Genomic DNA, 57,671 nt, shown 5'->3' on the forward strand with positions numbered 1-57,671 from the left:
AGCTGGTCCACCGTCTGCTGCCCAGACAGCCCAAATCTGGTCATCTATTTCTTCTTGATACCCCAATTCATTTAAAATACTTAGGGCATCACAATGAGACTCAAATAGTTTAGCCAAACTTAAATCTGACCCAGCAATCTGAGCAAAAAGTTGCCACCGTTGATAGGTTTGGCCCGAAGCTGGATAAGGTAAATTTTTGGCTAAATTTACCAATTGAGAGAGCAAATCTATACGAAGCTTATTTTTATTTTCAGCCAAGGCAGATTCAAATTCACTCAACATACTCAATATCGTCATATTTATAGATATTTTAATATTCATTGCAAAAAATTATTTATAAGACTTGAGTTAAACATATCTAAAGACTTCTGTTTAAATAAACACATTAATTGTAATAAAAAGATAATTATTATTAGATTTATATCTAATTATTTCATTGTTACTCAAATACATTCATTAAGTGAGTTTATAAACCGATCCTGTAAGGTTTATTAAAAATTCAACATTTAGCTCATTATTTAAAGTAATTTAGTTTCTACCGTTTTTCTATTTTCAAAGAAGAGGTCTAAAATGAGTACTTTAAATATTAATGATATTCAAAAACACGCAGATGTTATTGCTTCTTGCGGTACTAAAGTAGGAACAGTTGACCATCTCGACGGTGAAAACCAATTAAAGCTGACTCGAGACGAAAGTGGTCAACATCATCTCATTCCTACTGCGTGGATTGGGGAAGTCAAAGAAAACCAAGTCATACTCAATAAAAATTCAGAAGAAGTTAAAGATCAATGGCAAGCGATCTAGGCTTTTAAGCACGGCGAGTTACTTACCGTAAGCTTTATAATAAAAAGATTTAACTTATAAAAATGAATAGGCTTAAAGAATTTAAAGCCTAGATTATAAAAATGAAGGCTCCTTTTAATAAGGGGCCTTTTTTATTGATCAATCTCTCACTTAGACCTTTTTTATCTCTATAAACCGTTTGTAGAATGTTTTTGTCCCTTAAGCACATGGTGATCTATTTTACTTAATGCTAAAAATTGTGCATTCGCATTAAATGAATAATTATGAATAGGGTGACGTATATGCTCACAGGGAATCATCAGCTTAAAGCTCGAAAAGTATATTTCGATTTTACGGAGTCATCTGTATGTTGGATGCCAAATGATCCGCTATGCTCACATGTAGCCAATGGGATTAATATGCTTTTGCCCGCTGGTGAATTTTGGTTTTGCCGAGTGTTTAATAAAACCCTTCCCCACATTACCGATGAAAAATTAAAACAAGAAGTAATTGGCTTTGTTCGTCAAGAAGCTGCCCATGCCCGTGCCCATGAAAAAGCTCAAGATTTTCTGCGTGAAAATGGCTACGATATTCAAGACCCACTCAACCGTGCGCATTTTGTTTTTAATATTTTATTGGGCGATAAACCCTTTGGTCTGCCGCTTGTAAAAGGTAAAAAACTTGAAGAATATTGGTTACTTTTCCGAGTAGGTGTGATTGCTGCAATTGAGCACTTTACGGGAACTATTGGTCAGTGGACACTCGATAGCAAGTCTTGGGACAAAGCCGACCCTGCAATGGCTGACTTGTTCCGTTGGCATCTTGCCGAAGAAGTTGAACACCGCTGTGTTGCCTATGATTTATTTGAGCATCTTTTAACAAACAAGTTTGGTTTTTATGTGTCGCGCCAAGTCATTATGGCGGCTATTTTCCCACTGTTTATTTACTTCCTTGCTGACTTTGCCCGTAGTCTGGGCAAGCAAGATTTAGAACACGAAAACATTCAAAAATTGATGCGTCGTGGCTTCTTTAATTTCATTCGTGAATTTGAAAAAACTGCGACTCGCTCAGACAACTTACCGACCATTAAATATTTATGGAAAGCGACTTTAAGATGGGTTTCTCCAAAATTTAACCCAATCCATGAAGGTGACACCGAACAAGCTTTGGCTTATATGGCTCGTTCACCTGCGGTTCAATATTTTGAACAAATGGCCCATTCTGCAAAACCTGCGACATTAAGCTAAGCACTTATTTTATTTCAAATGAAAGCCTCCTTAATTGGAGGCTTTTTGCTATTTAAGTTCTAGTAAATTAGGCAAAGTTTAAAAAGAAATAATCTAACAGTCGTGCGCTTTCATCTACCCCATTTTCACCTAAAAGCTGAACCATTGCCCCATCAATCATAAATAGAAACATATAAGCGTCTTGGATTAAGGCAGTCGACTTTAGGGTTAAAAGCAATTTATAGATCTCGTTAACAAACCAGTTTCTATAATCGATCACGACTTTATAGGCGACTGGATAGAGCTTTTCAATTTCAAAAATTGCTTTAAAGGGTAAATGATAAAAACCATTTAAGTCGACATGTAGAAAATAAATCTTCTTAAGTTTATCAAGCACCATTTGTTCACGGTACGAATTAGAAATTGAAAATACCTTATCTTTTAGCGCGTCTTTTTGAAAAGTCAGACACATCTCGATGAGTCGTGCTTTTGAGTGGAAGTCATTATAAAAAGTAGCTTTGGCAACTTTGGCCTCAATAATAATTTGGTCGACACCCACCTTGTGAAAACCATATTGATTAAATAAGTCTTTTGCTGTGTGAAGCACTCTGAGTGCTCTAAATGAAGATTCTAAATTTGGCATAGATATACCGCTTAAAATAATTTTTTGTTGTATATAAAAGAGATAGAAATGCCGTCACTCTTAAAATGAGTGCTAAAAACAGGCATGGAGAAGCCACACAAAAACGGTGTGCTCGCCTATCTCGGGTTTATTGTTGCTATGATTTTAGTCGTAACGAGCTAAGGTTGTAGAAAACCTAAAGTCGGTTAAACCGTTTTAAAGACCAGTTGGGAGGTATAGATAGAGAGAGTTTGGCAAAAGCCAATAAATGAGAAGAAATAGTACGCATGTGCGGACTCCTTGTGTGTAAAGGAGTTCTACCAGATCACTGTCAAATGATTATGGTGGTAGAACGAGAGAAGGTTGACAGACTGACACACAAGAATCAGCACGCACAAGGCGTCCCTCCCTCGCCCTACCGCTACGAAGGGGGACGAACGAGTTCGCCACCAAAAAGAGAACTTTTTGATGTCTTGTGTGTTATATCGATCTGTCAAAATCGACTGGCGATGTAGGCCAGCACGCAAAGCATAATCGGAGGGGTTTTAGGTGTCAATGTGATATTGGCTAGAAAATAATTGAATAAATATTATTGTTCATTGGATTAGAATATTTTATTACTTCATTAGAAATTCATTATTTAGTAAAAATAATAATAGAACGAGAAAGGGTTGACAGACTGATAGCCTAAAGCTCAGCACGCATTAAGCGTCCCTCTCTCATCCTGAAACGAAGAATAATAAGATAGATTTTAAGTGTCAATGTGATATTAGGTGAATTCTTAAAGTTTATTATCTGGTTTAATTGGCAAATTATATGGGGTGATACACCGATAAAATGAATAATTAAATCCATCTTATCGGCCTGCTAGAAGAGGTTTTAAAACCTTATTTTATTTTTTAATATAGTTTGGAAACTCTTTTAAAACCGAACTACATAATTGACCTTTCATATCTCCTCTCTTGCGTGCTTCAAATTGGTCCATACCTAATCTCATAACTTCTTTACCGTATTTATCACCTAGCTCATGTTTAGTACATTTTTCAGATTCATGAATTAATTCTTGTGAAGTATAGTGATAATTACAATCAAGTTGAGCACGGCTTAAAAAACCATGTAGTTGTACTGTTCTCTCGCAAGTTGTTCGCTGTATATAAGTTTTGGGCTCTTGTTCAGCATAAACTGATGTTCCTACCAATAAAGTAAAAACTGTTACTAAAATATTACGCATTATTTCCCCGACAAAGTTATTAAAAGTATTAGTGGTAATGTTGCGGGCGTATTAAATAATAATTACTTATAAGTGTCTATTAATAATAAGAAAATTAAATAAATCCCCTTCTCTTTTGAATACTTAATCTCCTTATAAAAATTGTGTGATTAAGTTTTATCAAATAAATGATATTAGATTTTTTTTATACCTATCTTTAATCAAAGCTATAAGCATCATCCAGACAATTTTTTTTAAATTTATTCGATTCATTAAATCATGGTAATAGAACGAAGGCGAGTTGACAGACTGATACAAAAGAATCAGTACGCATAGAGCGTCCCACCTTCGTCCTACTGCAGAGAATAATAAGAGATAAGTTAGGAGTCAATGTGATAATCAAACTGACAACACATTAAATATCAAGAATATATTCCCTTAAAATCCTAATTTCTTAAAGACAAAATATCCCACATGGCTTTCAAAGCTACCGTCATTTTGAATTTTGAAATATTTTTTAACGAGATCAGATGAACCTTCCTGCAAATAACGTAAAGTTTTAATTTGATCTTCAGGGGTTTTCATACGCTGTACCCAACTGTCAAAGTCTAACGAGAGCGTTTGTTTATCTAAGCCAACCAAATCAAAGCCCGCATCTTCAATAAAATAAACCCATTCTTTCACACTATAGTTTCGTACATGACTTGGGTCTCGAATCGTTTCGATCGTCTGTAAAAACGTATCTAATATCGGCGAGCTAGAACTAATAATGTCTACAAAAATAACAATGCCGTCAGGCTTAAGAACACGGTTTACTTCTTTCATGGCGCTAGGAACATGCTGCCAGTGATGAGCTGAATATCGGCTAATGACTACATCAAACTGATGATCACTAAAAGGCATATCTTCAGCAATGCCCTGCTGCACAAAGATATTTTTTAATTTGCGTTGGCTGGCAGCCTTAGACACTGTGTCTAACATTTCATGAGATAAATCGTAAGCAAAAACAAGGTCTGCATGCGGAGCAACATTATAAGAGACATGGCCTCCACCACAGCCTAAATCAAGAACTACTGCCTTTTCAATTTTCTGAATTTCATTAATAAATTTATTAAATTCAATTCCTTCAGAATGAGCTTGGCTGTTCAAATAGTCGAGGGACTTATTTTGATATTGTTTTTGATTTATATCATGCTGGGTGATCATAACCTTGCTTCCTTCTATGCAATGAAATCACCATAAAGGAAAAGTTAGATAAAAAATAATGATTAGTTTTTCTTCAATTGATAAATAAAAGTTATTATTTAATTTGTTTTAATACACTATGACGATTAATAAAAATAGATTTAAAAATTTATAAGAAATCCGCAAAGAGCACTGTTTAGTCACCCTTACTGAAACAGTGCTCTTTGCTCCATCACAACCCCTATCCAGAAAGGTTCAATGCATAGAAATAGTGTATGTACCTTTAGCTCAAAATGTTTCCTGTATTTTTTGCTTTTTTTAAATGATGGCAGCATAAAAATGAAGTATATTTAATTTTATCAGAAGATTCTTCTTTGGTTTATATTTTGAACAGAACAGAATGCACACTAGATCGTATAGATCGGAAAATTTTATCTGCATTACGTGGCAATGGTCGTTTAACCGTTGCTCAATTAGCAGAAGAAGTCGGTCTTTCATCTTCACCATGCTGGACACGGCTAAAACGTCTGGAAACTTTAAAAATTATTGAAGGCTATACGGTAAACGTAAACCCAAAAGCGATCGGCATTCATGAAGTATTCTTTATCGAAATTACTTTAGAGCGCCATGATGATGAAATGTTAGAGAATTTCAGCGAAGCATTAGCAGATATACCTGAAGTTGTAGAAGCCCATCTGGTTACAGGTGACTATGATTATTTGGTGAAAGTAGCCGTAAAAGATGCGGAGCATTACGAACGTTTTTTACGGAAAAAGCTCTATTCAATTAAAGGTATTCGACACACACGCTCAACCTTTGCCCTACGCCCGCTTAAGTCTGCCAATACAGCCGATTTAATGTTAATTGAATAAAAGATGTAGCGTCTATAGCACATAGACTTAAAATATTGATTCTAAAATCTTTATTAACTTAAGCGGCTTAGACCATAACAGATTTAGACTCTGTTATATTTTTTTTAAAAAATTCTGTATCTATGATTACAGCCTCCTCATCTCCATAATAAAATTAATCTGAATTGGAGGCATCGCCATGAACATTTTTAAGAAAAAAAATAAGGCCAGTTTTGTATTCTTTATTATTACTCTCTACTCTTTTATTGGGTTTGGCTTAGGTTTCATTATTTGGGAATACTTTTTAAAAGCCTAATTTGCTAAAGATGAGTTAGCCAATCTCAGAAATAATTTCTGAAGTAATTTCTTTGCTACGATGATATGCGGCCTTCATGGCTAAACGTATATCATCAGATACATTGCCTAAATCGAACATACGTAAAGCAGACTCGGTAATTCCGTTGGCTAAAGTGACCTTTCCACATAAATCCGCAGGTGGAACATTGGTTTTACGGATCATTTCAACTGCACCACTCGCTGCTTGAAGTGCTAAATCTAAAGCAAACTGTTTGTCGAGCCCTAATGAAATGCCCGTCTTAATCATGCTATCTAAAATATAAAAAAAGTAAGCTGGTCCTGAACCAGATAATGCAATAATTGCGTCAGTTTGTGTTTCCGAAGCAGCCCAGAAAGTCTGCCCCGTTGCAGAGTACAGCATTTCGATGACATCTTTATCGAGTTGGTCCATTTGCTCAGAGGCAATGAGTACGTGAGTACCCGTATGCGTAAGCACAGGAGGATTTGAAATTACGCGAACAACTTTTTTTGAGCCAGTAATCGTTGATAATTTTGCAATATCAATCCCAGCCATCATAGAAATAATAACTTTACGTGATAAATACTTTTTAAATGGTTCAAGCGTTTCTTTTAAGTTTTTTGGTTCCAATAATAAAATAACAATATCCGCTTTCTTTAAACCATTTTCCTTTTCCTTTTGCTTTAACATATTCTCATCGTTATTTTTTCTCTCTTCAATAAGATGGATCTTTTCTTTTTTGAATCCTTTTAAAACCAAGCCTCCTATTAATGCTAACGCCAAATTACTACTACCAACAAAACAAATATGAGGTTGTACTTCATTTAACATTTAAAATATTTTCCTTTCCTAGGGGTATTATAGTAATTAATATTATCTATAATTTAATTATAAGTATTGAGTTAATGAAAGGCTATCTTAATAAAGAACCCACTCAAATAAACTATATTAAAGTGGGTTTCGTTTTATTTGCGCAATAAATAAAACAACTTTAGCTTAAGCCTAATGTATAACTATTTATATCAAATTCCACACAGGAATTGTTAAAGTCTGTAATTATCATTATAAAATTGTACACTATTTTAATGGCTTATAAAGAGTATGAAATTGTTAAGTTTTCTAAACAAAAAATGGAGGAATAGAAGCCCCTACTTTTCCATGAAACAATTGCTAATGCTTTTTTATCAGTCAAAACATTCACACTCATATTTATTAATTAAAAAAGCAGCTAATTAGCTTCTTCTTTCTTCTTTCTTCTTTAAAATTCTCTCAGCTTTACTTATAGCTTGTGTTAAATCAACATCTTCACAAACCCAAAAAGTAAAAATTTTTCCAAACAAGTGGAAGTGCTGTTTAATATATTTAGAACTATGATCTGAATAATGCTCTTCAACCTTAAAGAAATCATTATTATTTTCTATTTTTTGACCGTCAAAAATACCGCCGATACAAATGTCCATTTTAATACCATACACCTAATTAGTTATATTATAACATTAACTTTTAAAAACCTTTTATAAGAGTATTTTTATACTTCTTTTTTTCAATATAAGTTGAATTAAAACTTATAAAAAACCCACAAAATATAAAGTGGGCTTTTTTAACTCTAATAAAATGCTTTAGATTCAAATATATTTTATTTAAATAATATATTTAAATCAATTAAACGCTCTATTTATTTATGAGTTTTGAACAATTACAATATTTGAAGCTTGTGGGCCTTTTTTACCCTGCACTACAGTAAACTCAACACGTTGACCTTCCAAGAGAACTTTAAAACCAGGTGTTTGAATATCGGTAAAATGAGCAAAAATATCTTTACCTTCATCAGTCACAATAAAACCAAAACCTTTAGTTTCATTGAACCATTTTACTGTACCAGTAGTAGTAGACATATGTTATATCCTAAATCTTAAAATATTATAACTTATTATTGGGGAAACCAATTTAACTAAAAAATAGACGTCGAAATTTAAATATCTGCAAAAACCGAAGGATTATAAATAAAACTGCGCAAATAGAAATTTATGATGACAAGAATATTTTGTTAGTTATGCTCGATAATACACGCTTCAGAAGCATTTGCAATCGATATTCAAAATAATTAAATCAAGAAAAATTCTATGCCTCTCACCCTTCGTCTTTCATATTGATTTAATTAGGATTCCTTTCAATTAAAAGTCAAATTTTGTTTCATTTTAATCGAAAGATGTACATCTGCTCTTTCCCCATAAGCCCATCAATAAAACTTCTTTTCACCCGCTGGGCGCGTCTTAAAACGTCGATGGAACCACATGTATTGTGTAGGTGCGATGCGAATTTGATTCTCGATAATTTTATTTACTCTTTCAGCATCACTAACTTCACATCCACTTGGAAAATTCTCTAATTTAGGTTCAACGAGAACATGATATTGAGGATTTCTAATATTGCCAGTTCTGTAAAAGTATAAAGGCACTGCTGCTGCTTTTGAGATATCCATAAGCCTGCGGTGAGCTGTGACAGTGGCTGCTTGTACCCCGAAAAATGATGCCATTACACCTTGCTTTAAGCCAAAATCCTGATCTGGGCTATACCATATGGCATGACCATGTTTAAGGTTTTGGATAAGTCCACGCATATTGTCTCGAGCAATCTGGTTTTTATACACTCTTGCACGGCTACGATGAATCAGAAAATCTAAAAAGGGATTGTTTTGAGGTCGGTAAACCACGTCCATGTTAAAAAATAAAGTACAAGCGGCTCCGCCTGCATCTAAAAGGGTGCTATGAGTGCCTAGTAAAAGTACGCCGTGTTCCTGATTGTTGGTTAAATTCTCTAATCCATCTATATGAACACGGCGTTTAAACCAGTTTGGACTATACCAAGCATTTAAAGCCTCAAATACACCCGTTAAAGTATCAACAAAAACCTGTTTGGCTTTCACTTCAATTTGCATAGGTGTTTTTTCAGGAAAGCATGCTTCTAAATTACGTAGTGTTGTTTTTCTTCTTGAACCTAAAGATTTCCATGCTATTTTTGAAAGAAAATCGGCTAGACGCCATTGAATAGCCCAAGGTAACATCGCAAATAACATCAGAATAAAAGCTAAAACCCATAGACCCCAATATTTAAACGATAAAAAGGAAAATCGAAATTCGCCAGATTTAAACTGCCGTTCTTTTTTCGTCATACTGTATATTTCTTGAGGTATAGACTTAGCATACTAACACGCCTACTTGTCGGGGTTGTATGTTTATGTTGCAATAACTGCTATGCTTTTAAATACATTATCTATTTATATAAATGCATATTCTATTTCGAAACTTTTAAATTTTAATATTTAATTTATTTATTTTGAATATACATAACCCTCTGTATACATAAATTATTTTCTCATTTAAAGTAATCGCATAATTTTGCCTCAATTGATAAATAGGATATATCAGCGTGAGCGGTCTTTTAGTTTTTATAACAATTGCATTTCTTACCCTATTAAGCCCCGGCCCCGGTGTTTTATTTACTGTCACAAATTCAATCAACTATGGTGTTAGAACCGCTTTATTCGGTATTAGCGGCTTAATTATTGGTATGTTTGTAATTGCTGTAATTTCCGCCAGTGGTGTAGGTCTTATTATTACGAGTAACCCTACTATTTTTACGGCTTTAAAATTTATTGGTGCATTTTATTTAATGTATCTCGGATATAAAAACTTCAGTAAAAAAACTCCATCGCAAGATTTAATCCCTGATCAGGAAAGTGATAAAAATGTAAGTAAATCAAAACTATTTTATCAGGGCTTACTCGCATCTTTGCTTAACCCAAAAACAATCGTATTTTTTATTGCTCTCTTCCCTCAATTTATCGATATAAAGAAAGAAATTTTAAATCAGTTTTTAGTTCTATCTTTAACCTTTTGTTTGATTGGTTTTTTAATTCATTTGGTCTATGCAAATTTCTCTTCAATTTTTAAAGAAAAGATGTTGGCTGGAAATAATTTTTCGATACTCAATAAAATCAGTGGGGCTATTTTCTTTCTTCTTGCGATCTTACTCATCGCACAATAAATCATTACTTTAAGAATGATGCTTTAAAAGCCTTAACTCATATTTAGACTTTTAAAGCATTTCGATGATTCAGCATATTTTTATCTAATTACAATTTTTAAAACGATACCCTGCTTAAGATCCAACCATAAAAGAAGTCCTCATAATTTGGGTTCTTCTCTGTAATTTCGATATAGTGCTGCCCTTGCATAATATTTAAAACGCGTACCAATACCTTTTCTCCTTCTTTATGACGCCTGTTCAAATAACTTCTAAGAGCTTGAAAAGTGAGAGGCCCATACTGACCATCTAAAGCAAGATCTGACCAGCCTTCTTTTCCCTGCTTATTCAGCAAATTTAAAGCACGCTGCAACAAGGGTTTTGCAAAATTGACACCACAATTGACGCCTGTATCAAATAACTCTTCTGCAATAGTCGGGCTAATCTCATTGATCTGGTCAAATTGGGGTTCAAACCAATATTGTTTCTTATAAATAGATTTGGCCACAGCTAATGGTAAATCCTGCATATCACCTTGATAGCCTTGTGATCGAGCGACTGCTTCGGTAATGCCAAATTTGGTGGCATGTCCCGGGTCTGATGGATGGTTAACGTACCCACCTTCTCTGTTTATGATTGCTTCTAAGTACTGGTCGATATTCATTTTATTTTACCCATATGATTGAAACTATTTTTAGCTATTTTGCAGATCATCTTTCGCTTTTTTTAAGTCTTTCATGACTTCCACAATCGTTTTACCTTCTTGTTTATTGATGAAGTTAAATATCCATCTCACAATAGCCCAACCAGGCAAACCGCAAATGAAGAAGAATCCACATAGTGTGATCATTCCCCAAATATCCGATACCCATTCATGTAAATTCCATTTCATGATAATAAATGAGCCACCTGTTAAGCTTGAAACCACTGTACAGATCAGCCCAACAATCCATTCTTGCGGTGAGCGAGGGAAACGCATCATTAACACGACTGCGACAACTAAGCTGACCGCTAAAGCCACCATAATTGCGATGCTATAAAAATTTAAAAATGTGGCTAATCCACTTGTTGGAACTGTTTTCATAATCTTGTCCTGCTTTAAAGGGTAAAACTTGAAAATCCATCACAATGACCAGCTTGTTTTTTTTCAGGTTTTATAAATTCCCTTAGTTTTCTTTATTACAGTCAATAAAAAACACTAACGCTTTAAAGCGGCGCTAAATTGCAAGACGAACTTACCCTTGACCCACTTAATTTCAGGGCCCAAGAAGGAATGTTTGTGTGCTAAAGCTGCTTAGTGTGCACTGTTTAAGGCTTGTTCAATCAACTCAATCACGGTGATTGCACCTATCGCTTTTTGCATAGAGACTTGATCGTCAAATTCGAACGCTTCATCTTCAAGCTCACTTGCAATTTGCTTCGCCTCTTCAAGTGCCCTTTTTATTTTTTGTACCTTAAGTTTGTTTATATCTTTTGCAATTGTTGGGACATACCCTCCACGTTTTGCATTTTTAAGTTGTTTAGCTCTGTTCTGCATTGCTGTAGTCATTCACTATCTCCAACTCAACTTACTTGTTCAATAAGGCATCTTTATCGTTTGTTATTCTTGAAGTTTTGACGCATTCTTTGAGCAATATAGCTAAGCTATGGCTACAAATGTATGTTCGAAACGTTTCAACTGGTACAACAAACATATAGAACCAAACAATATGCGTTTAAAGCATTAATTTAAAAATAGATATTTCCTTTTTTGAAATTGTAAAAAAGTATTAAAGCTCTTAAGTTTAAGCCTTTCTCGGACTTTAATTTTTTGACCAAAAAGTTCAAATAAGGCTTTGCCGTATATCGGAAACTTTTGTTACGACTCACAATCTTTGTTAAATTCTTCATGTTCTTGATACCCTTTATCGACGAACATTAAGCCTGATCCACGGAATCGGGCTTTTTTTTATTCCAATTTTTGTTTTGATAGCCTATCTGCACATCATAATTGAGCTATCTCCCTTTTATTTTGCCCTCTATAAAAACAAAATAAATTTAGCTTTCATCTCAATACTTTGATAAGCCTATAAATAGTCACTGAAATACTATTTAAACTTTATCTATTCATCTTAAGATATAACTGATATTATAACTATAATTATTATTAGTCAATAACTATAGTTGTTTTACTCGATATAACTTTAGTTATATATTTGTTATAAGTTTGCTGGTGTGACCATTATGGCTCTTAAAGACCGTTTAAAAGACTCTAGGCTTAAAGCGAAAAAAACTCAGGCTGAAGTAGCAGAAGCAGTCAAGATGTCTCAGCCTGCCTATCAAGCTTTAGAGTCAGGTAAAAATTTGAAATCTGCGTTTCTGCCATTAATTGCCCAATTTTTAGGTGTAGATGGTTATTGGCTAACGACTGGAAATACCGAAGATTCTTTTAGAGAAAGTGACGTGTTTAGCCCTACCGTTGTGAGTGCTGAAACCACCGATCAATATGCATGGATTGAAGTCGTAGAAGCTAGCTTTTCTTGTGGTACAGGTGAATCTATCGAGTTTCACTTCGATGCAATTAATGGAAAAATTCCTTTTCCAGCCTCATTTTTTAAAGAAAAACGGGTTGCTCAAGAGTGCATGCGTATTATTAAAGCTAAAGGCGATAGCATGACAGATTACATTAAAGATGGAGATTTAGTCGGCATTGATATCTCTCAGACTGAAGTCATTGATGGCGAGATTTATGCGGTTTACTTTGCAGGGGAAGGAATGATTAAGCAAATTTTTAAAGAAGCAGATGGTTCTTTAATTTTGCACAGTTTAAATGAAAAGTTTAGAGACCGACGTGTTACCGAAGAAAATGGAAAGAACTTTAAGGTCATGGGCCGTCAATTCTGGCGAGCAGGTTAATTGAGTTATAAATATAATTAAAAGAATAATTCTATCGATTTTATATACTTATCTTTTTTATAACTTTAATTATTTATAAATCGTATAGATATAAAAAAACCTATCTCCATTAAAGGGATAGGTTTTTTAGCTTTAGTACTAAACATTTTATTAGCAATACGTACTTAAACGATAAAGCTGGTTAAATGCAGCATAAAAGCTTTTACCATCTTGGTTCAACTCGATTTCTTCACCAGTTTGAAGTTGAATTTTCTTACCAACTTCGACCCAACGATAACCATCTTGAGAGTTTTGCTTACGTACGTGAGGAACCACTCTCACATTAATTTCATTGCCATTTACGGCTGTGGCAATTTGCCACTCATTTACTATATTCACAATCATTCACTCATCACTGAGCTCATGTGATTTAACGGTATTTAATTAGAACGCTAGATTTAAGGTATGGACAGTCAGTCTAGAATTTAATATTTAGCTTGATATAGGGTTATTTATAAGCTAATGCTTTTCATAATTTTTGCATTATGAAAAGTGGTACATCACAGAGCATAATATTTTGGTTGCGGGGGTCGGATTTGAACCAACGACCTTCGGGTTATGAGCCCGACGAGCTACCAGACTGCTCCACCCCGCAATTGGAAGTAAGCTTTATACGCTCATATATTTCATAAAGCAAACTCTTTTTTTTAATCTGTTGTAATTCATCAGTTTTATCTTTTTTAATTAATTTTATATTTTAAATTAACTAGTGATGAACAACCTAAATTTAAATTTAATCTTTTGAATTGTTGTATTTATTTTAAACAGAACCCTAAATTCACAGACAGCAATTGCCTTGGTTGGATGGCTTTTATACTATCTAAGTTGGTCCTTTAATGTTTAGTTCGTATGTCTGAACCTCAGTTTTCCCTTAGTGAATATCTCGGCACAGTTCAGGAAGTCATACGCCTGGCCTTTGATGAGCCAGTTTGGGTAAAAGCAGAAATTCGAAATTTGAATATTAAAGGCGGTCACTACTATTTAGAGCTTGCAGAAAAAGATGCAGATACCGATAAGGTGATTGCAAGTTGTAAGGCCACAATCTGGAAATTTTCAGCAAGTAAAATTGTTTTAAAGTTTGAGCGTGAAACTGGTATTGAGATTTCAAGTGACTTAAATGTTCTCATAAAAATTCGAGCACGTTTCGATCCTCAATATGGATTTTCAGTCAATATTGAAGAGATTGACTCAAGTTTTACCTTAGGCGAAATTGCTAAACGTTATCAGCAAATTATTGAACGACTCACTCAAGAAGGTTTAATTCATAAGAACAAACTCCTCCCGACTCCTTTTGATATTCAAAATGTTTTAGTCATTGCTCCTCAAAATGCTGCGGGCTTAGGTGACTTTAAAAAAGATGCTGATGCGCTAGAAAGAAATGGTGTTTGCCATTTTGTATATCACACCGCTACTTTTCAAGGAAATACAGCTGCAACTAGCTTAATAGAGTCTTTAGGTACAGGTTTAAGGCAATGGGCCAGCACATGTACATTTCCGCCAGACTTGATTGTGATTATTCGTGGCGGCGGATCTGTTAATGATTTAGCGTATTTGAATGATTATGAACTTGCAGCTCTGCTCTGCAAACGCTCTGTACCCATTTGGGTCGGCATTGGTCATGAAAAAGACCGTACTATTCTTGATGAAATTGCCCATCGTTCATTTGACACACCAAGTAAAGTGATTGCTGGTATTCGTAACCATATTGTTGAACGCGTACAAGAAGCGGTAGATAGTCTGCAAACCATTAAGCTCCTTTCGCAGCATCAGATCACTACCTATCAAAGCAAGAATGACCAACTGCTTCAACACATTAAATCTTCAGCACAGAGTCAACTTAACTCGGGACATTATCTGCTTGACCAGATGAAAGAACGTATTCAGTTTAGTTCACAGCAACAAGTTAAATTTTCATTAGCCCAAATCGAATCTTTAATGAAAGAAGTCCTTCTACAAAATCCGAAACAGGTTCAAGCCAAAGGTTATGCAATTGTTAGATCAGAAGGAAAAGCAATTCGTTCTATACATCAAATTTCAAGCCCTGCCATTGCCATTGAAATGCAAGATGGTGTGATTGAAGCCAACATTACACAGGTAATTCCAAATGAAGAATAAAGAGTTAACGTTTAAGGATGGCCATGACATTTTGAAGAAAAATGCCGAATTACTTGAATCTCAAGAAAGCCCAGATATTGATAATTTAATGAAAATTGTTGAAGAATCGATTACTGCCTATAAAGCGTGTAAATCACGCATAGAAGCAGTTCAACAAGCTTTAGATGAAACATTTAAAGAATAAAAAAAGCCCATTTCTACTTCTCATTGAAGAAATGGGCTTAGTGAAAACCACTTAGTCCTGAAATGCAAAAGTGTGGATTAGGTCACACTTTTACAAAAAGCATGGTCCCACAACAATTCCTGATATTCAATATTTTAATTGTATTCAATGGTTAATTTTGCTCTTATTTTCACCAGATTCTAGCTAAAAACTTTCTTACTAAAATTATGATGAAATACAAATGTGTTCTAGGTGTTATTTTCAAAAGTGAATCTAAAAATTATTCCTCGTTGAATGGCCCAATCAATTGATAAATTTTCCCGTCTTTAGGATTTTCATAGAGTAAATCCATATTGGGTAAAATAATGTCATCATCAATTTCAATATGTTCAACGCTTTTATGAAGTTCAAGGGCGTGGTCGTTCATGGGTCTAACTTTCGCCAAAGCAATCGTTTCCTGGTTAAACTGGTCCTTAATAATTACTTTTAATCTTTTCATAAAAATCTCCTAAAAATTAAAATTTTTAATACTAATAATGGGTTAAATCTAAAATGAGCTAATCGCTGAATAGCCGATTGGCATAGCAAAAAAAGTTAAAATAAATGCAGCCGTACGTTGTAAATTACGTTGGTTTAACCAAGTTATCTTGTTTGAAATTAATACGGTTCCAAAAGCAATCCATAAAAATGCAATGGGTGTAATTAATGATAAAAAAATAGCAATATGAATAAAATATACGTTAAGCACTTCCCATGCTGCATGTGGAAAAATAGCAGAAGCAAAGAGTAAAGCTTTAGGATTCAAAAGTGTTGCGACAAATAAAGCCTTAGGCGTAATAAGTGGGTTGTCTAATTTGATGTCATTTGTTGATGTTACCCAAAGTTTAAATGCAAGGTAGAGAATGAAAGTTGCACTTATTAACTTTAATAAGGCAGGAAGCCAAGGGATTAAATGTGAAACTGACTCAAGCAAAACGCCCCATGAAGTAATTGCAATGAGATAACCCATCACTTCAGCAGGAATAAGTTTAAGAGACTGCTTCACCCCTGCCTGTATTCCAGCCGAGGCTAACAATGTATTTGTGGGGCCTGGAGTCAACAAAATGGTGACCACAAGTCCAATAAACAGAAATGACACCATAGGCAACGAACTCTTTAATTATGCTAGGCGAAATATGTCAAAAATGAGCATCTATTGTCGACAAAATGGTTGTAACAAGAAATATTAAAATTAAATTATCTAATTTTAAAACAAATAATTAACTCAAACCGACTGTAAATTCACTTACGATTTAAATAATTTCAGATATGCAAAATAGATCACAGAAATAGAGAATAATGAGCTATTATTACAAGCCTCTACGACATTAACTTGAGAATTTTTTACTCAAAAAAACCTGCTGTTTTTTTAATATTTTGAACTTATATAACTGAGTAAATAGCAGCTTTTTGCCTCACTTGAAATTTTAAAATTGAACAATATATAAACAATTAGAAATCGTGATTTTACTGAATATGATGTCTGGCTCCCCATCAATTCATTGATTGTCGCTTTCATCAAATAAATCAAATGATGGAGGATGCATGATGAATGCTTATGTTCGTCCTCATCCCGATGGTTTTAAATCTTACTTAGGTAAAAATCAGAAAACTGGCCTCTATGCTGTGCGGCTCGGTTGGACGGTTTATGAAACGAATGGCAATGGTTCTGTGCTGTACATTGTCAAGAATGAAGATAAGATTCCATTCGATGTAGACAAGTTTAAAACTGATCGTCCCAAAATCTATGCTGCGCTTTTAAGTGAAGTGCAGTTTCAACGTAAAAAACAGTTAGCTATTGATCTGCAACAATCCAATATTCCTTCTTATGACCGCCAAGCCTACAAAAAGCGTCGTGGGTTTGTAGGGTCTTCATAAACTCTTTCATTCAACCCGATGTTAGATTCAAATATAGAAAAAGCACCCTCGGGTGCTTTTTCTTTTAACGACCAGTTGTAATTAATACGAACATACTCAGTATTAATGTGCTTAATGATCGTTTGCAATGGATGTGGACTTCATGCTCAGCTCCGTGAGCGTATTGATTAACGTTTTCCATTTCGTGTCCTTCAAAGTTCACATTCCTAATTTGCCTAATATTCACACAATAAGAAATTAGCCAAAAGTATTATATGCAATTAAATTTAACACAATCCTTAAATTTTATTGACACTTTTTATCATCAGGAAATAAGCGTTTTTAAGCTAAAAACTGGATGTAACATTCTACTACGAGGTTAATTATGTATTGGGTATTTGTACCCCTTTCATCTCAAATGCCCATTGTTTAAAAAATGACCTATAAAATGGAAAAACATAACAATATTCCATTTTTTAATAAAGACTTTTGGAATAGGAGAATTCATATGCAAACCAATCAAGAAGCAAATAATTCATTATTTTGCCAAGCCTCTAGCTCAATTCAAGCCTGTGTAGAATGTATGATTGCTTGTAAGACCTGTGCAGCCGCCTGTTTGCAAGAAGAACATATGATGCATGAGTGCATTAAACACTGTCTGACTTGTGTAGAAATCTGTCAGTTATGTACTTCTTTAGAGTTAAGGCATTCTGAATTAGCTGAACAAGCGATGCCATTATGTGCCCATGCATGTCAACTTTGTGCAGCAGAATGTAGTAAACATGAGCATGAGCACTGCCAAATTTGTGCTAAAGCATGTCTAGCTTGTGCTCAAGCGTGTCAAGCCTATCGTGCATAGTCGCGTAACGCATAAGGAAGTTTGTATAGCTGATTTATAGTCAGGCCATATATGGTAGGAAAATTTCTAAAAAAGGACTGAGTAACTTAAGGTATTAAAAATTAATAATTTATCGTTTTGTATTTTATTTAAGAGAGGTTAATAATAACTTTTCTTTAGGCATAAAAAAAACCCGCATCTTGGGGAAGAATGCAGGCTCTTAGATCTCCCACAACGACCATGAGTCCATTATTACACTTGAACTTTAAACCGTTGACTAAATGTACCTATAAATAAATTAAATTGCAATACAGAATAGTCTGTATGTTTAAAATATTTTATTATTTCTTCAGAGTTTTATTTGCTTAAGAAGCAACGGACAAAAGTAGCGCGACAAAAAATCGTTATTTATGAAGTGACAACCTAATAAGTAACTTTTTACAGGCATTAAAAAAGCCCGTTTCACGGGCTTTTCTGCAACGGTGAGCAATCTAAGATTTGTGTCTATCCATCTCTTACATGCTCTTTGCTAGCTATATGTAAGGTCTTATCGTATTTTTTGTCCTGTCCCAAGTTTCCCTGTGGATCGAGGAGATATTACGATTACCTTAAGTACATATATAGCACATTTTTTGTTCATGGCTAGTCTTGTTCACGTTTTTTTACAAACAAGCCCTAGCCGATTAAATGACTATTTTTGGACGCCATCTGTTGCTTGTAGGTATTGTTGAGCATGATCACCAATAGTATGCCAAGAGGCCTTTGAAGCGACATAGGCATGAGAGCTAACTTGGGTAGATATTTCTTCATTAATGAGCCCCACCCTTAAACGTACCACGTCGGGTTTATCTAAACGTTCACTCCAGACAGGTGAACCACAAGTTTTACAGAACACTCTCTTTTTATTGGAAGACGCAAAATAAGCCTGTAACAGGTTTTCTCCCTGCACAATATTCAAATCACTTTTCTGTACTTGCGTAATAGCAGCAAAAGCAGCGCCTTGTGCTTTTTGGCATTGCGTACAATGACAAACCATGATGGGTTCTAATTCACCATTAATACTGAGTTGAATACCATTACAAAGACAAGAAGCTGTATAAGCCATGATTTTTCCTTTTTATTTTGATGAGTTTTAGCTTACACCCACACCTTTTTCAATGTGATCTAAAATGGCACAAGAAGCTTGTTGGTTACCACAGCAATCATCGGCTGATGCCTGCAAAATATTAACCATTTCTTGTAAATGTGCAATTTTTTGGTTGAGTTCAGCAATATGTTTTACGGTTAAGGCTTTCACCTCTGCACTATGCCGATCGGTATTTTTCCAAAGCGAAATCAGTTCTTTCATTTGTTCGGATGAAAAACCCAACTCTCTGGCATGTTTTAAGAAGTTTAAAGTCTTCAGGTCAGTTTCTGAGTAAATACGATAGCCCGAAGCTGAACGCTGAGCTGCTTCAAGTAAACCGATTTCTTCATAGTAACGAATCATTTTTGCTGAAATACCAGACTGTTTAGATGCCTGACCGATGTTCATCTCACACCTCAAATATTAAATTTGGTTTAAGACCTGAGTTTCTGATCTTAAACCAAAATATGATTTTCAGCACGCTTACTGTACGGGTGCATGAAAACGTTTTAAGCGTAATGCATTTCCTAAAACAAAGACTGAAGAAAGTGCCATCGCTCCTGCTGCAAACATAGGTGAAAGTAATACACCAAATGCTGGATATAACGCACCTGCCGCAATTGGAATAAGTGCAACGTTATATACAAATGCCCAGAACAAGTTTTGGCGTATGTTTCGCATGGTCGCTTTACTTAATGCAATTGCGTTCGGTACACCTTTTAAACTACCTGACATCAGCACAACATCGGCAGCTTCAATGGCAACATCTGTTCCTGTACCAATCGCTAAGCCGACATCTGCTTGTGCCAAGGCTGGTGCATCGTTAATGCCGTCACCTACAAAAGCCAAGCGACCATATTGTTTTTGCAGTTGGCGAACGGTGTCCACTTTGCCTTCTGGTAAAACCTCTGCTACCACTTCATCAATATTAAGTTTTTTCGCAATCGCTTGCGCTGTATGACGGTTGTCCCCTGTAATCATGGCAACTTTTAGACCTAACTGATGTAAGGCCTCAATCGCAGCATAGGTTGTTTCTTTAATTGGGTCCGCAACGGCAATAATCGCAGCAAGTTGCTGGTCGATAGCAACATAAAGCGGTGTTTTGCCTTCTTCACCTAATTGAGCAGCAATCGCTTGAAATGAGCTGGTGTCTAAACCAAGTTGGTGCATATAACGATCTGCACCAATTTGTACTCTTTGGCCTGACACTTCAGCTTCAATACCAGAACCTGTAATCGAGTTAAAAGCTGTTACTGGTAATAAAGTTAGCCCCTCACTTTCTGCGGCTTGAACAATAGCGAGAGCAATTGGGTGCTCAGATTTGGCTTCAACAGAGGCAACCAAAGTCAGCACTTGTTCACGCTCAAAACCTTGTTGCACATTAAAGTCAGTGAGTGTTGGTTTCCCTTCTGTGAGCGTTCCAGTTTTATCAACAGCAACCACCTTCGCTTCTTGTAAAAGCTGCAAAGCTTCACCTTTACGGAACAAGACACCGAGCTCTGCACCTCGTCCAGTACCAACCATAATAGAAGTTGGTGTTGCAAGCCCCATCGCACAAGGGCAAGCAATAATTAGTACTGCAACGGCGTTGACCAAACCAAAAGTTAACGCAGGTTCTGGCCCAAAAATAAACCAAACCAAGAAAGTAATTGCAGCAATGAGCATCACCGCTGGCACAAACCACATCGTGACTTTATCGACCAAACCCTGAATCGGAAGTTTAGAGCCTTGGGCTTGCTCAACCATGCGAATAATTTGTGAAAGCACAGACGAAGCGCCAACTGCGGTTGCCCGAATGTTTAGAGTACCGTTCTGGTTGATCGTGCCTCCAACCACTTGATGCCCTACTATTTTTTCAACTGGAACAGGCTCACCCGTAATCATAGATTCATCAATGTAGCTGTGCCCTTCAACTACTTCACCATCGACAGGCACACGCTCACCCGGACGAATTTCTACAATGCTTCCACTGACCACTTCGGCAACAGCAACTTCAACCACTTGACCTTCACGCTGAATACGAGCAGTTTTCGGTTGCATGCCAACCAAATGCTGAATAGCTTGCGAGGTACGACCTTTGGCTTTTGCCTCAAAATATCGCCCAAGTAAAATTAAGCTGACAATTACAGCAGCCGCTTCAAAGTAAACATTGACTGTGCCTTGTGGTAACACATGCGGCATAAAGGTTGCTACAACAGAAAAACTATAGGCAGCCAAGGTTCCAACAGCCACCAGCGAGTTCATATCTGGTGCTAAACGCCATAGGGCTGGAATACCTTTTTGATAAAAACGGCGACCAGGAAAAACCAAGACCAGTGTTGTCAAAACAAACTGTAAAAGCCAGCTATTGTATTGACCAATCGTGTGCATGACCCATATGTGAAAAGCTGGAATCAGATGAGAACCCATTTCCAAAATAAACACGGGTAAGGCCAAAACAATCGAAATGATCAAATCTCTTTTAAGCTGATCTAACTCTGAAGCTTTTTTATCGAGCTGCTCATTTTGATTTTTATCAGAGGCTTTTGCGTCGTAACCCGCTTTTTTAACAGCGCGAATCAGATCTTCAACATTGACTGATGGAACTGCCTGAACCCAAGCCTGCTCTGTGGCTAAGTTAACTGTCGCATCTTGAACGCCGTCTACTTTCTTCAGCGCTTTTTCAACACGTGCAACACAAGATGCGCAGGTCATACCCTCAATAGATAACTCCACTGGTGCCGCTTTGGGAACATCATAACCTGCTCGTTCAACTGCTTTAACCAGTGCTTCACGCTGAATCGGTTGATTTGAATAAACAACAGCTTTTTCTGTTGCTAAATTAACGTTGGCAATTTCTATATTTTCAACTTTCTTAAGCGCCTTTTCGACACGTCCGACACAAGAGGCACAAGTCATACCTTCGATTGGTAGTGTTTCACTATATGCTGGCAATTTTGTGTTTTTTGAGTCCATCAAACACCTCTGCAAATCTGCAAAATTTTATCAATTACCTTGAGCATACAGATTCCCATCATGGGAAGGTCAAGCATATTTTTTAAAAAAATTGGTCTTGACCTTACAATCATGACAAGGTTTAGACTCAGTGTTATCCAAACAAATATCTCGTTCTTGATGGAGTATGAATATGAAACTACTTATTGAAAATATGACTTGTGGTGGCTGTGCTCGTGGTGTGACAGCAACTATTCAAGATGTCGACCCAAATGCAAAAGTAGATGTAGATTTAGCGACAAAAATCGTAACTGTAGAAACCAGTGAAAGCGTCGACAAAATTACCGAAGCGCTGGACGAAGATGGTTTTCCAGCTCAAGTCCAGTAAGAAGTTAGATAACGCATAGCTTCAAACTTTGAGGCTATGCGTTCGTCTTATTTAAAAATCGATACCGTTTGAATCATCTATTGGGTTCTGATCAAGTGTAAAAACGGTACGCTGATAAGGTATCCCTTCTAAATCGTAGACCTGATAAATACAATCAAATAAGAGTTGTAAGTCCTCACTTCTGTCCATTGCGCGTGCAGTAATAAAAATCGGACTGACCGCGCCATTGTCGAGAATTGGTATGTAATTTAAGTGCGGAAAACGAATGGTATCGGCACTGGCAGGAATAATACATAAACCTTCTCCCGCTGCGACCAAGCCCAAAGCCAACTGAATTTCCCGTATCTCATGCATATTTTTTGGAACCAAACTATGCTCGGCAAAGATATTCAAAAGCTGGGTTGAAAAATTGGGTTTCGGTGAAGTCGGATACATAAACATCTTTTCATCAATGAGATCGGCTAGATATACCCCTTCCGTACGCTGTGCAATTGGATGGCTGGTATGTGCCGCAACCACCAAACGCTCTTTACGTAAAAGAATACGTCTCACCGCTGGATCACTAATTCTTAAGCGACCAAACCCGACATCAATCCGACCTTCTTTTAATGCCTGTAGTTGCTCAGTCGTACTTAACTCCATCAGTTGAATATTCAAATGAGGCTGCTGTTGACGAAATAAATAGATGATTCGCGGCAGTAAACCATAGAGTAAAGACCCGACAAAACCAATCGTCACACTACGTTCAATGAGACCAATACGTTTGGTCATACTTTTTATTTCTTCAGCATTCGACAAAAGTTTAAGGGCGTGCTGATAAAAGAAATGTCCTGCTGGGGTTGTCTGTAAAGGACGGCTTCCACGCTCAAACAGTTGAATTCCAAGCTCACTTTCCAGATTTTGGATCTGCCGGCTCAAAGGTGGTTGAGCAATAAATAGTTTTTCGGCTGCCTTTGTGAAGCTCTGCTCTTCAACAACAGCCACAAAATACCGTAAATGTCTTAGTTCCATAAGGCTTCCATACCTTTAAGATATAAAAAAATGCAAATTCAGTCTTAGACACAGTTTAACCATTCTTTTAAGGTATATACAAGCAACAAACCGATGAAGTGATGAATTGCTTTGTGAAAAAGCCTTCTTGCCAATATTCAAGTAATTCATCTTCATCAATTCACGGTTAAACACCCAGCGCACTCATGCGCTTCATTGACAATATTAGGATATCAAGACCTTTTAGATCGTAGCTAAGGCCTTGGTGACTTCCACACTTTTGGAAAGTCGGAGAACGGACATGCCACGTATTCCTGTAATCAATACTAGCCATCTTGACCGTATTGATGAATTACTTGTCGATAACATCGATACAGGTGAATTTAAACTTCATCGCTCAGTGTTTACTGACGAAGCCCTATTTGACCTCGAAATGAAATATATCTTCGAAGGCAATTGGGTTTACTTAGCACACGAAAGCCAAATTCCAAATAATAATGACTACTACACCACTCACATTGGTCGTCAGCCAGTCATTATTGCCCGCAACCGTAACGGCGAACTCAATGCCATGATCAATGCGTGTTCACACCGCGGAGCACAACTTTGCCGTCACAAGCGTGGTAACAAAGCAACATATACCTGCCCTTTCCATGGTTGGACTTTTAACAACTCAGGCAAACTTCTAAAAGTTAAAGATCCAAGTGAAGCAGGCTACTCTGACTGTTTTAACCAAGACGGCTCACATGACCTTAAAAAAGTTGCTCGTTTTGAGAACTACAAAGGCTTCTTGTTTGGCAGCTTAAATCCAGATGTTCCTTCACTTGAAGAATTCTTGGGTGAAACCACCAAAATCATCGACATGATTGTTGACCAGTCTGAACATGGTCTGGAAGTTTTACGTGGTTCATCAACCTACACTTACGAAGGTAACTGGAAACTCACTGCTGAAAATGGTGCCGATGGTTACCACGTTTCTGCTGTTCACTGGAACTATGCTGCAACAACTCAACACCGTAAAGAAACTCAAGCTGCCGATAACATTCGTGCGATGAGCGCTGGTTCTTGGGGTAAACAAGGCGGTGGCTCGTATGGTTTTGAAAATGGCCATATGTTGCTTTGGACACAATGGGCAAACCCAGAAGACCGTCCAAATTTCCCGAAAGCAGACGAATACACCGAAAAATACGGTGAAGCGATGTCGAAGTGGATGATTGAGCGCTCACGTAACCTGTGCCTCTATCCAAATGTGTATTTGATGGATCAATTCGGTTCGCAAATTCGTGTACTTCGCCCACTTTCTGTCAATAGAACCGAAGTCACCATTTACTGTATCGCACCTAAAGGCGAAGCACCTGAAGCTCGCGCACGCCGTATCCGTCAATATGAAGATTTCTTTAATGCCTCAGGCATGGCAACACCAGACGATTTAGAAGAATTCCGCGCTTGTCAGGCAGGCTACGCAGGTATTGCACTTGAATGGAATGACATGTGCCGTGGTTCAAAACATTGGATTTATGGGCCAGACGATGCAGCAAACGAAATTGGTTTAAAACCAATGTTAAGTGGTATCAAAACTGAAGATGAAGGTCTTTACCTTGCCCAACATCAATATTGGTTACACACCATGAAACATGCGATTGCATCAGAGAAAGAAATTGCTGATCAGGGAGAAACAGCATGAGTGCTCAAGACAAAGCAACTTTAGAAAATATTGCTCAGTTTCTCTATCGTGAAGCTCGTTTTTTAGATGATGAACAATGGGACGATTGGATTGCATGCTACGCACCGGAAGCTTCTTTCTGGATGCCAGCTTGGGATGATGACGATAAATTAACGGAAGACCCGCAATCTGAAATTTCACTCATTTATTACCCAGACCGCCAAGGTTTAGAAGATCGTGTGTTCCGTATTAAAACTGAGCGTTCATCTGCAACCATGCCGGACACACGCACAAGCCACAATATTGCCAATATTGAAGTCGTCGAGCGCGACAGCGACAAAGTTACTGTTCGCTTTAACTGGAATACATTGAGTTTCCGTTACAAGACAAATTACAGCTATTTCGGTATGTCACGTTATGTGATCGATTTTTCAGGTAATCAACCAAAAATCTTGAGCAAGTACGTCGTTTTGAAAAATGACTACATCAATCAGGTTATTGATATTTACCACCTTTAAGACATACCCCCTCAGTTAAACGGACTGTTGGCTGAGGGTAAAAGTTTCAAATATTTTGTAGGATACATGCCATGTCAAACCACAATGTTGCACTTCAATTTGAAGATGGTGTTACACGTTTCATTAACGTAGCTCAAGGCGAAACCCTATCTGACGCAGCCTATCGCCAAAAAATTAATATTCCTTTGGATTGCCGTGATGGTGCATGTGGAACTTGCCGCGCATTTTGCGAGTCAGGTCATTATGACATGCCAGAAGAAACCTATATTGAAGATGCATTAACACCAGAAGAAGCTGAACAAGGTTATATTCTTGCTTGCCAATGCCGCCCAACTTCAGACGCCGTATTCCAGATTCAAGCATCCTCAGATGTCTGCAAAACAGAAATTCATAGCTTCCAAGGCACATTAGCCCGCGTTGAAAACCTATCAGACTCAACCATCACATTTGATATTCAACTTGATGAAGGCCAGCCGGATATTCATTTCCTTGCAGGTCAGTATGTGAATGTTGCAATTCCTGAAACTGGCGAAACACGTTCATATTCATTTAGCTCAAAACCGGGCAATCGCTTAACAGGCTTTGTGGTACGTAACGTACCGAATGGCAAAATGAGTGAATTCTTGAGTAAGAATGCCCAAGCTGGTGACAAAATGACATTTACCGGTCCATTCGGTAGCTTCTATTTGCGTAATGTAGCGCGTCCTGTGCTGATGTTGGCAGGCGGTACTGGCATTGCCCCATTTATGTCAATGCTACAAGTACTCGAAGAAAAAGGTTCAGAACAACCCGTTCGTTTAGTATTTGGCGTAACCAATGACTTTGACTTGGTTGCCTTAGAAAAACTTAATGAGTTGCAGGCAAAATTTCCATGGTTCGAATATCGTACTGTAGTTGCAAGCCCTGAAAGTAACCATGAACGCAAAGGCTATGTCACTGGTCATATTGAAAGTGAATGGTTAAACGGTGGCGATGTCGATGTTTATCTATGTGGCCCAGTTCCAATGGTAGAAGCTGTACGTGGCTGGTTAGAAACTGAAAATATCAAACCTGCTAATTTCTTGTTTGAAAAATTCTCTGCAAACTAACTCGAGGTGGAGAAGTTATCTATGTCAAACCGTCAAAGATTTACCAATAAAGTCGTGATTGTTACAGGTAGTGCTCAAGGCATTGGTCGTGGCGTAGCACTGCAAGTCGCGGCTGAGGGTGGACAAGTCATCATGGCTGACCGCTCTGAATATGTTGAAGAAGTTCTCAAAGAAATTCAGAATGCAGGTGGCGATGCTGTCACGATTAATGCCGACCTTGAAACCTATGCAGGCGCACAAGGGGTTGTTGCAAAAGCCATTGAACACTATGGTCGGGTAGATATCCTGATTAATAATGTAGGTGGCGCGATCTGGATGAAACCTTTTGAAGAGTTTTCCGAAGAAGAGATCATTAAGGAAGTAAATCGTTCACTGTTTCCAACTTTATGGTGCTGCCGCGCTGTGTTGCCCGCCATGATTAAGCAACAATCGGGTGTTATTGTAAATGTATCTTCAATTGCAACCCGTGGTATTAACCGTATTCCCTACTCGGCATCTAAAGGTGGTGTAAATGCTTTAACAGCATCTCTTGCTTTTGAACATGCTAAAGACGGGATCCGAGTCAATGCCGTTGCGACGGGTGGAACTGAAGCACCGCCTCGCAAAGTACCGCGTAACGCCAACCCATTAAGTCAAAATGAAAAAGACTGGATGCAGCAAGTGGTTGATCAAACAATAGATCGAACATTTATGGGCCGTTATGGCACAATTCAAGAACAAGTAAATGCAATTTTATTTCTTGCATCAGACGAAGCATCGTATATGACCGGATCAGTTATTTCGGTCGGAGGTGGAGATCAGGGTTAACCCTGATCTTTTTATATGATTGGGTAAATAACATGATTTGCATGGAGGCAATCACACATGGCAACCCTGTTAAAGACATTAAAAAATGACTGGTCCATATCAGCCACTGTTGCTGGCTTTCTTGCGGTTTTAATTTCTTATTCAGGCCCATTAATTATTTTTTTTCAAGCTGCTCAGCGCGCCCATGTGTCAACCGATATGATGGTGTCATGGATTTGGGGAATTTCAATTGGTGCCGCCGTTTCAGGCATTTATCTTTCAATTAAGTATAAAACTCCTGTCATTACCGCATGGTCTGCACCGGGTACTGCCCTGTTAGTGACTCTATTTCCAAATGTCTCATTAAATGAAGCGGTAGCTGCTTATATTACTTCTGCTGTTGTTATTTTTTTAATTGGCATTACAGGTTACTTTGACAAATTACTAAAATGGATTCCGCAAGATGTCGCTGCTGGCATGATGGCCGGTATTCTTTTTCAATTTGGTATTGGTCTATTTACCGCATCTGATAGCATGCCTTTTATTGTCTTTAGCATGCTCATTGTCTTTTTAATTGCTAAACGTTTAATGCCGCGCTACACCATGATTTGGGTGTTAGGGGCCGGAGTTTTATTAAGCCTCATTTTAGGAAAAATGAATCCAGTTGATGTGAGTTTTAGTTTAGCTATCCCGCAGTGGATTAGCCCAGAATGGACATGGAACTCAACACTGAACCTCGCTGTTCCTCTCATTTTAGTCAGCTTAACTGGTCAATTTTTACCGGGTATGGCGATTATGAAACTCAGCGGTTACGACACGCCAGCCAAACCGATTATTAGCGTTACCAGTATTGCCTCTTTAGCTGTTGCTTGCGTAGGCGGTATTACCATTGTGCTTGCCTCAATTACCGCTGCTTTATGTATGGGCAAAGATGCACATGAACTGAAAGAAAAACGCTATATCGCAGGAATCGCCAATGGAATTTTTTATATTTTAGGAGGCTTATTTGCTGGCAGTATTGTCATGCTATTTAGCTTACTTCCTAAAGAGTTGGTTGCAGCACTGGCAGGATTAGCTTTGCTTGGTGCAATTGCCACAAATATTTCTGTCGCCATGAGAAATGATAGTCAACGTGATGCTGCACTTATTACCTTTTTAGCAACAGCATCAGGCATGCATTTTCTTGGATTAAGCTCGGTTTTTTGGGGTATTTGCATTGGTGTAATCGCGCATTTCATTCTCACGCCACGATCAACTTCAGCCACAAATTAAGTTTTTTATCTAAACACTCCAACCAAAATAAAGCCTTAAGCGCCAAGTCAGGATGCAAATAATTTGCTAATCCTGATTTGGCGATTTTTATTTAATATCAATTAAATTTCATTTTCATAGGTCAACTTCTAAAATAATTAAATAACAGTCTTTGGTCTCTTATCTTAATATTTTCATTCCAATTAATAATATAAATTCAGCTCTATTTTTATCAGTGATTCTTAGCAAGAAAATCAAGAATAAAACACCAATAAAAAACATTGAAATTCTCACCATATAATATTTACCACCATTTAATACAGATAATAAAACCTACTTCAATACTCAAAATAAATTAATATTTTTCAAATAATTAAATTAATAAAAACACAATACCTTAAAGACATAAAGATATATCAATTAGGTTTTTGACTCTAACTCAATAACAAAATAGTTTATTAAAAAATAACGCGATGATTCACAAATTGGAGGTGAAGAAAATGGATACGAGCAAGGTTAATATTAATGAGTTAATTGATAAGGCCAGTTTTACTTCTTTTCATTGGAAAGTTTTAATCTGGTGCTTACTTATTATTATTTTTGATGGATATGATTTAGTCATTTATGGAGTAGCGCTCCCTTTATTAATGCAACAATGGTCATTAACTGCGGTAGAAGCAGGTTTGCTGGCAAGCGCGGCTCTATTTGGCATGATGTTTGGTGCCATGATTTTCGGCACACTTTCGGACAAACTGGGGCGTAAAAAAACCATCCTGATTTGTGTGACTTTATTTAGCGGATTTACCTTTATCGGTGCTTTTGCCAAAGGACCAACTGAGTTTGCAATTTTGCGCTTTATTGCTGGCCTTGGTATTGGTGGCGTGATGCCAAACGTGGTCGCGCTCATGACCGAATATGCGCCTAAAAAAATTCGCAGTACATTGGTCGCAATCATGTTTAGCGGTTACGCAATTGGTGGCATGACATCTGCTCTACTCGGTGCGTGGCTCGTTAAGGATATGGGCTGGCAAATCATGTTTTTACTTGCAGGTATTCCACTGCTATTACTCCCACTGATCTGGAAATTTTTACCTGAGTCTCTCACCTTTTTAGTGAAATCTAATCAGAGTGAACAGGCAAAAAGTATTGTCAGCAAAATTGCCCCTCAAACCCAGGTAAATGCCAATACACAGCTGCTGTTAAACGAAAGCACAACAACTGAAGCACCTGTCCGCGCACTTTTCCAACAAGGCCGTACCTTCAGTACATTTATGTTCTGGATTGCTTTCTTTATGTGTTTACTCATGGTGTACGCCTTAGGAAGCTGGTTACCTAAACTCATGCTGCAAGCGGGCTATTCGCTAGGTGCGAGCATGTTGTTCCTGTTTGCACTCAACATCGGTGGCATGGTCGGTGCAATTGGCGGTGGTGCTTTAGCAGATAGATTCCATTTAAAACCCGTCATTACCATCATGTTTATTGTGGGGTCAGCAGCTTTAATTTTACTTGGCATCAATAGTCCACAATTTATTTTATATAGCCTGATTGCTATTGCTGGTGCGGCCACAATTGGCTCGCAAATCTTACTCTACACTTTTGTTGCACAGTTCTACCCGACAGCACTTCGTTCAACTGGCATGGGCTGGGCATCAGGTATTGGTCGTATCGGTGCAATTATCGGCCCCGTTTTAACTGGTGCCCTACTCACATTTGAGCTTCCTCACCAAATGAATTTCTTAGCAATTGCGATTCCGGGTGTGATTGCTGCACTTGCAATATTTATGGTCAATCTTAAAGCCTCTGTTGCCGCACAAACGCCATCAACATTTAACACTCAAAACACGCTTACCCAGCAGTAAACATACATGCGCCTAGGACTGGCGCATAGATTTTGGAAATGGATTATGGAATTATTACACCGCTTTAAACCACATGCTTTAACCTTTGCAACCTTAGTATTGATGTGTGGCAATTCATTCGCTGCAAATCCAAATCAGCAGGCTGAAGATGAATGGAAATTCACTTTAAAGAATGCCTACATCAACCGTAATTTTGATAATGATACTCTCAAAGATACCGGCAGTTGGTCTCAGGCAGCATCGTTATTTTATAAATCGAAAATGCATGACACTCCGCTGCAAATTGCAGACAAACCTATTACGATTGGTGCAGATGCTTCTGTCCAATACGCTGTGCGCTTGAGTTCAGACAAGCATGTCGCCGATACAGTTTTGCCTTTTAATAAAGAAACACAATCTCAGGCATCCGACTTCCTAAAATACAGCGCCACTTTAAAACTGGGCTATGACAAAACCCTTTTAAGTGTCGGTGAACTCTGGCTCGATTTACCTGTAACCGCTGTCGATGCCAGCCGACAATTGCTCGCTTCTTATTGGGGAACCAATTTAAAGTCGCAACTTTCGGATCAGCTTTATGCCGAAATTGGTCGAGTTGAAAAAGTCTCGCCGCGAAATGAAGAAGATTTTAAAAAGTTTTCTTTTACAGCAAATGGGGTTACCAAAGAATCTGATGGCTTAAACTATGTGGACCTGCGCTACCAATTTACGCCGTCTTTAAAGGGTGAATACTACTTTGGTAATTTAGAAGACTTATATAACAAGCACTATGTAGGACTTGAGCACAATTGGAAACAGCCTAATTTTGCCCTCACCTCTAAGTTTAAATACTTCAATGCAAAAGATGACGGCAATACCTTTGATATTGATGCGCAAAACATCGGAGTGCTAGAAACGCTCAAAGTAAAAAACCATACCTTTGGTTTGGGCTACCAACAAATTATGGGTGAGTCGGCCTATCCATTACCGGATGGTTTCTTGCCAGAGACCTATTTCATTAACTGGAATACCACTGGATTCTTTAAAGAAGACGAGAAGTCTTACCACATGATGTACGGCTATGACTTTAAAGACTATGTACCTGGTTTAAACGCAATGGTGAAATATGTTTATGGCCATGATTTTAAAGCAGCCAATGGTGAAAAGAACCATGAAACTGAGTCGAATGTGATTTTGAACTATGCGTTTCAGCAGCCGTTCTTAAAAGGCGTTGCCCTGCAATACATTCGCATTGATTACAACGTTAAGCATGGCAATGACTTTGGTGAAGACCGTCTGTTTGTAAACTACACCAAAAAGTTTTAAAGACTTTTTATTCAATCTAAGCGGGCTATTTTTGGCTCGCTTTTTTATATTATTTCACTCATAAAAAAACGCCCTTACGAGCGTTTTTAATTAATCTGGCAACTTAAGCAACGTGCTTTTGTACAACAATCGAACCTACTGAATAGCCTGCGCCGAAAGATGAAATCACGCCATACTCGCCATCATTCACTTCGTGGCCTGTCCGGTGTAAAGCAATAATCACGCCTGCTGAAGAGGTATTGGCAAACTCATCTAAAATAATTGGCGCACGGCTTAAATCTGCCTCTTTACCAGCCACATATTTCAAGATTAATTCATTCATGTTGGCATTGGCTTGGTGTAACCAGAAACGTTTAATATCATTTGCAGTTAACTGCATTTTTTCTAACTGCGCATTAATGATTTTTGCTACCAATGGACAAACATCTTTAAAGACTTTGCGACCATCTTGACGGAATAACTTGTCATCAACTACCGCATCTTCACTACGGTTTAAGAAACCGAAGTTATTACGAATGTTGTTTGAAAATTGAGTAAATAGATGAATATCTAAAATTTCAAAACCAGTTTTAGTCGTAGTCTCTTCAATAATAGAAGCCGTTGCAACATCACCAAAAATGAAGTGACAATCACGGTTACGATAATCTAGGTGACCAGAGGTAATCTCAACATTCACCAATAAAACACGGCGAGCGCCTGAACGAATTGCATCTGCCGCTTGTTTCAAACCAAAAGTAGCAGCTGAACATGCAACGTTCATGTCATATGCATAACCTTGAATACCGAGTGCAGATTGAATTTCAATCGCTACAGCCGGATAAGCACGCTGCATGTTTGAACATGCCAAAATTACGACATCAATATCTTCAGCAGTAACGCCTGCATTTTCCATTGCTTGTTTAGCCGCAATAACACCCCATTCAGCCTGAAGAGACAGCTCATCATTGGAACGCTCAGACAAACGAGGACGTAAACGAGTCGGATCAAGAATTCCTGATTTTTCGATTACGTAACGGCTTTTAATACCAGAAGCTTTTTCAATAAATTCAGCACTTGAACCACGTAACTCTTCAAGTTCACTAGATGCAATTTTCTCTGCATTGTCTTGGTTATATTGTTCCACATAAGCATTTAAACTGACGGCCAGTTCTTCATTAGAAATGGTTTCTGTTGGATGAAATAGCCCAGTACCTGTAATACGAATGCCCATGTAAAACTCCTAAAAAAATGAAAAGGGTCTGTTAATCTTTCATTTATAAATTGCGTTGTTCGCTAAAAACAACATAAACAGCCCCATATCTATTTTAACTGATTCCCAAACGATCCCATAACTTTTGCAGTCGAGTTGGTGAAATAGGCATCTTGGTTTTCATCGGTTGAGAAAATAAAGAAATGCGAAACTCTTCCAACATCAAATACAATTCTTTGATTTTAGGATCGTTTTTTAATTTAAACACCTTGTCCATCCATGGATCGACATCGTCAATTGCTGCATGATCTCGCTGTAGATTATTGGGCAATCGGTCTAAACGCAATAGCAGCGCTTTCAAATAACGCGGGTATTCCTGCCAAAGATCGACAGGCTGGCAATAAACAAAATTGCCAAGTGACATTAAATCTAACTGATCTTCAATATCATCAATACTTCGCCCAAATATCCCTGAATCAAGCACCAAAAGCTGACGGCGAATTTGCTGCCATTGAATATAAATCTCGCTCAATTGCTCAAGAGCCTGCTGACCATAACTCAAAAATTGCTTTTTGACCTGTTCTAGCAGTTTATTAAATTCATCTGCATTAATTGGCAGAGTTGTAATTGCCATTTGCAAAGTTGCATAGACCAACATCTGCTCAAGTTTAGCTTTATCGCCCAAAGGTGAGTAAGCTAAAGCAAGCGGTTTTGAAATTTGCTTTTTCAACTGACGAACCAAGTCACCAAGTTGCATGTGTACCAGACGGATAATGCCTTCACGATGCTGTTTAATAGCTTCAGCCTGATCATTAAAAGTCTGGATGACAATACCAGAGTCATCTTTAGCATCAGTTTCAGCAAAAGCTTTGGTCGGCACTAAAGCCTGATATTGTTTCACAACAACACCTGTGACCTTGTGTGAAGCCTCAAAAGTAAAGTTGTCAGGGAAGTTTTTAAACTCACCTTTTTGCTGTTTTACTGGACGATGCGTTTCCACACGACAACGTGCTTTTAGCTCTGGCAGATCACGGCCTTTGGCTATCAATTTACCTTTTTCATCAATGACTTTAATGAACGGCACCAAATATGGATCAATGCGTTCAAACGAGAAATCTTTGTCTGTAATTTGCTCGCCACGTAAGGCAAAAGCTAAATAACTAAAAATATGTTCACGTAAATGTACTGCATCAATACCCTGCATGAGCTTACGAGCTGTATCAGGAATAGGCACCACATTACGACGCTTATCTTTTGGTAAGGCTTTGAGTAAAGCCTCAATTAAGTCTTGGCGCCAGCCCGGGATTCCCCATGACCAGATATTTTCATCAACTTGAGGTAGTGCCTGAACAGGAATCTGAACAGTTGCACCATCTTCGTCATGGCTTGGGTCAAAATGATATGTCGTCGCTAAACGTAGCTGCCCATTATGAAGATGATCTGGAAATTGCTGCGTTGTTGGTCGATCATTGAGCCAAAGCGCATCATCCTCAACAAATAAATAACGCGGATTATTTGCTTCTACCGTCGCTCGCCAATCTTCAAAACTACGACGGCTTGCAATTTCTTCGGGAATTTTAGAGGCATAGAACTGATAAATTGTTTCTTCATCAACCACCAAATCACGGCGACGCAATTTATCTTCAACTCGCTCTACTTCTTCAAGCTTAAGTAAGTTGTGTTTTAAAAATGGTGGAACTGTACCTAAATTACCTGTGGTTAATGCATCACGTAAGAAAATCTCATGTGCAGCAGGCTGGTCAACTTTTTCAAAATTAATTAACCGTTTTGGTTCAATAATTAAACCAAACAAAGAAATTTGAGCGTAGGCATTTACGATCCCCGCTTTCTTAGACCAATGCGGTTCAAAATAGTGATATTTCAACAAGTCACGTGCAGCGAGCAAAATCCATTCAGGATCAATTTTGGCTAAAGTACGTAAATATACCTGAGACGTTTCGACCATCTCAAAAGCCATAACCCACGAGTTATTGGTTTTATGCAAAGTACTTGCCGGAAAAACTTTTGCCTTTTGCTGACGCACCGCCATAAAGGTGTTGCGTTCATCTGTTTTATTGGCAATGAAAGAAAGTAAACCTGTCAGCAACGCACGATGCAAATTTTCATAATTTGCCTCTTTTTCATTAAAGCTGAGTTTTAAACCTTCTGCTAATTCAACTAATTGCTGATGCGTTTGTTTCCACTCACGTAAACGCAACCAACTTAAAAAATTCTCCTTAGCAAACTGACGTCGTTTATTTTCAGACATCGCAGCTTCACCTTTAGGATTTAAAGTATCCCAAAGTTTCAAATAAAACAGAAAATCTGAATCTGCTTCTTTGAATAATGCATGCTTTTGGTCAGCCTGCATCTGTTTATCTGCTGGACGCTCACGCGGGTCTTGAACCGCTAAAGCACTCACCACAATCAAGATTTCTTTGAGTACACCAAAATGTGCGCCGCCAATAATCATACGTGCTAAACGTGGGTCAATCGGCATACGGGCCATCATTTGCCCGACTTTGGTCAGTTCATTTTTCTTCTCATTCATTGCCCCTAACTCAATCAAGAGCTTTCGACCATCGTTTACAAGACGGAAATCTGGCGGTTCAATAAAATCGAAGTTTTCTAACTCACCTAAGCCCAAACTTTGCATTTGCAAAATAACGGAAGCTAAGTTAGTTCGTTTAATTTCCGGTTCGGTAAATTCTGGACGGCTTAAAAAGTCTTCTTCGCTGTATAAACGAATACAGACACCAGCAGCAATACGACCGCAACGCCCTTTACGCTGATTGGCAGCGGCTTGGGAAATAGCTTCAATCGGTAAGCGTTGAACCCGTGATCGATAGTTATAACGAGAAATACGAGCAAAACCGCTATCGATCACATAGCGAATATTTGGAACAGTAAGCGCAGTTTCGGCTACGTTGGTCGCAATAATAATACGACGGCCTTTACCACCTGGACTGAAAATCTTTTGTTGTTCAGAAACAGCTAAGCGCGCATACAACGGTAAAATTTCGGTATGTCTTGGCCCGTACTTTTGCAAGGTTTCCTGTAATTCACGAATTTCTTGCTCTGTGCTTGAGAAAATCAGAATATCGGCATGTTCTGGGTGACCTTTTGCTTCGGCATCGGCAAAACATTCTTCAACCGCCTGTACCACTGCACGCGGTAGATTTTCTTCAAAATCATCAAACTCATCGTCGTCACTTCCGCCAATATTCATCTCTGAAATTGGACGATAAAGCACTTCAACTGGGTAACTACGCCCTTCGACTTCAAAAATTGGCGCATCGTTAAAATAGTTACTAAAACGATTTACATCTAAAGTTGCAGAAGTCACGATAACTTTAAGGTCTGGACGTTTTGGCAGTAATTGCTTTAAATAGCCCATAATAAAATCGATATTGAGTGAGCGTTCATGCGCCTCATCAATAATGATCGTGTCATATTTAGACAAAAAACGGTCATTGCCTAACTCGGCAAGTAAAATACCGTCGGTCATTAACCGGACAATCGAATCTTGCGAACCTTGTTCATTAAATCGGATTTTAAAACCAATCGACTCGCCAAGCTTTTCACCGACTTCCTCTGCAATACGCTGCGACACACTACGTGCTGCTAAACGGCGTGGCTGTGTATGACCAATCATACCTGTTAAGCCACGACCTGCTAACATTGCAATTTGGGGAAGCTGAGTGGTTTTACCGGAACCTGTTTCACCTGCCACAATAATGACCTGATGCTTTTGAATTGCATCAATTAGACGGTCAGCATATTGAGAAACCGGTAGTTCCTGATTTAGTTTAATTTCAGGTAAACGTGCAAAGCGCTGTCTTACTTTGGCATTAGATTGTTCAAATAATTTTTCAATCTCTGCTGTATTGGCTTTTTTATCTTTACGTAAACGATTTAAACGGTGACGATCTCTTGCCATCACCCACTGATCTACATTTAAACCATTCTGCACAAACAAACTTTCCTGAAAATACAACAATCCGCTATTTTACGCTTTAATGTGCATAAGGTAAAACAATTGGTTTTTGATATATTTTTAATTTTTTTACATTTTACCCTTGAATTCTCGCTAAGTAGACTTCATGTTGTTAGGCAAGTTTCTTTTACTATAACTGTCATTTGATTTACATGTTTTTGCAGTCAAATCGAATACAGTATTTGGAGACTTAAAAATCGTAAATTTATCACTTATTCAATTTTCCGATTTTAGTCATGTAAAAATACTATTTCCCCAATAAAGAATTTTTATTTATTCTACATCTCGTAAACAAGTTTAAATATAAACCTCAATCATGGAGACAATGATGAGCTTGATTAATACTGAAGTTAAACCATTCCAAGCAACTGCTTACCACAACGGCCAATTTGTTGAAGTTAACGAAACTAACCTTAAAGGTAAGTGGTCTGTTGTATTCTTCTATCCAGCTGACTTCACTTTCGTTTGCCCAACTGAACTTGGTGACTTAGCAGACAACTACGCTGAATTCCAAAAACTTGGTGTTGAAATTTATGCTGTATCTACTGATACACACTTCACGCACAAAGCTTGGCACGACACTTCTGAAGAAATCAAAAAAATTCAATATCCATTAGTTGGTGACCCAACTTGGACTCTTTCTAAAAACTTCGACGTTCTTATCGAATCTGAAGGTTTAGCTGACCGTGGTACTTTCGTTATCGATCCAGAAGGTAAAATCCAAATCGTTGAACTTAACGCTGGTGGTATCGGCCGTGATGCGTCTGAACTTCTTCGTAAAGTAAAAGCTGCTCAATACGTTCACGCTCACCCAGGTGAAGTTTGCCCAGCTAAATGGAAAGAAGGCGAAGCAACTCTTGCTCCATCTATCGACTTAGTTGGTAAAATCTAATTTTTTAGATTAGACCAATACGTCTGAAACCACCCTTTTTAGGGTGGTTTTTTTATTGGTTATTTTTATAAATCTAAGCCCTAATCCACACCAAAATTTTATAGCTATTTTTTTACAATTCTTATACTTATAAATTTATAGCAACATTCATTTATGAATTGTCAGTCTGCTTAACTTAGAGTACTGTCAAATGATGAAACAAAAGAGTTTTTATATATGTACTAAAAGATCAAACAAAAGTAGGAGTAGTTATATGGAAAAATCTGTTGTTGTAACCTCTTGGAAATACGATGTTTCTTCACGCTATTTAAAAATTTTCTATAGCAATGGCTCAGGTGAGCTTTATCATCCCGTTCCAGAGTTTATCTACAATAATTTGCTACGTACAAATGATAAAACCGCATTTGTTCACAAATATCTTGAGTTTGATCTGCATTTTAAAAGGCTCTGTATTTCTGCTTAATCATAAAGAAAATCAGCCCGCTTGGGCTGATCTGTTTTATATCTTTCGACTATTTAAGCCGCATCATTTTACTCAATATATTTCTTTAGCATTTTATCCTTCACATCAACATGCATATTGATTTTACTGAGGTCGCCCCTATAGTGCTCGACAACGCGATCATCCATAATTTTTGACCACCAAGATGGAATAAATGCAGGCAGAATCATTGCACCATAACCTGCTGGTAATTGCGGCGCATCTTCAAAGTGACGTAAGGTCTGAAAGCTACGGGTTGGATTGGCATGATGATCTGAATGGCGTTGCAATTGATACAAGAACAAATTGGTCACCACATTATTATTGTTCCAACTGTGTTCTGGCAAAGTACGTTCATATTGCCCATTTTCTTTCTTTGCACGCTTTAAACCATAATGCTCAATGTAATTCACCGATTCAAACAAAGTTACTGCATAAGCGGCTTGAGTGACTTGAAATGGAATCGAACGCGTACCAAATTTCGTCAACATGGCTGCATGGTAAACAGCAGACATCGCCCAGCCATGAATCAGCTCATTTTCCTTACAGAAAAAAGGCAATTTCTTACGTTCTAAACGATTCTTTTCAATTTCGATCGCCGATTTAAAGCTGCCAATCACGGTACGTGGTAAAAACTTCCAAAAGGTTTCACCAAATTGTGAAGATGCTGGATCTTCAGGTGTCGCAACTCGACGGTGGTGTCCATAAGGGTGTTCAATTCGGAAATGGTTATAACCCGATGGCGCTAGAGCTAAATGCGATAAATAATGTTCAAGCTGTCCATTCTTGTGGCTAAGTTCATGGGCAGTATTAATAGCAATTCCATTGACCATTCCCACCAAAGTTCCCAGTAAAACCTGATCAGCAAGAGGTGTATTTTTACGACTGGCTAAATATGCCCCATAGATATTAGTCGCATATTGCAAAGGAATAAAAAGTTTAACAATACGAGCGTAATACGGATCAGCTTCTAAATCCGCGATTGCATCTAATGGTGGATTTTCTGTGTCTTCACCAATCAATTTATCCAATGCAGGAATAACACCATGAATAAATAATGGCCCAAATGAAGCAAAGAACTTTTTAGTTTTTTTAGGACCAAATTGATAGCCCGCTAGGCCACCCATTGCAATGGTCGGTACAGCCAAACCCAATAGCCATAAATGACGTTTTTTGTCCTTAAATGTTGTTGTCGCTTGCTCGACATCCAGTTGAGTATGCATATTCATTAGAGACTCCAATCAAACACAAAATGTTTTTCTTGAATTGATTGTGATCCTTCATAGTGCCTCTATATTATCATTTTAAGACTTGCTATTATCATTGTAAGACTTTACTGAGTTTTTCTTGTGCAGAAGCAACAGATCCCTGTTATTCCATCACGTTATTATTTACGGCTGATTGAAATTTTAATCAACACGCATCAATACGATAATGATTTGTTGGTGACATTGCAGCAAGAACTGGCAAAAACAGAATTATTATCGATTCAACAAATTGAACAATTCATTGAGATTGGTTTGAGTCTGCCCAATACTCAAGACTTGGCCTTTGAACTCGGTAAAAATATAAAACTCAGCTCACATAGTCTAGTGGGCTATGCCCTAATGACCAGTCCTAATTTGGAACATGCACTGAGACTGATTGCACAATATTTTAGACTGATTATGCCGAGTTTTAAGCTCAGTATTGGGTTTCCGACCAATCAGCAAAAGGTTGAACTATTATTCGAACCGATTTTGCAGATGAATAAGCAATGTTTGGCCTTTCATATTGAAGCGATTGCCGTGGCGTTTTACTACAGCCTCTTAGAGTTGGCAGGTCAGCAATTACAACGCTACCAAGTGTATTTAAGTGTTCCAGAGCCGAGCTATCAAGAACGTTACGTATCCTTAGTGAAAGCCAATTTCCACTTTAACTATACCTGGCTTTCAGGTATACGCGTGGTAATTGATCAGCAACAATTGGCACTGCCCTTGCCTTTAGCTGACACGCATAGTTTAAAAATAGTTGAGCAACGCTGTCAGGAACAAATCCAGAAGATCTATCATCAAGGTGAAATTGTTGAATGGGTCAGCATGATGCTACGACAAGCTAATCAAGTCCCAACCCTAATGGAATGTGCAAAAGTATTAAATATTTCTACCAAAACATTGCAACGCTATTTGCAGCAACAAGGTATTGAATTTCATGCTTTAAAGCAGCAGATCAGCACTGAACGTGCCATTGATTTATTAGAAAATTCTACCTTTACCATTACCCACATTGCCTATGAGCTGGGGTATTCCAATCCTGCCAATTTCACCCGTGCATTTAATAAAGTACAGGGCTGTAGTCCGCAAGCTTATCGGCAAGAATATCTAAAGAAAGTGAACCTACTTTAGAATCACCATACATAAACCAGCGCCTACCGGCAAAATACTGCTCATAAAGTTTTGATCATTTTTAATCAGTTCCAAAAATGATTTTACTTCGGCAGCATGTGAAATGACGTTATCAATAATGAGTACGCCACCTTTTGGCTTGATCAGACGTTTTAAATCTGGCCAATAATTCTCGTAAGCATTGCGCTCGGCATCTAACAAAATAAAATCGAAAGTTTCCTGAGCTTCTTTTAAATAATCAGCTGCATCGCCTACCCAAAATTGAACGATTTCACTAAGCTCTAACTCAGCAACATGGCGTTTCGCCTCAACACTTCGCTTTGCATCAATTTCAACTGTAGTCACCTGCCCACCAGTTGCCTGAGCCGCTTCAGCTAGCCATAAAGTTGAGTAACCCGTTGACGTACCAATTTCTAAAATTGACTTGGCTTGCTGCATGCGAATAAATTGCGACAGTAGTTTTGCAGACTCAGCCTCAATATTGCGATAACGCAGCAAGCGATCTGCCTGCTGGGCATCATGCCGTTTAAAGGTGTCATATAAATCTGCAACTCTTTGTAAGAAAAAAGTATTTGGCATATATTCACCCTTTAAAATCGTTATTTTATATGACAGTCGTTTGAGTTAAGTGCTTTGAATTAACTTAAACCGCGGTACGATACTTCCATCAGCCACTTGAACCGTTTCAGTAAACATATCTAGTGGACGCACCCAAGTCGAATAGTCACCATAAAGACACTGATAAATGACTAGTTCCTCTTCAGTCTCACTGTGTTTTGCCACAGAAAAAACTTGATAGAGATTACCTTTATAATGCTGATAAATGCCGCGTTGCAATGACATGAAAGTACCTTTTAATGTTATGACATAAAATCTTTACAGCCATATAACATATATAAATTTTTAAATACTTTCACTTTAAAAGATAAAAAAGAGTAATAAAGGACACTCAAAGACAAATTACCGCTTTAAATTATTGATATTGTTTATGAGTACCACAATACATTCAAAAAACCGATTAAATCTATAAAAACATACTGTTTTACCTATTTTGTGTTTTCACGTACTATGCATCTATTGAAAGAATTTGGATGCATTGGAGTAAAAACAGATGTTAGATCAAAACATTAAAACTCAATTAAAAGCTTACCTAGAACGTTTAGAAAGTCCAATCGAATTAGTTGCTGCTTTAGATGAGTCAGATAAAGCGGCTCAAATTAAAGAGCTGGTTACCGAAATTGCTGAACTTTCTGACAAGGTGACTGCCCGTTTTGATGGTAACAATACACGCCGTCCAAGCTTTGGTGTGGCTAAAGCAGGTGAACAGCCTCGTGTGTTCTTTGCCGGCTTACCGATGGGCCATGAGTTTACATCTTTGATCTTGGCACTGTTACAAGTGTCTGGCTATGCTCCTAAAGTGTCTGATGAAGTGTTGAACCAGATTAAAGGTTTAAACCTTAAAGCTGATTTTGATGTGTTTGTATCATTAAGCTGTCATAACTGTCCGGACGTGGTACAGGCGCTTAACCTGATTGCGATTTATAACCCGAACACAATTGCAACCATGATTGATGGTTCATTCTTCCAAGACGAAGTGGAAGAGCGCAAAATCATGGCGGTTCCAATGGTGTTCCAAGACAATGAGCATATTGGTCAAGGTCGTATGACACTTGAAGAAATTGTGGCGAAACTTGATACCAACTCAGCTGAAAAAGATGCAGCAGCGCTTAATGCCAAAGATGCGTTTGATGTGTTAGTGATTGGTGGTGGTCCTGCAGGTGCAACTGCTGCAATCTATGCAGCACGTAAAGGCATTAACACGGGTATCGTAGCTGAACGCTTTGGTGGTCAGGTGATGGACACCATGGATATTGAAAACTTCACGTCTGTGCAAAAAACTCAAGGTCCTAAGTTTGCTGCCGAAATGGAAGCACATGTTCGTGAATACGATGTTGATATCATGAACCTACAACGTGTCAGCAAAATCACAGGTGCAAACCAAACCGCAAATGGTCTGGTTGAAGTTGAACTTGAAAACGGTGCAAAGCTTGAATCGAAAACAGTAATCCTTTCAACAGGTGCACGTTGGAGAGAAATGAATGTACCTGGTGAGCAAGAATACCGTACCCGTGGTGTCGCGTACTGCCCACACTGTGATGGTCCATTGTTCAAAGGCAAACGTGTTGCCGTGATTGGTGGCGGTAACTCTGGCGTAGAAGCTGCAATTGACCTTGCGGGAATTGTTGAGCATGTGACTCTAGTTGAATTCGACACCAAACTTCGTGCTGACCAAGTCTTGCAAAACAAATTGCATAGCTTGCCAAACACAACTGTGATTATGAATGCTTTAAGTACTGAAGTATTAGGTGATGGTTCACAAGTGACAGGTCTTAAATATAAAGATCGTGCGACTGATGAAGAGCATGTGGTTGAGCTTGCAGGGATCTTTGTACAGATTGGTTTATTGCCAAACACTGACTTCTTGAAAGACAGTGAGCTTGAGTTAACCAATCGTGGCGAGATCATTGTGAATGACCGCAACGAAACCAATGTGAAAGGTGTATTTGCTGCAGGCGACTGTACTACGGTTCCGTACAAACAAATCATTATTGCAACAGGTGAAGGTGCAAAAGCATCACTCTCTGCATTTGATTACATTATCCGTTCTGGGCAATAAAATTTAGTCAAACCAGTACGATTTAACCCAAGCCTAGCATTACAAAATGCTAGGCTTTTTTAATATTAGCGTTACAACTCTTTAACAATTTTCGATCTTTATTAATCAGTTAGTTTATGTTTATATTTTAGACATCCATAATTTTGGATGCCATAAATTAGAAGGAAAAACACAATGAATAAATTACTTGTTGCTTTAGGTCTTGCTGCGACCGTTGCTCTTGTTGGATGTAATAAAGATAAAGCTCCAGAAACAGGTGCGACAACGGGTGAACACTTAGAAAATGCAGCTCAACAAGCAACTGCAGATATCAAATCTGCTGGTGACAAGGCTGCAGACGATATTGCTACTGCAACTGATAATGCTACTGCAAAAATCGATGCTGCAACTGACCATGCTGCTGATGCTACCGCTGAGGCTGCTGCAAAAACTGAAGCGACTGCTCGTAAAGCAACTGCTGATACAGCTCAAGCTGTTGAAAATACCGCTGCTGAAGTGAAAAAAGATGCTCAACACTAATTGTCTTTAATAAAAAAGCCCCTATTTATTAGGGGCTTTTTTTGGCTTTTAAAATCTTTTATGAAATTAAGCCTTCATCACGCATCGCAATTTGTACAGATTGACGCTCTGCTACTTTATTACGTAGTGCAATAATGTGTTTATATGGTGTTAAATCATGCTCAATTGAATTTGACCAATTTGTTAAAACAAATAGATAAGCATCTGCTGGGCCAAAATTATCATTTACTAAATAATCATAATCAGATTCAGCCAAATAATTATCGATATATTTTAAAAGACGATCAATTTCTGCATAAGCTTTGGTTTTTTCATCAGTTGTTAAAGGCGCCCCAAAGAAAACTGCATAGGCATCATGTAATTCAGAGTTCAAGTAACCCAACCACTCTAATACTTTCGCACGGCCCATCCCTGATGGCGGGATCAAATCCTGCTTAGGATCATGCTGAGCAAGAAATGGTAAAATTGCAACGTTTTCAGTTAACATTAAACCTGGATTAATTTCTAAAGCAGGTACATATCCCTTCGGGTTAATCTCGTAATAATCTGCGCCTTTTTCTGTTTTATGTGTTTTTAAATTTACTCGTTCTAAGTCAAAATCAACATTAATTTCATTTAAAATAATATGTGCAGCTAAAGAACATGCGCCTGGCGAATAATATAATTTCATATCTGATCCTTGTTATCTCATATTAACGTTTTAAATTGCTTCTAGAAAACCTGCAAGGTTTGCACAATTCTTTAATTGTAAAAAAGCGTAAACTTATAAAATACTTACACCATCTAATATTCTTGAAAAAGTCATTCCTTGCAAGTTGTCTTGCGTGACGATTGTTTAAAATATGATAAAACACATTTGCGTCACGCAATTTTTCCGTTAATTACGCTTAAAAAGCTGGCTAAGCCAGTTCATTAATTCAGATAAGAAATCAAAAATACCATTTTTCTTATCATCATCAGGATGGCTTGAGTCTTTTCCATTTAAATCTAGATCTACAATTACAGGGTCGTGGTCCGAAGAACGGTAAGCATCTTCACCATAGAACAATGCCTTTTGCTCATCCGTTTTATATTCTTCGTTGTAGTCTAAAAGCGTTGGCTCATCTGCATTAATATGCCATGCAAAGGTTCTCACTACTTTTGGATATAAAGCTGCATCAGCAATTGCATGGTCTAGGTTACCTGCTCCACCATTACCGTTGGCATCACTCGCAACACCAAAAACATAACTATATGCCTGAGTGCCCTGACCTACCTTAGTGTCATTAAGTAAAACTTTATAGTTCGCTTTTTCAAATGACAAAATAGGTTCTTCTTTTGCGTAACTGTTCATATCCCCTACAAGTAAAGCATTTTGCTTTTGCACTTGAGTTGGATTTTTCGCTAACCACTGCACAATTTGATCAACTGCTTTCACCCGAGTTGGGTTCCAGCAGCCTTGACCATCTTTTTGGTCTGCGTCAGTAGAGCTAGCATCAACCCCACTACAGCTTTTCGATTTCAAGTGGTTTGGAATAACGGTAAACGTTTTATTACCACGAACTGCTTGGAAACTTTGCGCCAATGTTGTTCGGTTCTTGTCGCCCAAATCGAGCACAACAGGCTTATTTAAAGGCTTAACACGCTTACTGTTATAAATAATAGCCACAGCAATTGCATCACCACCTAAACGGTCTAAATTTTCAGGAACCACATATTTCCAATCGCTACCTAAAGCTTTGGTCAAATGAGCAATAGCACTGTCTGGGCCATAACCGTTGTTGGCAATTTCCATCAAACCGTATACATCGGCATCAATCGCTTTGAGTGCACTCACAATTTTACGATGCTGTTTGTCAAACTCAGCTTGTGTGGTCGCACCACGCTCTGTTGGAAAACCTGTTGCGCCATTGTCATAGTTCAAAACATTAAATGAAGCTACACGAATGTGATTGGCATTTTTGGTAAGGACACTTTGACGCGGATTTGGTTGAGTAAGAACCTCAGGCTGATTGCGCCCAAGCACAGGTTGAACACGCCAACCATTAAAACGGTATTCTAAAATACCTTCAGCATTTTTAAGTTGATAACCCGAACGTAGCGTATTGGCAGCACTAAAATTGCTTGGTAACCATGGTGTACGGTTTTGGTTGTTATAACCATCATCAAAAATAATTTTTGATAATAAGTTTTTCTGAGCTAGAGCTTTAGCTTCAGGAGATAACGCTGGATATAAATTGGTTGGAATATATAAGCGGCCTAAACTCAGCGACAATTCACCATAACGGCCATAATTGTAGTTCTCGCTCACTGTTAAAGTCTGAGGTAATTTGACCAACATGCCTTGATAACGCTGCGGAGAATTAGTCGAGCCACCCGTTAAACTAGCAAATGGAAGTTCAAGGCTAATCGGCTGAACCTGATTTGCCATATTGCTATTACAGGTTTGAATATCGTGTTGTAATTGATCTATCTGTAGCTGATTTTGATAAGATGTTAAACGACCACGCAAAATAACTTCATCGCCCACTTGTCCGCCTTTTACCGCACTACTATTTGAAATATAAACAAAAATGGCATTGCTGACATTTGCACGTGCTTTTGTGTCTGGCGTCTGAACATAAAAACCAGAGAAACCATTGGCATAACGATAGTCAGCTGTAATCACACCACGGACCGTATAAGTCTGCTCTTGAGTTGCTGCCGCTAAGTCAGCAATCGCTGTATCTGAGCTTGAACAACTTACTGTTTCAACAGGAGGTTGAGTTGTAGAACCCGATAAATTTGAAAAGTCATTTCGGTTTGTCCAAGCCGACCATGAATGGTCCAAATCAAATGCTGCGGTTGCATCAATACTTAAAGCTGGGTTTTCTGTTTCAATACGCTTAAAACTATTTCCTAAGCTTGAAACTGCTGTCCCCCATCCCGCTGCTGGGCGTTCACCAATACGACCAAAACGGTCTACAGGTGTACCTTTATAAACAAGTACGACTGCATCATCACCATTAAAAGATAGTGCTGCCACCTGATTAACTTTACTTCCAAGCTCAGTTTGCAACTCAGAGCGACCCACCAAAAACTTCTGCTTACTCGCCAATGACCCTTGTAAACGAAAAGCCACTGTCTTTGCTGTTCCACCATTATTAAATTGTTGAATCTCATAATCAGCTAAATTGATTGTAATGCCATCTGGATTATAAATTTCCAAACCTTTTTTATTGCTGCTGCCATCAACATATTGGCTAAACATGAGCTGTGCCTGAGCAACTGAGCTATATGAAAATGCACCTAATGCACTTAAAAAGACTGAAAGTGTTCTTAATTGAAAAGTTTTCATGAGTAAAAGTGTTCATATGAGTTTTAATTAGTCTCTTAGAGTAAATATTGATCATGACATCTACATGAAGAAAAACACCGAAACATTTGACTTGATCACATGAAGACTTAAAATACCGCATTTGAATTTCAATATTGCCAAGGTTATGTCGATCGATCAGTTAGAAACGCAAATTGCAGACTTAGACAATTTGCCTGAACACCGTGAAATTGTGACGTTTATGCGTCGTTCAGCACCACTTAATACGTCTCAACGCACGGCATTAGAACAACATCGCGATTTAATTTTGGAATATCCTGTTGGCGACTTACGCCAACACTTCGAACATCCAGAGCGCCCTTTAACTGTTGAAATCGGTTTTGGTATGGGTCGTTCGTTAGTTCTTATGGCAAAAGCGAACCCTGAACGCAACTATGTGGGTATTGAAGTCCATGTACCTGGTATTGCTCAATGCCTATATGAAGCAGGTATAGCTGAAGTTAAAAACTTACGTGTACTTGATGCAGATGCAATTCAGGTTTTACGTGAAATGCCAGACAACAGCATTAACTGCGTACAACTTTACTTCCCAGACCCTTGGCAAAAGAAACGTCATTTCAAACGTCGTTTTGTTGCCCATGAGCGTATGCCATTGGTTGAACAAAAGCTTGAGCTTGGCGGTACGTTTCATGCTGCAACAGATTGGGAACCGTATGCTGAATGGATGCTAGATGTATTAGACAACCGCCCAGACCTTGAAAACTTGGCAGGTAAAGGCAATAGCTACCCTCGTCCAGATTGGCGCCCAGTGACTAAGTTTGAACGCCGTGGTATTGAGTCTGGTCATAAAATTAATGACTTTATCTTTAAAAAGATTAAGTAAATAATAAAAAAGGCTTAGTCATAAACTAGGCCTTTTCTTTTTATATAAAAAGAAAATAAATATATATCTTATCTACAGTATTTCTTCTTTCTAATTAATAATTGCCAATCTAAGCGAATCTAGCTATTTATAGAGACTCGTACTTGCCATACTAAAAATACTAAGGACACCACATGTTAAAAATTTTAGGGCGCGATAACTCCATTAATGTTCGCAAAGTCTTATGGCTCTGTGAAGAATTAAATCTTGCATATGAAAGAGAAGATTGGGGAAGAGGCGTTCGTTCTGCCCAATCTCCTGAATTTCTAGAATTAAACCCAAATGGGCAAATTCCTGTTGTTTTAGATGGCGATTTAATACTTTGGCAGTCCAATAGTATTATCCGTTATCTAGCAAATGCCTACGATAAAGAGAATCAGCTTTACCCTACTCAAGCGAAAGAAAGATTTTTTGTAGACCAGTGGCTTGATTGGCAAGCGATAGAGCTGAATAACAGTTGGACTTATACCATTATGTCTCTGCTGAGACATTCACCAGATCATCAAGACCCAAACTTATTACAACAAGGTATTGATAACTGGAATCGCCATATGCAGATTCTTGATCAACAACTTGCAAAAACTCAAGCCTATGTTGCAGGTTCACAATTTAGCTTAGCCGATATTCCAATTGGTCTGTCTGTACAACGCTGGAAGGCCACTCCTTTTGACCATCCAACGCTTATTCATGTCGACCAATATTTTGAACGTTTAAATCAACGGGCGGGCTTCTTAAAATGGGGAAATAACGGCGAACCTTGATTTTAAAAAAACATTAAGCCGAGTGATGGCGCTTCACGATGCCATCACTTAAAAGTTGATAGACCTCTTTTAAATCATCTCGTTCTGCTTGAGCTAATAGGTTTTGATGCATGGCCAAGATATTTTGATCACCCCTTACCGCAGGTCCAGTTTGCATGTGCTTCGGATCATTTTCAGTGGCTTTTTTTGCTGTTTCTATCATTAAAGGATAAAGCAAACTAAAGTCGACCTGCTCTGCATCCACTATCTGCTTTGCCATATCAAAACAATAATTACTAAAATTACAGGCAAATACGGCTGCTAGATGTAAAGTTAAACGTTGTTTTGAACTGTATTGATATACTCGATTACTTAGGCTATTTGCTAAATCTGAAAGTAGTTTCTGATCGACATCTGCTACTGCTTCAACAAACAACGGCGTTGCAGTCCAGTCAACATTTCTTTCAAGGCTAAATGTTTGTAATGGATAAAACACCCCTGCTTTTTCATGCACATGACTGATGACTTCAATATCTGTACTACCCGAGGTGTGAACCATAAGAGTTTCAGGAAATAATTCATGAACCTGTTTTACAAGCTCTGCAATTGCACTATCCGAAACTGCCAGAATAATTAAATCAACTGGCTGAAATTGCTGTAAAGACTGACATGCTTTCGCTTGAATTTTCTCTGCAAATTTTTGGGTTTTATCAAAATCACGTGCATAGACTTGTACGATGTTATGACCTTGAGCCAATAAAGCCTGTGCCAAATGAAAGGCAACTCGTCCACTTCCTATCAAACTGATTTTCATATTAACCCAACAATATTTATCTCTATGAAAAAAGCTTCTCAAAATGAGAAGCTTTTTTCAAATCAAAATGAATAAAATCAATAATTTTTCATAAATTATTTCATTATTGAGCTACTGAGAACTCGATGCGACGGTTTTTGAAACGTCCTTCATCAGTTGTATTTTCAGCAACTGGTTGATCAGAACCATGACCCTGTGCAACTAATTTAGAAGCATCTACACCTTTAGATGTTAAATAATCTACTACGGCTTGAGCACGGCGTTGAGACAACGCTTTATTTGAAGCTGCATTACCAGTTGAGTCTGTATGACCGCCAACATTTAATTTCACTCCAGACACTTTATTTAAAAGTGTTACAGCTTGATCAAGAATAGCTTTGTTATCCGCAGGGATATCACTTGAGCCACTCGCAAAATTAATAATTTGCAAGTTAAGGGCTTTCACCAAAGCATTTACATCGACATTGTTCGGATCAATTGCTGTTAGAGCAGTTTGTGATGCACTCAAGCTATTGCTCACAGATTGTTCAGCTGTTACTGGTGCTGCGGCTACAACCTCAGTATGTGGCACCAATGCTTTTACTTTTGCAGTTAAAGCTTCTAATGCTGCTGCATCCCCCGCTTTCAAAGTAATTTTATCACCCACCCATTCTAAAGATGCATTTGGCACACCTTTTAATGCACCGAGCACACCAGCAAGTGCATCTTTGTCTGTAAATGAAGCCGCATAAGTTTGGCTTGTATCCACATTACAATCTTGAGTTGTCGAAAAAACCTTTTTAACGTTTGTTTGTAGCGTTGCCAAGAAACCTTGGTCGCCAATCCCAGCCTGACACTGACTCACTGCCCCTTTATCATCTGTACTTAAAGTTAAACTAGCTGGTGCAGCAGCGGCTTCAACACCACTTGCAGCCGATGGTTCTGGTGCTGGTACAGCTTCTTTATGCTGGCAAGAACGCCATAACCAAGCAATAATAAGGCCCAGAATAATTAGAGCGATAATAGGTAGGAATCCACGAGACTTACCCGTTTTTTCGCTGGCTGCAGCTAATGGTGGAGCTGTTGAAGTTGAATGTGGAACCGAAGATAGGCCTGCACCCACACCTAAAGGTGCTAATAGACCCACTGCCCATGCAGGTAAATATGAACGAATTGTTTCTGCGTGTTGACGTAAATAATTCACAATACTTTGCTGATCATTTCCGGCAACATCTGAAATTGCATTAAGGCTGGGTTTAATCGCGCTGTTGAGTGTACTTTCAATTTCATTATTTGGTGCTGTGCCGCTTAAATGAGTAAGCACGGTATTCTTGATTTGATCATTATGCGAAAAAAGATCGGATAACGATGGAGCCAGACTATTTTTCAATTGTCCAATAAGATCAGGTTTAGCAGCTAATAATGAAAGTAAAATTGGATAAAACTTAGATAAAGCATTTGATTTTTCGCCTAGGTATCCATCCTGTTCATCTAATAATATTGAAGATACTTTTTCTTTAAGCAATTCTATAGGGTTTATCGACATTGGTTATTCTCCCGAATTTATACGTCGTAACCAGCAACTTTTGATTATTCAAATAGTTCTTCTTTGCTGATAGTTTTTTATTCTAATCTGCCTAGAATCTTTTATTGTTTTTTATATAATTTATATACAATTTTCCATCTAGTATTTACAAAACAGGTAGATCTTATTGATCTACCTGTTTATATTTTAAATTTACTTTAACTAAGTACTTTATCAGTTAGCAAAAGTTTGCAGCACTTTACCCGTTAGGTTTTGACCCAGTAATGGGGTATTTTTCCCTTGCGATAAAATTGTGTCTTTGCTTACTGTCCAGCTAAAAGCAGGATCTATCAATACCCATCCTGCTTCATCTTCCCAACGCGCGGTCATATTTGCAACCTGCGCTGGTACGCTAGTGACTTTAGCAACCCATTCTAGAGGTTCGAATAAACCTTCATTAATGAGTTGAATCCCTAACGATACATAGGTATCAAAAGCTGTAATGCCCGGCTGAGTTTCAGCAAATGGCGCCATTTTTGCCGAACTGCTTAAAGGCTCATGGTGCGTACAAATTGCATCAATTACGCCTTCTTTTAAACCTTGACGTAAAATTTCTTTATCTTGCTCAGAACGCAATGGTGGGCGAACGTGTGCAAGTGAATTGAAACCGTCTGTTAAATGTTCAGTTAAATGTAACTGGTGCATTGCAACGTCAGCAGTCACAGGTAAGCCTTTTGCTTTTGCAGCACGAATTAGTTCAACCGATGCACCACAAGATAACAAACCAAAGTGAGCTTTTACGCCAGTTGCTTCAATCATAAGCAGATATTTTGCAATCGCTACAGTTTCAGCAAGTGCCGGAATCATCGGCAGACCTTGGCGAGAAGCAATAAAGCCTTCGTGTGTACATCCATCTTTAGCAATCTGTGGTTCTTCAGCATAGAACACAACCGTTAAGCCAAGACCCGCTGCATATTCCAAAGTACGAATAACCACATCATCATTTTCAAAAGCAGCGTTGGCATTTGAAACAGCAGTACAACCGCCCTTTTTCAGGCCAGCCATATTTGCAGGTTGTTTACCATTTAAGCCTTGCGTCTGAGCACCAATAATATGCATGTGAATGCCACCATCAAGCCATGCCTTTTCAATCAAGCCATGAATGAGGGCACCGTTGTCTTGTACAATCGGCTTTGAGTCTGGTGGGGTAATGACGTGCAAAATGCCATTAGCACGTGCTGCCTTACCTTCAGATTTAAGTGTCCCATGTTGCTGTTGACCAGGCTCACGCAAACGTGCGCACAAATCAACCATGGTTGGCATTAACCATTTACCTTGACCATCAAGTGTCTGTTCAACTTGTTCTACTGGAGCAACCAGCTTGCCATTTTGAATATATACAGTTTGTACGTTGTCTGTTTTCTGGATTGGGTCTAACACACGTACATTTTCAATTTTTACAATACTCATGTGATCCATTCCTTACAACGTAATCGCTTCAATTAAGCCTTGTTCTTGGAGTTGGCCTTGCATTGACAACGCCAACACAGCCATACGAACTGCAATACCGTTGGTTACTTGTTTCAGAATAACCGACTGGTCTCCATCCGCCACACTTGAATCAATTTCTACACCACGATTCATTGGTCCCGGATGCATCACGATACAATCAGGTTTCGCCAAACCAAGACGTTCTTTGTTTAGGCCATACATTCTGTAGAATTCAGACTGTGAAGATAATGCTGGAGAGTCAATACGCTCATTTTGAATACGTAGAGCAATAATCACATCACAATCTGCGATCCCTGCATCCATGTTATTAAACAAGCGGACATGCTCGCCATATTCTGAAAAGCCCACTGGTAATAATGTATTCGGTGCAATCACACGAATATCTTTACATCCTAGTGTTTGTAATGCAGCAACATCCGAACGTGCTACACGAGAGTGTTTAATGTCACCAATAATGGCAACACTCAACTCTTCAAACGGTTTCTTTGTTTCACGGCGAATGGTAAGCATATCGAGCATCGCTTGCGTTGGATGGGCATGACGTCCATCTCCTGCATTAATAATCGCGACCTTTGGACACACATCTTTCGCAATGAAATGTGCAGCGCCCGAAGATGAATGGCGTACAACAAAAATGTCAGCAGCCATTGCTTCAAGGTTCCAGAGCGTATCTCGTAGCGTTTCACCTTTTGATGTACTTGAACGTGCAATATCAATATTCAGTACATTGGCAGACAAGCGTTTTGCTGCTGCTTCAAAAGTAGTACGAGTACGGGTGGAGTTTTCAAAGAAAAGATTCATAACCGTCAATCCCTCTAAGAGCGGACGGTTAATTAAATTATTATTATCATCTAAAAAGCTTTGTGCGGTATCTAAAATCTTAGTGAGGTTTTCTTTTGAAAGTCCCTCAATCGTTAAAAAATGTTTTAAATTTCCGTCTTGATTGAGCTGAACCTGGCTCGGTTGATGCAACGCTGCAATATGCATAATGGATTCCTATGGGTCGAATCGCGAAAACGTGCATAGTGTAGCTGAATTCCGCTCTTTTCGCAGAAGAACTTTACAGAATAAGACCCTAAATTGACCAGAAAATTTAGGGCCGTGATCTGGACTATCTCAATGCACCTATATAATGGTGTGGAACTTGTGCCCGATAAATGTCTTCGGCGGTGATTTCTGAATCTTCATCGACTTTAACAACAGCAAGTTTTTCTTTTTGAGAAGGCTCTGGCAGTGTGTCAACCAACGATCTTAATCGCTCAACGCATCGTTTTAATTCGTCATCCTCTGTTTCTAACGCTACCGTAATTACATATTTTGCATAATCTTTATTTTGAATCACGTACATTGCATCTATTACCCGCCCAGTCACCCTACGCATACGTACATATATTTGTGTAGCCACAGAGAAAGCATCTGCATTAGTGATAAAACCATTCCCGATCATGTCTTTCATTTATAACGTCCCCATCCATTAAAATTATAAAAATGGTTAAAAACCGACTATGTCTGTTAAATAAATAACCATCGATAGTATTGGTCTAGCAAAATACATACCAATTTCAAGATATTACTCATTAAAAATCAGTTTATTGGTTGCTAAATGATAGGTTGCAATAATTTAAAAACCTTTAGACATCAAAATACGTTAAACTTTGCGTCGTTAATATTTATATGTTTTGGTCAATCGAGTTTATGAATACCTCTTTACGTTTAAACCACTATTGGATTACTTGTGCTGATGGTTTAGAACCCCTCTTACAAGAAGAAATAGAACAACTTGGCACCAAAGTGACAGAACGTAAAGCAGGACGTTTAATCATTGAAGGGACGCTTGAACAAGCTTACCGCATTTGTATGTGGTCGCGTCTCGCTTCTCGTGTTTTACTTCCTATTCATACTTATGAACTTGAATTTACGCATGATGCACGTGATGTCGCAGAAGAGCTCTATGAAGGCGCGATGAGCTTTGACTGGTCACTTATTTTTGCACCACAAAGTACTTTCGCAATCCGCTTACATGCTGAACGTGAAATCATGGTCAATTCGCAATTTGCTACTCTGCGTGTAAAAGATGGCGTTGTTGATTCATTTATGGAAGCTGTAGGCCGCCGCCCTAGCATTGACACCAAACAACCAGAAATTACGATATATGCTTTGGCAGGTAAAACTGAACATACCTATTGTTTAGACTTGTCTGGTGACTCGCTACATAAACGTGGCTACCGTCGTTTTATGACGGATGCACCAATTAAAGAAAACCTTGCTGCGGCAATTTTACAAAAAGCTCAGCTCAAACAGCGTAACCCAGAAATTATACTCGACCCAATGTGTGGTTCAGGCACATTTATCATTGAAGCATTGATGATTTTAACTGACCGTGCACCAGGGCTTGTTCGTCGTTTTGGCTTTAATGGCTGGCATGGTCATGACCGCGACCTTTGGCTTTCACTTAAAGCAGAAGCAGCAGAGCGTCATGAAAAGGCACTTGAATTACCTCTACCTAAATTTTATGCCTACGATGCGGACTGGGAAGCAATTAAAGCAACCCGTGAAAATATTATTGCCGCAGGTTTTGAAAATTTATTAGGTCAGATTCAAATTGAAGAGCGTACTTTAGCTGACTGGCCAGATTTTGCTGCTGAAGGTAAAACTGCATTTATTGTGACTAACCCACCTTATGGTGAACGTTTAGGTGAAAAAGCTTCGAACCGTTCTCTATATCTAGGTTTATCAGCGCTTTTACAAAAGCATTTCCCAAATCAATATGCAGCAATCATTGCAGCTCAAATTGAACAATCCGATGTTTTAGCATTTGAAGCACCTGAAACTTTACGTTTAATGAATGGTAAGTTACCAATTTATATTCGTTTCGGTGTAATCAAACCAGAAAAAGTGAGTCAGCCATTTTTAGCGACTTGGCAAGCCCAACCTATTGAAATGGAAGAAGCACAAGACTTTGCTAACCGTTTGCAAAAAAATATGACAGCCTTGAAAAAATGGGCAACTAAAGAAAATATTTATTGCTTACGTTTGTATGATGCCGACTTACCTGACTTTAATGTCGCTGTTGACTTATATGGTGACCGTTTACACGTTCAGGAATACGCTCCACCAAAAACAATCGATCCGGAAAAAGCTAAAAAACGTTTTAACTTAGCGCTTGCTGCAATTCGTGCTGTTACTGGTTTAAACCGCGATGCTATCTTTATTAAGACACGTGCACGCCAAACTGGTACAACTCAATATACGAAACAAAGTACAGCTTCAAAACGTTTTATCGTGCAAGAAGGTAAAGCTAAAATTTTAGTTAACCTGACTGATTACCTAGATACAGGTTTATTCCTTGACCATCGTCAAATGCGTTTACGTATTGCTCAAGAAGCACGTGGTAAACACTTCTTGAACTTATATAGTTATACGTCTACTGCAAGCTTACATGCTGCCCTTGGCGGTGCTGCAAGTACGACAAGTGTAGATTTATCTAACACTTACTTAAACTGGTCAAAAGAAAACTTCGTGCTAAATGGTTTAACTGTAGATCATGCAGATGAACAACACATGTTCTTTGCCAGTGACTGTTTTGAGTGGTTAAAAGAAGGTCATGAACAATACGACCTTATTTTTATTGACCCACCAACCTTCTCAAACTCGAAAAAATTCTATGGTACATTCGATGTCCAACGTGACCATATCTCACTAATTAAACGTGCAATGAACCGTTTGCACAGTGAAGGTACGCTCTACTTCTCGAATAACTATCGTGGTTTTGAGATGGACGAAGAGATCGAAGCTATTTTTCAGGTTGAAGAAATCACTTCTGAAACAATTGGCCTTGATTTTAAACGTAATCAAAAAATCCACCGTGCATGGAAAATTCAGCACCCTGCTCTAGATCAATATTAATGAAACTAGAGGTTATTATTACTTCACGGTAATAATAACCTCGCCATGAACATTTTTTGATTCAAAATCATATTTGGTAAATCGGTCTGCTCTTTCCGGTAGCGCAATCATTTCTAACCTCTTCTTTTCTTTATTATCAATAACATGATTTTGTTTTTGTTCTTGATAAGGCGAAAGTACGCTAGTTCTAAGCGCATCCCATCGAACTTGCTGTAAATAGTTATCCCCTAACGCCTGACGTACTTGTTGTTGTTCTATCGCAGGTTTTTTTGCATCATCCTGAGCTTTCGCAATAATGACGGGTAAAGACGTGGTTATCGCTCCTGTTTGGGTTGCAAGTGCACTTTCCGACATTGGTTGTGCTGCCCATGTATTTGATAATAATACAGATACACCGCTCAAAATTCCCAGCATATACCCTTGCTTATTGTTCATTTCATTCATCCTAAAATTGTTATTGTTTGTTATATCGAACAAAATTAACAATTTTTTAAGCATGTCGCAATGTTATAAACAAACTTCCCGACAATTAACATTGATCATTTGAAAACCTGATTTTTTTCACAGGCATTTTGTGAATATTCGAGTAGTTTTATAGATTCTTATCTCAGACTTGAACCACACCCTTAAATCACTTACTGTGATTTTATAATTTATCTGTAAATTGATTTTATTTATAAATAAACACCATTCGAGGTGAAATAATGCTTCAGCACTGCTGCCAAATATTAGAAAATCGTCAACTCAAAATTGCCTTTATTGAAAGTGC

At 38.1% G+C, this 57,671-nt stretch carries 57 protein-coding genes, 1 tRNA gene and 2 pseudogenes (2 of these 60 only partly in view); 27 read left to right on the top strand and 33 right to left on the bottom strand.

The features are described from left to right. A protein-coding gene (locus tag ACB088_RS10150; RefSeq protein WP_375036870.1) for an acyl-CoA dehydrogenase crosses the window boundary here: on the bottom strand, positions 1-321 show its beginning. 693 nt of this gene lie to the left of the window's left edge; 321 of the gene's 1,014 nt are visible here — the first part of the coding sequence; it begins with the start codon at positions 319-321; its stop codon lies off the left edge, out of view. Between the two features lie 249 nt (positions 322-570). Here ACB088_RS10150 and ACB088_RS10155 point away from each other — a divergent pair, with 249 nt between their 5' ends. Then, complete coding sequence (locus ACB088_RS10155; RefSeq protein ID WP_092707973.1) at positions 571-804, top strand: DUF2171 domain-containing protein; 234 nt, start codon at positions 571-573, stop codon at positions 802-804. 281 nt (positions 805-1,085) lie between these two features. Continuing rightward, positions 1,086-2,030: a metal-dependent hydrolase gene (locus ACB088_RS10160; protein WP_375036871.1), complete on the top strand. Its 945-nt coding sequence runs from the start codon at positions 1,086-1,088 to the stop codon at positions 2,028-2,030. A 67-nt stretch (positions 2,031-2,097) separates the two neighbouring features. Here the strand turns inward: ACB088_RS10160 and ACB088_RS10165 are convergent, their stop codons facing one another. From ACB088_RS10165 to ACB088_RS10175, 3 genes are all read right to left on the bottom strand, one after another. Next, entirely contained in the window at positions 2,098-2,652 is a 555-nt protein-coding gene (locus ACB088_RS10165) for a TetR/AcrR family transcriptional regulator (RefSeq protein WP_375036872.1), read from the bottom strand. A gap of 871 nt (positions 2,653-3,523) precedes the next feature. After that, the gene (locus tag ACB088_RS10170) at positions 3,524-3,862 is read right to left on the bottom strand and encodes a hypothetical protein (RefSeq protein ID WP_209733155.1); all 339 of its coding nucleotides are present in this window, start codon (positions 3,860-3,862) and stop codon (positions 3,524-3,526) included. 417 nt (positions 3,863-4,279) lie between these two features. Beyond that, positions 4,280-5,047, bottom strand: coding sequence for a class I SAM-dependent methyltransferase (locus tag ACB088_RS10175; RefSeq protein ID WP_375036873.1), 768 nt, complete (start codon positions 5,045-5,047; stop codon positions 4,280-4,282). A gap of 365 nt (positions 5,048-5,412) precedes the next feature. Between ACB088_RS10175 and ACB088_RS10180 the strand changes: the two genes are divergently transcribed. Both ACB088_RS10180 and ACB088_RS10185 read left to right on the top strand, forming a co-directional pair. Further along, positions 5,413-5,898: an Lrp/AsnC family transcriptional regulator gene (locus ACB088_RS10180; RefSeq protein WP_375036874.1), complete on the top strand. Its 486-nt coding sequence runs from the start codon at positions 5,413-5,415 to the stop codon at positions 5,896-5,898. Positions 5,899-6,076: 178 nt separating this feature from the next. After that, a complete protein-coding gene (locus tag ACB088_RS10185; RefSeq protein ID WP_004642067.1) occupies positions 6,077-6,193 on the top strand; it encodes a hypothetical protein in 117 nt (38 codons plus the stop codon). A gap of 15 nt (positions 6,194-6,208) precedes the next feature. Here the strand turns inward: ACB088_RS10185 and ACB088_RS10190 are convergent, their stop codons facing one another. From ACB088_RS10190 to ACB088_RS10205, 4 genes are all read right to left on the bottom strand, one after another. Further along, positions 6,209-7,024, bottom strand: a complete 816-nt coding sequence (locus ACB088_RS10190; RefSeq protein WP_375036875.1) for a pyrroline-5-carboxylate reductase family protein — start codon at positions 7,022-7,024, stop codon at positions 6,209-6,211. A 401-nt stretch (positions 7,025-7,425) separates the two neighbouring features. After that, positions 7,426-7,653, bottom strand: a complete 228-nt coding sequence (locus ACB088_RS10195) for a hypothetical protein (protein WP_375036876.1) — start codon at positions 7,651-7,653, stop codon at positions 7,426-7,428. Between the two features lie 219 nt (positions 7,654-7,872). Then, positions 7,873-8,088 (bottom strand): cold-shock protein, encoded by a 216-nt coding sequence (locus ACB088_RS10200; protein WP_003652601.1) that lies wholly within the window; start codon positions 8,086-8,088, stop codon positions 7,873-7,875. A gap of 344 nt (positions 8,089-8,432) precedes the next feature. Beyond that, positions 8,433-9,365, bottom strand: a complete 933-nt coding sequence (locus ACB088_RS10205; protein WP_375036877.1) for a lauroyl acyltransferase — start codon at positions 9,363-9,365, stop codon at positions 8,433-8,435. A 257-nt stretch (positions 9,366-9,622) separates the two neighbouring features. Here ACB088_RS10205 and ACB088_RS10210 point away from each other — a divergent pair, with 257 nt between their 5' ends. Beyond that, positions 9,623-10,240, top strand: coding sequence for a LysE family translocator (locus ACB088_RS10210; protein ID WP_092707945.1), 618 nt, complete (start codon positions 9,623-9,625; stop codon positions 10,238-10,240). Between the two features lie 97 nt (positions 10,241-10,337). Here ACB088_RS10210 and ACB088_RS10215 read toward each other — a convergent pair whose 3' ends face one another. The 3 genes from ACB088_RS10215 to ACB088_RS10225 form a co-directional block, all read right to left on the bottom strand. Then, positions 10,338-10,883: a glycoside hydrolase family 108 protein gene (locus tag ACB088_RS10215; RefSeq protein WP_375036878.1), complete on the bottom strand. Its 546-nt coding sequence runs from the start codon at positions 10,881-10,883 to the stop codon at positions 10,338-10,340. Positions 10,884-10,913: 30 nt separating this feature from the next. Beyond that, positions 10,914-11,303, bottom strand: coding sequence for a hypothetical protein (locus tag ACB088_RS10220; RefSeq protein ID WP_092707939.1), 390 nt, complete (start codon positions 11,301-11,303; stop codon positions 10,914-10,916). A gap of 210 nt (positions 11,304-11,513) precedes the next feature. Continuing rightward, on the bottom strand, positions 11,514-11,768 hold the full coding sequence (locus ACB088_RS10225; RefSeq protein ID WP_017390244.1) for a hypothetical protein: 255 nt from the start codon (positions 11,766-11,768) through the stop codon (positions 11,514-11,516). A gap of 674 nt (positions 11,769-12,442) precedes the next feature. Between ACB088_RS10225 and ACB088_RS10230 the strand changes: the two genes are divergently transcribed. Then, positions 12,443-13,114 carry a LexA family transcriptional regulator gene (locus ACB088_RS10230; RefSeq protein ID WP_092707936.1) on the top strand — a complete coding sequence of 224 codons (672 nt, stop codon included), beginning with the start codon at positions 12,443-12,445 and terminating at the stop codon, positions 13,112-13,114. A gap of 150 nt (positions 13,115-13,264) precedes the next feature. Here the strand turns inward: ACB088_RS10230 and ACB088_RS10235 are convergent, their stop codons facing one another. Beyond that, positions 13,265-13,498 carry a hypothetical protein gene (locus tag ACB088_RS10235; RefSeq protein WP_017389051.1) on the bottom strand — a complete coding sequence of 78 codons (234 nt, stop codon included), beginning with the start codon at positions 13,496-13,498 and terminating at the stop codon, positions 13,265-13,267. Positions 13,499-13,671: 173 nt separating this feature from the next. Beyond that, positions 13,672-13,748: transfer RNA gene (locus ACB088_RS10240), tRNA-Met, on the bottom strand. Between the two features lie 254 nt (positions 13,749-14,002). Between ACB088_RS10240 and xseA the strand changes: the two genes are divergently transcribed. Next, positions 14,003-15,268 (top strand): exodeoxyribonuclease VII large subunit, encoded by a 1,266-nt coding sequence (xseA, locus tag ACB088_RS10245; protein WP_375036879.1) that lies wholly within the window; start codon positions 14,003-14,005, stop codon positions 15,266-15,268. Then, entirely contained in the window at positions 15,258-15,452 is a 195-nt protein-coding gene (xseB, locus tag ACB088_RS10250) for an exodeoxyribonuclease VII small subunit (RefSeq protein ID WP_003652614.1), read from the top strand. Before xseA ends, xseB begins: the two co-directional genes overlap by 11 nt. A 259-nt stretch (positions 15,453-15,711) precedes the next feature. On the opposite strand, the gene ACB088_RS10255 is transcribed toward xseB, so the two are convergent. Together ACB088_RS10255 and ACB088_RS10260 are read right to left on the bottom strand one after the other, a co-directional pair. After that, positions 15,712-15,930 (bottom strand): hypothetical protein, encoded by a 219-nt coding sequence (locus ACB088_RS10255; RefSeq protein ID WP_003652616.1) that lies wholly within the window; start codon positions 15,928-15,930, stop codon positions 15,712-15,714. A gap of 48 nt (positions 15,931-15,978) precedes the next feature. Next, entirely contained in the window at positions 15,979-16,572 is a 594-nt protein-coding gene (locus tag ACB088_RS10260) for a LysE family translocator (protein ID WP_213031146.1), read from the bottom strand. 443 nt (positions 16,573-17,015) lie between these two features. On the opposite strand from ACB088_RS10260, the gene ACB088_RS10265 reads away from it, so the two are divergent. Together ACB088_RS10265 and ACB088_RS10270 are read left to right on the top strand one after the other, a co-directional pair. Beyond that, positions 17,016-17,348: a hypothetical protein gene (locus ACB088_RS10265; RefSeq protein WP_375036880.1), complete on the top strand. Its 333-nt coding sequence runs from the start codon at positions 17,016-17,018 to the stop codon at positions 17,346-17,348. A gap of 487 nt (positions 17,349-17,835) precedes the next feature. Next, positions 17,836-18,186, top strand: coding sequence for a four-helix bundle copper-binding protein (locus ACB088_RS10270; RefSeq protein ID WP_375036881.1), 351 nt, complete (start codon positions 17,836-17,838; stop codon positions 18,184-18,186). 670 nt (positions 18,187-18,856) lie between these two features. On the opposite strand, the gene ACB088_RS10275 is transcribed toward ACB088_RS10270, so the two are convergent. The 3 genes from ACB088_RS10275 to ACB088_RS10285 form a co-directional block, all read right to left on the bottom strand. Further along, on the bottom strand, positions 18,857-19,270 hold the full coding sequence (locus ACB088_RS10275) for a GFA family protein (protein WP_375036882.1): 414 nt from the start codon (positions 19,268-19,270) through the stop codon (positions 18,857-18,859). A 27-nt stretch (positions 19,271-19,297) separates the two neighbouring features. After that, positions 19,298-19,699 carry a Cu(I)-responsive transcriptional regulator gene (gene cueR, locus ACB088_RS10280; RefSeq protein ID WP_092707921.1) on the bottom strand — a complete coding sequence of 134 codons (402 nt, stop codon included), beginning with the start codon at positions 19,697-19,699 and terminating at the stop codon, positions 19,298-19,300. A 75-nt stretch (positions 19,700-19,774) separates the two neighbouring features. After that, entirely contained in the window at positions 19,775-22,246 is a 2,472-nt protein-coding gene (locus tag ACB088_RS10285; protein ID WP_375036883.1) for a heavy metal translocating P-type ATPase, read from the bottom strand. Between the two features lie 166 nt (positions 22,247-22,412). Here ACB088_RS10285 and ACB088_RS10290 point away from each other — a divergent pair, with 166 nt between their 5' ends. Further along, a complete protein-coding gene (locus ACB088_RS10290) occupies positions 22,413-22,613 on the top strand; it encodes a heavy-metal-associated domain-containing protein (RefSeq protein ID WP_080026604.1) in 201 nt (66 codons plus the stop codon). 51 nt (positions 22,614-22,664) lie between these two features. Here the strand turns inward: ACB088_RS10290 and ACB088_RS10295 are convergent, their stop codons facing one another. Both ACB088_RS10295 and ACB088_RS10300 read right to left on the bottom strand, forming a co-directional pair. After that, entirely contained in the window at positions 22,665-23,624 is a 960-nt protein-coding gene (locus ACB088_RS10295) for a LysR family transcriptional regulator (RefSeq protein WP_003652630.1), read from the bottom strand. Between the two features lie 44 nt (positions 23,625-23,668). Next, positions 23,669-23,798: pseudogene (locus ACB088_RS10300) on the bottom strand (hypothetical protein). A 106-nt stretch (positions 23,799-23,904) separates the two neighbouring features. Between ACB088_RS10300 and benA the strand changes: the two are divergent. From benA to ACB088_RS10335, 7 genes and pseudogenes are all read left to right on the top strand, one after another. Next, positions 23,905-25,287, top strand: coding sequence for a benzoate 1,2-dioxygenase large subunit (benA, locus tag ACB088_RS10305; RefSeq protein WP_080026602.1), 1,383 nt, complete (start codon positions 23,905-23,907; stop codon positions 25,285-25,287). Then, a pseudogene (gene benB, locus ACB088_RS10310) lies at positions 25,284-25,803 on the top strand (benzoate 1,2-dioxygenase small subunit). The gene benA and the pseudogene benB overlap by 4 nt, the downstream one beginning before the upstream one ends. Positions 25,804-25,855: 52 nt before the next feature. Beyond that, positions 25,856-26,872 (top strand): benzoate 1,2-dioxygenase electron transfer component BenC, encoded by a 1,017-nt coding sequence (gene benC, locus ACB088_RS10315; RefSeq protein ID WP_375036884.1) that lies wholly within the window; start codon positions 25,856-25,858, stop codon positions 26,870-26,872. 21 nt (positions 26,873-26,893) lie between these two features. Continuing rightward, a complete protein-coding gene (locus tag ACB088_RS10320) occupies positions 26,894-27,679 on the top strand; it encodes a 1,6-dihydroxycyclohexa-2,4-diene-1-carboxylate dehydrogenase (protein WP_375036885.1) in 786 nt (261 codons plus the stop codon). Between the two features lie 57 nt (positions 27,680-27,736). Continuing rightward, entirely contained in the window at positions 27,737-28,930 is a 1,194-nt protein-coding gene (benE, locus tag ACB088_RS10325; RefSeq protein ID WP_375036886.1) for a benzoate/H(+) symporter BenE, read from the top strand. Positions 28,931-29,409: 479 nt separating this feature from the next. Then, the gene (locus ACB088_RS10330; RefSeq protein WP_375036887.1) at positions 29,410-30,768 is read left to right on the top strand and encodes an aromatic acid/H+ symport family MFS transporter; all 1,359 of its coding nucleotides are present in this window, start codon (positions 29,410-29,412) and stop codon (positions 30,766-30,768) included. Between the two features lie 45 nt (positions 30,769-30,813). Continuing rightward, entirely contained in the window at positions 30,814-32,070 is a 1,257-nt protein-coding gene (locus ACB088_RS10335; RefSeq protein WP_375036888.1) for an OprD family outer membrane porin, read from the top strand. 103 nt (positions 32,071-32,173) lie between these two features. Here the strand turns inward: ACB088_RS10335 and ACB088_RS10340 are convergent, their stop codons facing one another. Together ACB088_RS10340 and hrpA are read right to left on the bottom strand one after the other, a co-directional pair. Beyond that, positions 32,174-33,280, bottom strand: a complete 1,107-nt coding sequence (locus ACB088_RS10340; RefSeq protein ID WP_375036889.1) for a beta-ketoacyl-ACP synthase III — start codon at positions 33,278-33,280, stop codon at positions 32,174-32,176. Positions 33,281-33,374: 94 nt separating this feature from the next. Continuing rightward, on the bottom strand, positions 33,375-37,232 hold the full coding sequence (gene hrpA, locus ACB088_RS10345) for an ATP-dependent RNA helicase HrpA (protein WP_375036890.1): 3,858 nt from the start codon (positions 37,230-37,232) through the stop codon (positions 33,375-33,377). Between the two features lie 352 nt (positions 37,233-37,584). Here hrpA and ahpC point away from each other — a divergent pair, with 352 nt between their 5' ends. Both ahpC and ACB088_RS10355 read left to right on the top strand, forming a co-directional pair. Further along, positions 37,585-38,148, top strand: coding sequence for an alkyl hydroperoxide reductase subunit C (gene ahpC / locus ACB088_RS10350; protein WP_003652649.1), 564 nt, complete (start codon positions 37,585-37,587; stop codon positions 38,146-38,148). 253 nt (positions 38,149-38,401) lie between these two features. Further along, positions 38,402-38,611 (top strand): KTSC domain-containing protein, encoded by a 210-nt coding sequence (locus ACB088_RS10355; protein WP_003652651.1) that lies wholly within the window; start codon positions 38,402-38,404, stop codon positions 38,609-38,611. Between the two features lie 68 nt (positions 38,612-38,679). Here the strand turns inward: ACB088_RS10355 and ACB088_RS10360 are convergent, their stop codons facing one another. After that, complete coding sequence (locus tag ACB088_RS10360; protein ID WP_375036891.1) at positions 38,680-39,858, bottom strand: alkane 1-monooxygenase; 1,179 nt, start codon at positions 39,856-39,858, stop codon at positions 38,680-38,682. Positions 39,859-39,978: 120 nt separating this feature from the next. Between ACB088_RS10360 and ACB088_RS10365 the strand changes: the two genes are divergently transcribed. Then, a complete protein-coding gene (locus tag ACB088_RS10365; RefSeq protein ID WP_375036892.1) occupies positions 39,979-41,013 on the top strand; it encodes a helix-turn-helix domain-containing protein in 1,035 nt (344 codons plus the stop codon). Here ACB088_RS10365 and ACB088_RS10370 read toward each other — a convergent pair. Together ACB088_RS10370 and ACB088_RS10375 are read right to left on the bottom strand one after the other, a co-directional pair. Beyond that, complete coding sequence (locus ACB088_RS10370; protein WP_375036893.1) at positions 41,005-41,592, bottom strand: O-methyltransferase; 588 nt, start codon at positions 41,590-41,592, stop codon at positions 41,005-41,007. The two genes, ACB088_RS10365 and ACB088_RS10370, sit on opposite strands and share 9 nt — an antisense overlap. 45 nt (positions 41,593-41,637) lie before the next feature. Beyond that, the gene (locus ACB088_RS10375) at positions 41,638-41,856 is read right to left on the bottom strand and encodes a DUF1653 domain-containing protein (protein WP_375036894.1); all 219 of its coding nucleotides are present in this window, start codon (positions 41,854-41,856) and stop codon (positions 41,638-41,640) included. A gap of 268 nt (positions 41,857-42,124) precedes the next feature. On the opposite strand from ACB088_RS10375, the gene ahpF reads away from it, so the two are divergent. Further along, positions 42,125-43,690, top strand: coding sequence for an alkyl hydroperoxide reductase subunit F (ahpF, locus tag ACB088_RS10380; RefSeq protein WP_375036895.1), 1,566 nt, complete (start codon positions 42,125-42,127; stop codon positions 43,688-43,690). A 174-nt stretch (positions 43,691-43,864) separates the two neighbouring features. Then, the gene (locus tag ACB088_RS10385) at positions 43,865-44,209 is read left to right on the top strand and encodes a hypothetical protein (RefSeq protein ID WP_092707889.1); all 345 of its coding nucleotides are present in this window, start codon (positions 43,865-43,867) and stop codon (positions 44,207-44,209) included. Positions 44,210-44,267: 58 nt separating this feature from the next. On the opposite strand, the gene ACB088_RS10390 is transcribed toward ACB088_RS10385, so the two are convergent. After that, positions 44,268-44,879 (bottom strand): glutathione binding-like protein, encoded by a 612-nt coding sequence (locus tag ACB088_RS10390; RefSeq protein ID WP_003652661.1) that lies wholly within the window; start codon positions 44,877-44,879, stop codon positions 44,268-44,270. A 207-nt stretch (positions 44,880-45,086) separates the two neighbouring features. Continuing rightward, positions 45,087-47,525: an ExeM/NucH family extracellular endonuclease gene (locus ACB088_RS10395; RefSeq protein ID WP_375036896.1), complete on the bottom strand. Its 2,439-nt coding sequence runs from the start codon at positions 47,523-47,525 to the stop codon at positions 45,087-45,089. A gap of 145 nt (positions 47,526-47,670) precedes the next feature. Between ACB088_RS10395 and trmB the strand changes: the two genes are divergently transcribed. Both trmB and ACB088_RS10405 read left to right on the top strand, forming a co-directional pair. Beyond that, complete coding sequence (gene trmB, locus ACB088_RS10400; RefSeq protein WP_004642023.1) at positions 47,671-48,387, top strand: tRNA (guanosine(46)-N7)-methyltransferase TrmB; 717 nt, start codon at positions 47,671-47,673, stop codon at positions 48,385-48,387. A 173-nt stretch (positions 48,388-48,560) separates the two neighbouring features. Further along, positions 48,561-49,187, top strand: coding sequence for a glutathione S-transferase (locus ACB088_RS10405; protein WP_133746469.1), 627 nt, complete (start codon positions 48,561-48,563; stop codon positions 49,185-49,187). 13 nt (positions 49,188-49,200) lie between these two features. On the opposite strand, the gene ACB088_RS10410 is transcribed toward ACB088_RS10405, so the two are convergent. The 5 genes from ACB088_RS10410 to ACB088_RS10430 all read right to left on the bottom strand — a co-directional run bounded on the left by ACB088_RS10410 (position 49,201) and on the right by ACB088_RS10430 (position 54,452). Next, entirely contained in the window at positions 49,201-49,980 is a 780-nt protein-coding gene (locus ACB088_RS10410; protein ID WP_133746470.1) for a Rossmann-like and DUF2520 domain-containing protein, read from the bottom strand. Between the two features lie 103 nt (positions 49,981-50,083). After that, entirely contained in the window at positions 50,084-51,505 is a 1,422-nt protein-coding gene (locus ACB088_RS10415) for an OmpA family protein (RefSeq protein WP_133746471.1), read from the bottom strand. 213 nt (positions 51,506-51,718) lie between these two features. Continuing rightward, positions 51,719-52,954, bottom strand: coding sequence for a dihydroorotase (locus tag ACB088_RS10420; protein ID WP_375036897.1), 1,236 nt, complete (start codon positions 52,952-52,954; stop codon positions 51,719-51,721). Positions 52,955-52,966: 12 nt separating this feature from the next. After that, a complete protein-coding gene (locus ACB088_RS10425; protein WP_003652674.1) occupies positions 52,967-53,983 on the bottom strand; it encodes an aspartate carbamoyltransferase catalytic subunit in 1,017 nt (338 codons plus the stop codon). Between the two features lie 124 nt (positions 53,984-54,107). After that, positions 54,108-54,452, bottom strand: coding sequence for a hypothetical protein (locus ACB088_RS10430; RefSeq protein WP_004642015.1), 345 nt, complete (start codon positions 54,450-54,452; stop codon positions 54,108-54,110). Positions 54,453-54,691: 239 nt separating this feature from the next. Here ACB088_RS10430 and rlmKL point away from each other — a divergent pair, with 239 nt between their 5' ends. Next, positions 54,692-56,902: a bifunctional 23S rRNA (guanine(2069)-N(7))-methyltransferase RlmK/23S rRNA (guanine(2445)-N(2))-methyltransferase RlmL gene (gene rlmKL / locus ACB088_RS10435; protein WP_213074577.1), complete on the top strand. Its 2,211-nt coding sequence runs from the start codon at positions 54,692-54,694 to the stop codon at positions 56,900-56,902. An 18-nt stretch (positions 56,903-56,920) separates the two neighbouring features. Here rlmKL and ACB088_RS10440 read toward each other — a convergent pair whose 3' ends face one another. Then, on the bottom strand, positions 56,921-57,337 hold the full coding sequence (locus ACB088_RS10440) for a hypothetical protein (protein ID WP_133746475.1): 417 nt from the start codon (positions 57,335-57,337) through the stop codon (positions 56,921-56,923). A gap of 269 nt (positions 57,338-57,606) precedes the next feature. Here ACB088_RS10440 and ACB088_RS10445 point away from each other — a divergent pair, with 269 nt between their 5' ends. Further along, on the top strand, positions 57,607-57,671 hold the start of the coding sequence (locus ACB088_RS10445; protein ID WP_375036898.1) for a CinA family protein. Its footprint extends 430 nt past the window's final position; 65 of the gene's 495 nt are visible here — the first part of the coding sequence; its start codon is at positions 57,607-57,609; its stop codon lies off the right edge, out of view.

Origin of the sequence: Acinetobacter sp. RW6 (genome assembly GCF_041956835.1) — a bacterium.
Classification (GTDB): domain Bacteria; phylum Pseudomonadota; class Gammaproteobacteria; order Pseudomonadales; family Moraxellaceae; genus Acinetobacter; species Acinetobacter calcoaceticus.

Bases quoted from the DNA above. Each gene is read 5' to 3' on its own strand.
- ACB088_RS10155 (WP_092707973.1), top strand. From the start codon at position 571: ATGAGTACTTTAAATATTAATGATATTCAAAAACACGCAGATGTTATT.
- ACB088_RS10160 (WP_375036871.1), top strand. From the start codon at position 1,086: ATGCTCACAGGGAATCATCAGCTTAAAGCTCGAAAAGTATATTTCGAT.
- ACB088_RS10165 (WP_375036872.1), bottom strand. From the start codon at position 2,652: ATGCCAAATTTAGAATCTTCATTTAGAGCACTCAGAGTGCTTCACACA.
- ACB088_RS10170 (WP_209733155.1), bottom strand. From the start codon at position 3,862: ATGCGTAATATTTTAGTAACAGTTTTTACTTTATTGGTAGGAACATCA.
- ACB088_RS10175 (WP_375036873.1), bottom strand. From the start codon at position 5,047: ATGATCACCCAGCATGATATAAATCAAAAACAATATCAAAATAAGTCC.
- ACB088_RS10185 (WP_004642067.1), top strand. From the start codon at position 6,077: ATGAACATTTTTAAGAAAAAAAATAAGGCCAGTTTTGTATTCTTTATT.
- ACB088_RS10190 (WP_375036875.1), bottom strand. From the start codon at position 7,024: ATGTTAAATGAAGTACAACCTCATATTTGTTTTGTTGGTAGTAGTAAT.
- ACB088_RS10195 (WP_375036876.1), bottom strand. From the start codon at position 7,653: ATGGACATTTGTATCGGCGGTATTTTTGACGGTCAAAAAATAGAAAAT.
- ACB088_RS10200 (WP_003652601.1), bottom strand. From the start codon at position 8,088: ATGTCTACTACTACTGGTACAGTAAAATGGTTCAATGAAACTAAAGGT.
- ACB088_RS10205 (WP_375036877.1), bottom strand. From the start codon at position 9,365: ATGACGAAAAAAGAACGGCAGTTTAAATCTGGCGAATTTCGATTTTCC.
- ACB088_RS10215 (WP_375036878.1), bottom strand. From the start codon at position 10,883: ATGAATATCGACCAGTACTTAGAAGCAATCATAAACAGAGAAGGTGGG.
- ACB088_RS10220 (WP_092707939.1), bottom strand. From the start codon at position 11,303: ATGAAAACAGTTCCAACAAGTGGATTAGCCACATTTTTAAATTTTTAT.
- ACB088_RS10225 (WP_017390244.1), bottom strand. From the start codon at position 11,768: ATGACTACAGCAATGCAGAACAGAGCTAAACAACTTAAAAATGCAAAA.
- ACB088_RS10230 (WP_092707936.1), top strand. From the start codon at position 12,443: ATGGCTCTTAAAGACCGTTTAAAAGACTCTAGGCTTAAAGCGAAAAAA.
- ACB088_RS10235 (WP_017389051.1), bottom strand. From the start codon at position 13,498: ATGATTGTGAATATAGTAAATGAGTGGCAAATTGCCACAGCCGTAAAT.
- xseA (WP_375036879.1), top strand. From the start codon at position 14,003: ATGTCTGAACCTCAGTTTTCCCTTAGTGAATATCTCGGCACAGTTCAG.
- xseB (WP_003652614.1), top strand. From the start codon at position 15,258: ATGAAGAATAAAGAGTTAACGTTTAAGGATGGCCATGACATTTTGAAG.
- ACB088_RS10255 (WP_003652616.1), bottom strand. From the start codon at position 15,930: ATGAAAAGATTAAAAGTAATTATTAAGGACCAGTTTAACCAGGAAACG.
- ACB088_RS10260 (WP_213031146.1), bottom strand. From the start codon at position 16,572: ATGGTGTCATTTCTGTTTATTGGACTTGTGGTCACCATTTTGTTGACT.
- ACB088_RS10265 (WP_375036880.1), top strand. From the start codon at position 17,016: ATGATGAATGCTTATGTTCGTCCTCATCCCGATGGTTTTAAATCTTAC.
- ACB088_RS10270 (WP_375036881.1), top strand. From the start codon at position 17,836: ATGCAAACCAATCAAGAAGCAAATAATTCATTATTTTGCCAAGCCTCT.
- ACB088_RS10275 (WP_375036882.1), bottom strand. From the start codon at position 19,270: ATGGCTTATACAGCTTCTTGTCTTTGTAATGGTATTCAACTCAGTATT.
- cueR (WP_092707921.1), bottom strand. From the start codon at position 19,699: ATGAACATCGGTCAGGCATCTAAACAGTCTGGTATTTCAGCAAAAATG.
- ACB088_RS10285 (WP_375036883.1), bottom strand. From the start codon at position 22,246: ATGGACTCAAAAAACACAAAATTGCCAGCATATAGTGAAACACTACCA.
- ACB088_RS10290 (WP_080026604.1), top strand. From the start codon at position 22,413: ATGAATATGAAACTACTTATTGAAAATATGACTTGTGGTGGCTGTGCT.
- ACB088_RS10295 (WP_003652630.1), bottom strand. From the start codon at position 23,624: ATGGAACTAAGACATTTACGGTATTTTGTGGCTGTTGTTGAAGAGCAG.
- benA (WP_080026602.1), top strand. From the start codon at position 23,905: ATGCCACGTATTCCTGTAATCAATACTAGCCATCTTGACCGTATTGAT.
- benC (WP_375036884.1), top strand. From the start codon at position 25,856: ATGTCAAACCACAATGTTGCACTTCAATTTGAAGATGGTGTTACACGT.
- ACB088_RS10320 (WP_375036885.1), top strand. From the start codon at position 26,894: ATGTCAAACCGTCAAAGATTTACCAATAAAGTCGTGATTGTTACAGGT.
- benE (WP_375036886.1), top strand. From the start codon at position 27,737: ATGGCAACCCTGTTAAAGACATTAAAAAATGACTGGTCCATATCAGCC.
- ACB088_RS10330 (WP_375036887.1), top strand. From the start codon at position 29,410: ATGGATACGAGCAAGGTTAATATTAATGAGTTAATTGATAAGGCCAGT.
- ACB088_RS10335 (WP_375036888.1), top strand. From the start codon at position 30,814: ATGGAATTATTACACCGCTTTAAACCACATGCTTTAACCTTTGCAACC.
- ACB088_RS10340 (WP_375036889.1), bottom strand. From the start codon at position 33,280: ATGGGCATTCGTATTACAGGTACTGGGCTATTTCATCCAACAGAAACC.
- ahpC (WP_003652649.1), top strand. From the start codon at position 37,585: ATGAGCTTGATTAATACTGAAGTTAAACCATTCCAAGCAACTGCTTAC.
- ACB088_RS10355 (WP_003652651.1), top strand. From the start codon at position 38,402: ATGGAAAAATCTGTTGTTGTAACCTCTTGGAAATACGATGTTTCTTCA.
- ACB088_RS10360 (WP_375036891.1), bottom strand. From the start codon at position 39,858: ATGAATATGCATACTCAACTGGATGTCGAGCAAGCGACAACAACATTT.
- ACB088_RS10370 (WP_375036893.1), bottom strand. From the start codon at position 41,592: ATGCCAAATACTTTTTTCTTACAAAGAGTTGCAGATTTATATGACACC.
- ACB088_RS10375 (WP_375036894.1), bottom strand. From the start codon at position 41,856: ATGTCATTGCAACGCGGCATTTATCAGCATTATAAAGGTAATCTCTAT.
- ahpF (WP_375036895.1), top strand. From the start codon at position 42,125: ATGTTAGATCAAAACATTAAAACTCAATTAAAAGCTTACCTAGAACGT.
- ACB088_RS10385 (WP_092707889.1), top strand. From the start codon at position 43,865: ATGAATAAATTACTTGTTGCTTTAGGTCTTGCTGCGACCGTTGCTCTT.
- ACB088_RS10390 (WP_003652661.1), bottom strand. From the start codon at position 44,879: ATGAAATTATATTATTCGCCAGGCGCATGTTCTTTAGCTGCACATATT.
- ACB088_RS10395 (WP_375036896.1), bottom strand. From the start codon at position 47,525: ATGAAAACTTTTCAATTAAGAACACTTTCAGTCTTTTTAAGTGCATTA.
- trmB (WP_004642023.1), top strand. From the start codon at position 47,671: ATGTCGATCGATCAGTTAGAAACGCAAATTGCAGACTTAGACAATTTG.
- ACB088_RS10405 (WP_133746469.1), top strand. From the start codon at position 48,561: ATGTTAAAAATTTTAGGGCGCGATAACTCCATTAATGTTCGCAAAGTC.
- ACB088_RS10410 (WP_133746470.1), bottom strand. From the start codon at position 49,980: ATGAAAATCAGTTTGATAGGAAGTGGACGAGTTGCCTTTCATTTGGCA.
- ACB088_RS10415 (WP_133746471.1), bottom strand. From the start codon at position 51,505: ATGTCGATAAACCCTATAGAATTGCTTAAAGAAAAAGTATCTTCAATA.
- ACB088_RS10420 (WP_375036897.1), bottom strand. From the start codon at position 52,954: ATGAGTATTGTAAAAATTGAAAATGTACGTGTGTTAGACCCAATCCAG.
- ACB088_RS10425 (WP_003652674.1), bottom strand. From the start codon at position 53,983: ATGCATATTGCAGCGTTGCATCAACCGAGCCAGGTTCAGCTCAATCAA.
- ACB088_RS10430 (WP_004642015.1), bottom strand. From the start codon at position 54,452: ATGAAAGACATGATCGGGAATGGTTTTATCACTAATGCAGATGCTTTC.
- rlmKL (WP_213074577.1), top strand. From the start codon at position 54,692: ATGAATACCTCTTTACGTTTAAACCACTATTGGATTACTTGTGCTGAT.
- ACB088_RS10440 (WP_133746475.1), bottom strand. From the start codon at position 57,337: ATGAACAATAAGCAAGGGTATATGCTGGGAATTTTGAGCGGTGTATCT.